Origin of the sequence: Nostoc sp. DedQUE08 (assembly GCF_034530895.1) — a bacterium.
In the GTDB taxonomy this organism is placed as follows: domain Bacteria; phylum Cyanobacteriota; class Cyanobacteriia; order Cyanobacteriales; family Nostocaceae; genus Nostoc.
This window is the reverse complement of record NZ_JAVRCD010000006.1, coordinates 57672-115342: the sequence shown is the minus strand read 5'-3', so window position 1 is coordinate 115342 and position 57671 is coordinate 57672. Positions and strand designations below refer to the sequence as shown.

Here is a 57671-nt window from a genome sequence, read left to right as displayed (position 1 = left end):
GGTCAATAATCCAGTATTCCGCAATCCCTCGCGCCGCATATTCTGTGCGTTTGTAGCGGTAGTCTCGATCGCGATTCTGCTGTCCGGGTGACACCACTTCAATTACGATCGCAGGTGGCGGCATATCCCGTGTTAAGGTTGCCCGCTTTGCTCCTGCCAAGGCAGTTCGTGATTCTTCTGTATGAATCAGGATATCTGGCAATCGACACTTTGCCCGTCGCCCAGTTACTTCAACCTCTGTTCCCACAGCAATTAATGCAATTGGAAAATATTTTGCCAACTCAAATAACAGATATTTAGCAATGTCTAAATTGCCCTGGCTTTCAGTTGGCATTTCCACTAACTCTCCATCTACAAGCTCATAGCGCGTGTCAGTCCCGTCGTCATAGGCAAGGTATTCCTCCATTGTCATCAACTTTGGGACATTGAGTGCAATTTGAGTCATGGTTAGGAATCTCCGCGATCGCTGCCGTAAGGCTGTCAGGATAGAAAACTGGCTGTGCCAATTTTAGCAAATCTAATTCTGCACCAATGGTTTACTAATTTTGTCCAAATGCCAAAATCTGAGCAGCACTCAGCTTGAAACCAGGAATAACTGTCGATGCCAGAGGGGTATCACCCATATAAATCGTGTCTTCATATTGCCCGTTCACCCATAAACACAGCGTCATTTGTTGCCTTTCAGGGTCAATAATCCAGTATTCCGCAATCCCTCGCGCCGCATATTCTGTGCGTTTGTAACGATAGTCTCGGTCGCGGTTGTCTTGTCCAGGTGAAACCACCTCAACCACCAAGATTGGCGGTGGCATATCTTGGGTAATCGTGTTGCTGCGTTGTCCTGCCAGCGTTGCGTATCCTTCTTCACTCAGTATGGTCAGATCGGGTAAGCGCACCTTTGCTCGTTTGCCACTCACGACAATTTCCATATCTTTGAGGTTGATCAGCACAATCGAAATGTATTTTGCTAATTCCAACATCAGGAGTTTGGCAAGCTTGCAGTTTTCTGGGGATTCAGTCGGCACTTCTACTAACTCTCCATCTACAAGCTCATAGCGCGTGTCAGTACCGTCGTCATAGGCAAGGTATTCCTCCATTGTCATCAACTTGGGGACGTTGGGTGCAGTTTGAGTCATGGGTAGAAATCTCCGCGATCGCCGCCGCAAGGCTGTCAGGATAGAAAACTGGCTGTGCCAATCTTAGCAAATCCTCATTCTGCGCTAATGTTTTACCCATCGCACACTGTTAAGCTAAACCACATCTAGTTTGCATATCTAAGATTGATATAACTATTGTGGGGTGGGCAGCGTTCGACTGAACTTCGACAAGTGTTACAGTGAGCCTGTCGAACTGCTCAGTTACCGCGATCGCGCCGAAGTCTGATGAACAAGCAGCAGATCAGGAGCCAATAAATTTTCGTACAGCTTCGCGCAATTGTTCAGCATCAAAAGGTTTGATCAGATATTCTGTTGCACCCGCCAGATGACCCTTCACCCGGTCGAAGGGGGAATCTTGAGAAGTCACCATAATCACGGGCAAATGCTGAAACTGGGGCAGGCTCCGCACCGTGCGGCAAAACTCCAACCCGTTTACATCCGGCATCTGCACATCCAATAGCAAGACTGAAATCGGTTGATGATAAATGATCGACAAGGCATCAACCGCGTTAGCGGCTGTTATTACTTGATAGCCCGGTTCTAACGCTCGTTTAATCATTTGATGAATCACAGGGCTGTCATCAAGTGCGAGAACAATCGGTGAGCTTGTCGTATCATTTGACATACTTTACAAGTCGATGAGTCAATCATCGTTGGCATTTAGCCTAGCATTCCCAAAGGAAGACTTGAACAATTGATATGTTGATAATTTTATACATACTTTAAGTACTTTTAACCAGAGGCTCAACCGGAATTTGAATCAAGAACTCGCTGCCTTTCCCAAGTTCTGAGGAGCATTTTAAAATGCCGCCATGTTTTTCAACCACAATTTGATAGCTGATGGACAGTCCTAGACCGGTTCCCTTGCCGATGGGTTTGGTGGTGAAGAATGGATTGAACAGTTTTTGCTGGGTTGTTTCTGTCATGCCAGAACCGTTATCTCGAATCCGAATCACTACACTATCTGCGTGCGAAAATTGGGATAGATCGGAACTACCGGATTTTTCTCTACTAATGAGTTCTGTTTGAATGGTAACGATCGGATTAGGCGTTTCATCTAAGGCATCGATCGCGTTACCCAAAAGATTCATAAATACTTGATTCAATTGCCCCGCATAACAATCAACAGGCGGTAAATTGTCGTATGCTTTAATCACTTGAATCTCAAACTTGGCACTAGTTAATTTCAACCGACTCTTCAAAATTAACAACGAGTTGTCAATCCCTTCATGGATATCCACAGGTTTCATCTCGGCTTCATCCAGACGCGAGAAGTTCCGCAGAGATAGGACAATTTGCCGAATTCGTTCTCCACCCATTTGCATCGACGACAATAGATTAGGCAAATCTTGCATCAAGAAATCAAGATCCATAGCCTCTATCTTTTCCTGAATAGCATCAGTTCCATTGGGATAGGTTGCCTGATAAAGATGCAATAGTTCCAGCAAATCCCCAACATAGTTGGTTGCATAAGTAATATTACCGTTAATAAAGTTGACCGGGTTGTTGATTTCGTGGGCAACTCCGGCCACCAATTGTCCCAGGCTAGACATCTTCTCTTGCTGTACCAGTTGCATTTGGGTTTGCTGCAACTGGCTCAGGGCGTTTCCTAGATAGGTGGCTTGAGTTTGAGCTGCAAAGGCGGTTGCTCGTGTTTGGGCAAGCAGTTCTGCCTGATCGAGAGCGATCGCTACTTGATCGGTGACAGCTTTGAGTAACCGGACTTCGCTATCAGTCCATTGGCGCGAACCGCGACAGTGATGGCAAACAATAGCACCCAATTGACTAGAATGGGTTCTCAGTGGCAGCAACAGCACCGAGGTTACTGCCAGTTGATGCAGCAGGGCGCGATCCTCCGGGGTGAGTGCCTCTGAGGTAGTAGAAACATCCTCAATCCTTAGCATATCTAGATTTAAGATAGTTTCTGCCAGAACGGAGCCTGGGCCAAGGGAAAGTTCCCCCAACGCCATCTGAATCTCTGGGTTAGTCGCTTCGTGAGTCACCATAAAGTTGAACCGATCTTTGTTGGGCAGACACCACACAAAGTCACAGCGATCGACTTGCAACAGACTATGAATCTCATTTACTGCCGTTTGTAAAATCGTGTCCAGATCCAGAGAATTACGGATTTGATTTGCCAGATTAAACAGAATTGAATCTTGTTGACCAACCAATTCCTGAGTAATCAATTGCTGTTTTAGTTGTTTGATTTCCGGGATCGTTTGACGCAGCTTCGTGGTGTTGCGCTTTAGCTCCAATTGCGCTACCACTTGGTGGCTGAGTGTCTGCAATCCTTTTTGTTGTTTCTGACTCAGATCGCGCGGTTCAATGTCCATGACGCAGAGTGTACCCAAGACACAACCGCCAGTTATTACCAGGGGCACTCCGGCATAAAACCGGATATTGGGAGCATTTATAACGAAGGGATTGGTGGCAAAGCGGGGATCGGCCAAGGTATCTGGAATTACAAATACATCTGACTGGCGAATGGTGTAGTTACAAAATGCGAGGTCTCGGCGAATTTCTGTTAATGTGATTCCCACCTTAGACTTAACCAACTGGCGATCGGCTCCGATAAAACTCACCAGTGCCATTGGAGTTTGGCACAGATCGGCTGCCAGTGCTGTTAAGTCATCTAATGCCCGATTGGGTACAGCATCCAAACCCTGAAATTGATACACTGCTTTGAGCCGTGTCAATTCGTTGGTGCAGGCCATCTTTGTGCAGGGGAGCATGGAATCAAGTAATAATTCAGGGATTTTCATAGTTTTATTTTAATTGAGGGGCGATCGCTAATTTGACACTGAAACAGGTACATTTGCAATCGCTACTCTAAGTTTTCTAAAGCTTTAGTTTTTATCAGTTTTTCTTTTTTAGAAATATTTTAAATCAAATTATGAATGCGAGTTTAAGTATAACGCCGTCCATATGCAAATTTTGTTTTTTTGACCGCACAAAAGTTTCCAGTTTATCTAATTCCCTAACGGATGGTATTTTATCCGTTGGCGGTGCCTCCGGTAAGTTTTCGCTAATTTGTTTTACCCAGTTAATTATAGTCGTGCGATCAACCCCTGTCTGACGTTCAATTGCTCTAAAGCTAGCACCATTAACGTATGCTTTTAAGCATTCTATTTTTTTCTCATCTGAGTATCCTTTTGGTGGGCTGTAGACATCAATGAATTGGCGTTAGCGTTCGCGTAGCGTCTCGTAGAGAAGCGGGGCGGAACGCACGTCGCAATTAGTACATATGTAATTCTGTTTACCTCGCCGCCAGCCATTTTTCCTAATCTCAGTACAGCCGCAGTATGGAAAATTCACAGTAGGGCACCTCAATTCCTCCCTCTATTATGCAACCCCGACTTTTCAATAAAGCAGCGAGGGTTCAGTTTTTCTGCCAGACATCTTCTCAAAGCCGCTTTACAACTAGCATACGAGCTTAACTTCTCGCTCATACGCCCAAGATCGGCAATGCCAAAACAAGATATGTAAAGAAGTGACTGCATAAATTTATTGAGCTTGCCCTATAGAAGTTTTGACCTACACTAGCCACTTACTTGTGTAACTTTACTAAAGTTATCTTTTTAAATAAAAGCAATAAATTTATGAGTGATTTACTAAAGCGTTTAGAACATCTATCGCCTCAAAAACGCGAACTTGTGCTGCAAAAATTGTTGGCACAGCAATCTTCTCCAATCAACAATAAACCTAAAGTTCCACGAATTGAATCTGTTAGCACTGATAAATTAATCCCTTTATCTTTTCCTCAACAAAGACTTTGGTTTCTCGACCAAATGGAGGGTAATAGCGCTGCATATAATATGGCTGCTGCGGTAGAAATTACTGGTAATTTGCAAGTATATATCCTCGAAAAAATTATCGCAAAAATCATTCAACGTCATGCAATCATTCGCACTAAATTTAAAACAATTGATGGAAATGCTGTCCAGATAATTACACCTTGTTTAACAATAGCTGTTCCAGTAATTGACTTACAAACATTGCCAGCAGAAGAACAGTTTGCCGAGGTAGAACGTTTGGCAATTGAGGAGCAACTACAACCTTTTGACCTGACAAAAGATTGTTTGTTGCGAGTGACATTACTACATTTGGCATCAGAGTCTTATGTATTGCTAGTAACGATGCACCATATTGTTTCTGATGGCTGGTCGATGGGGGTATTTATTCAAGAGTTTTCCAGTTTATACGCAGCTTTTTCTCAAAATCAACCTTCTCCACTACCAGAATTAGCCATCCAATATGCTGATTTTGCTCATTGGCAAAGGCAATGGTTGCAAGGTGAGGTATTAGAAAATCAACTCAACTACTGGCGGCAGCAGTTAGCTGGTATCCCACCAATATTAGAATTACCTACAGACCGTCCGCGTCCTCCAGTTCAAACCTTTCAAGGTCAAACTTTACATTTTGAACTCAACCAAAATCTTACAAAACAATTAAATATCCTGTGTCAAAAGTCAGGGGCAACTATGTTTATGACCCTGATGGCAGCTTTTGTAACTTTACTGTTCCGCTATAGTAACCAGTCAGATATTGTTATCGGTTCCCCGATTGCTAACCGCGATCGCCAGGAAACACATTCACTAATTGGTTTATTTGTCAATACCTTAGTACTGCGGACTAATTTAGAAGGAAATCCGAGTTTTGCAGAATTACTAGAAAGGGTGCGACAAGTTGCTTTAGATGCCTATGCTCATCAAGATATGCCTTTAGAGAGATTAGTTGAAGCTTTGCAACCAGAGCGATCGCTTTCTCACATGCCTTTATTCCAAGTAGCATTTGCCATGCAGAATGCGCCGATGGGTAAATTAGAATTACCCAACTTGAGCTTAAATCTTTTAAAAATCGAAAATCGCACAGCGAAATTCGATCTGACGTTATCAATGCAAGAAACCGAGTCAGGACTTTTAGGAGAATGGGAATTCAATAGCGATTTATTTGATGCTACGACTATTAGCCGCATGGCAGGGCATTTTCAGACTTTGCTGGAAAATGTTGTGGCTAACCCTCAGCAAAAAATTGCGGAATTATCATTATTAAGTGCTAGCGAGCAGCACCAGCTACTTGTAGAGTGGAACGATACCCAAACTGATTATCCCCAAGGTAAATGCATTCATCAGTTGTTTGAAGAGTGGGTAGAACAAACACCAGATGCAGTGGCGGTAGTCTTTGAGAATCAGCAACTTACTTACCGAGAGTTAAATCATCGCGCCAACCAATTAGCACACCAGTTGCAAAACTTAGGTGTAAAACCAGATGTCCTGGTGGGTATCTGTGTTGAACGTTCCCTAGAGATGATCGTTGGGTTATTAGGGATTCTCAAAGCAGGTGGTGCTTATGTACCTTTAGATCCTAATTATCCGAGCGATCGCTTGGCTTTTATGCTCGATGATGCTCAATTACCAGTGCTATTGACACAACAGCGATTGGTTGAAAAGTTACCACAGCATCAAGCAGTCACAATTTGCCTGGATGCAGACTGGAACCAAATTGCCAACAATAGCAGCTCTAATCCTGTTAGTGCAGTTACCGCTTCCAATTTAGCGTATGTAATTTATACCTCTGGGTCAACGGGTAAACCCAAGGGCGTGATGGTGGCACATACTGGGTTATGTAACTTAGTAATAGCGCAAATTCAGATTTATAACGTCCAAACTGATAGTCGCATTCTCCAGTTTGCCTCCTTTAGTTTTGACGCTTCTATTTTTGAAGTTGTGATGGCTCTGGGAACGGGAGCTAGACTTTACCTGGGAACAAAAGAATCTTTATTGCCTGGTTCATCGTTAATTGAACTATTGCAAAACTACGGCATTACCCACATCACTTTACCACCATCAGCTTTAGCGGTCTTACCTGCCGAAGAACTCCCAGCTTTGCAGAATATTACTGTAGCCGGAGAAGCTTGTCCTCCCGACTTGGTTGAACGTTGGTCTTGTGGTCGGCGTTTCTTCAATGCCTACGGCCCAACAGAAGCGACTGTCTGGTCAACAGTTGCAGAATGCAGCGGTAACATCACTAACAAACCCCCCATTGGTCGTCCAATTGCCAATACACAAATATATTTGCTCGATGGAAATTTGCAACCTGTACCCGTTGGTGTTTCTGGGGAACTGCATATTGGTGGCATTGGATTAGCCAGAGGTTATCTCAACCGTCCTGAGTTGACACAACAAAAATTCATTCTTCACCCCTTTCAAAGAGGCAGGGGAGCAGGGGAGCAGGGGAGCAGGGGGGAAACAGAAGACCAATCCTTTAATTCCAAACGCCTCTATAAAACTGGGGATTTGGCACGTTATTTACCTGATGGTAATATTGAGTACTTAGGACGTATCGACCATCAAGTTAAATTACGCGGCTTTCGCATTGAATTAGGAGAAATTGAAGCTTTACTCAGCCAACACCCAGGCGTAATTCAAAATACAATCATCGTCCGTGAAGATATCCCTGGCAGTCAACGTTTAGTTGCTTATACAGTTCCTAATTCAGACCAAGTACCAACAATTAGTGACCTGCGACGATTCCTGAAGGAACGGCTACCTGAGTACATGGTACCGTCGGCTTTTGTGATGTTAGATACTCTGCCTTTAACACCAAACGGCAAAGTAGACCGTCGGGCATTACCTGCACCAGAATCCCGTCCTGAGTTGGAAGTCAACTTTGTAGCTCCACGTACCCCACAAGAAGAAAAGTTAGCAGCGATATGGGCGGATGTGTTGAGATTGCAGCAAGTTGGGATTCACGATAACTTCTTTGAAATTGGTGGCGATTCTATCCTGAGCTTGCAAATTATTGCCAGAGCCAACCAAGCCGGAATTCAATTAAATATCAAGCAGTTATTTCAGCATCAGACAATAGCTGAGTTGGCTGCTGTGGCAAACACGACACAGAGCATCAAAGCAGAACAAGGTTTAGTTACAGGTTCCTTACCATTAACACCTATCCAGCATTGGTTTTTTGCACAAAATCTACCTCAACCAGCCCATTTTAATCAGTCAGTGTTGTTGGAAGTACCAGCAGACCTGAAACCAGAAATATTAGAACAAGCCTTGCAGCAATTATTATTGCACCACGATGCTTTACGTTTGAGATTTATCCAAGAAGGGGAAAGCTGGTTACAAACTAATGCTGATGCTGATGGTACAGTAACTTTAACTTGTGTAGATTTATCAGCCATGTCTGCGACAGGGCGAAGCGCGATCGCCTCACAAGAAAAACAAGCAGCCCTAGAAACTACTGCTAACAGGCTACAGGCTAGCTTAAATCTGTCACAACAGTTAATGCAAGCTGCCCTGTTCAACTTTGGTGCCGAACAACCCGCTAGATTGCTGATCGTTGTGCATCACTTAGCTGTGGATGGTGTTTCGTGGCGAATTTTGGTAGAAGACTTATTTAATGCTTATCAACAACTAAATCGGGGAGAAACAATTCAACTTCCAGCCAAAACATCTTCTTTCAAAGAATGGTCGCATCGTTTAGTTGAATATAGCAACTCAGAAGCACTCGCAGCCGAAATAGACTTTTGGTTGGCTCAGTCATCCGGCTCTACTTCTTTGCCTGTAGACTATACTCAAGCAGTTAATACCGTTGTTTCATCCGCACAAGTTTCGGTATCTCTCAACGAAGAACAAACCCGTGCTTTGCTGCAAGAAGTTCCTGCTGTTTACAATACCCAAATTAACGATGTGTTGTTAACTGCTTTGGTACAAAGTTTTGCTCAATGGACTGGTGAATCTTCCCTACTCGTTGATGTTGAAGGTCACGGACGAGAAGAACTGTTTGCAGACATCGATTTGTCGCGCACTGTCGGGTGGTTTACTTGCCTTTTCCCCATTAAATTAGAATTGGCAGCGATGTCTGCGACAGGGCGAAGCGCGATCGCCGATGCTGGTAAAACTTTAAAATCAATTAAAGAACAACTACGCCCTTGCCAAAAACGGGGTATTAACTACGGGATTCTCCGCTATCTCAGCCCCAATTCAGCAATTCGCCATCAACTCGCAACTGTACCCCAAGCAGAAGTTAGTTTCAACTACTTGGGACAATTTGACCAATTATCGGAATCTGGATCGTGGAAATTGACCCAAGAATCTGCTGGTGCAGAGCAAAGTACATTAGGCGATCGCACTCACTTACTAGAAGTTAACGCCTTAGTAGCATCAGGTAAGCTGCAACTTAATTGGACTTATAGCCAAAACATTCACCAACAATCGACTATTGAGGCTTTAGCTGCTGGTTTCATCAATGCACTAACAGATATTATCAATCACTGTCAGTCTGCTAATGTTGGTGGTTATACACCTTCAGATTTTCCCGAAGCTGAGTTAACTCAAAAATATCTGGACAATTTGATTGCAGAAATGGCAATCCGTGACACAGCCAGCAAAAAGAAAAATATTGAGTCGATTTATCCCCTTTCCCCGATGCAGCAAGGTATTCTCTTTCATAGCCTGTATGACCCAGAGTCTGGGGTGTATTGCGAACAGTTAAGCTGCACTCTCCACGGATATATTAATCCAACAGCCTTTGCCCAAGCTTGGCAACGAGTAGTTGAGCGTCATCCAGCTTTGCGTACCTTCTTTGTCTGGGATAATCTTGACAAGCCGCACCAAGTCGTTTGCAAAACTGTAAATCTACCTTTTGCTGCTGATGACTGGTGTTCTCTATCGCCTACCCAGCAACAAGAACAACTTATAGCTTTTCAGGAAGCAGATAGAAACAAGGGTTTTGAACTTAACCAAGCTCCCTTGATGCGTTGTAGTCTCATCCAAACAGCAGATGATACTTACGAATTTGTCTGGACTTTCCATCATTTGTTGATAGATGGATGGTCTTTACCTGTCGTGGTTCAAGAAGCTTTTGCTTTCTATGAAGCTGCGAATCAGGGCAATGATTTATATCTAAAAACCCCCCGTCCCTTCCGAGATTATATAACTTGGTTGCAACAACAAGACCTTTCCCAAGCCAAAGAATTTTGGAAGCGATCGCTTCAAGGTTTTACAGCCCCAACTTTGCTAATTGCAGATAAGTCTGTTGTTCACAATTCCCAGCAAAAGCAAACTTATCACGAGCAGCATATTCAATTACCACAAGCATTAACAACTACGCTGGAATCTCTAGCTAGACAACATCAACTGACTCTTAACACTGTAGTACAAGGAATTTGGGCACTGTTACTCAGCCATTACAGCAGTCAAAAAGATGTAGTATTTGGCACAACTGTATCCGGTCGTCCTCCATCTCTTGTGGGTGTAGAAACTATGGTAGGCATGTTTATCAATGCGTTACCAGTACGGGTACAAGTATTAGAAGATTCTCAAATATTACCTTGGCTGAAAAATTTACACATACAGCAGGTAGAACGGGAGCAATACTCTTATACTCCTTTAGTGGAAATTCAACGGGTAAGTGAAATAGCTAGCGGCACACCAATGTTTGAGACTAACGTCGCATTTTATAATTACCCAGTAGATCCTGCTTTGCAAAATTCCAATAGCGGCTTAAAAATTGACAACATCAGTAATTATGAACGCACAAAATATCCTTTGATGTTAGTAATTATGCCTGGTGAAAATTTATCTGTGGGACTGAGCTATGAAGGCAACCGCTTTTCTCACGATACTATTGCTGACATTCTAGACAACTTTGCAACTGTCGCTAACAAAATTACTGAACAGCCTGATGCTAAGTTGAAAACATTAGCAGAAATACTTGTTCAAGCAGACAAACAAAAACAACTCATCAAAGACCAAAAAATGGCAGCAACAGCAATTAATAAGTTGAACAAATTCAAGCGTAAATCCGCTTAAGTTTCTGGCGTTGCTAATCAAGTGTAAATGTTCCTCACGCAGAGAAGCAAAACATAATCTTTTATCCTCTGCGTGAAACAAAAAAATCTATTAACCAACACGAATCAAAATGAACGACTTAGAACTAACAATAAATAGCATCAAAAAGCTACAAATCGGCAAGCGCAAAGTAGTTGAAAAATTAGTCAACATAGAACTGCTCAACTCAGCTAATCCTCTACCGTTAGTCATTTCCCCTGCTGTAGATGGCGTCAATTTAATCAATTGGACACAGCAAAACCGCGATCTGATTGAAACTAATTTACTGACAAATGGTGGTATACTCTTCCGAAATTTCCATGTCAATACAGTTGAAGATTTCCAAAGGTTTGTGAAGGTAGCTTCAACCGGAGAACTCTTAGATTACACCTATCGTTCAACGCCACGCACAGAAGTAAGCGATAAAATCTACACTTCAACTGAATATCCCGCAGATGAAGCAATTCCCCTACATAACGAAAATGCTTACTCTCCCATTTATCCTATGAAGATATGGTTTTTCTGCGTTAAAGCATCTGAAATTGGCGGAGAAACACCAATCGCTGATAGCCGTAAAATTTTTGAACGCATCAACCCGTCTATCAAAGAACGGTTTATCGAAAAGAAAGTTATGTATGTGCGAAATTATGGCGATTTAGATTTGCCTTGGCAAGAAGTTTTTCAAACCACAAATAAATCTGAGGTAGAAAGTCATTGCCGCAAGTTGGGTATCTCTTTTGAATGGACAGGTAACAATACCCTCAGAACAAGCCAAGTTTGTCAAGCTATTGCCAGACATCCAAAAACTGGTGAAATGGTATGGTTTAACCAAGCTCATTTGTTTCATATTTCCAGCTTGAAAGCAGAAATACGCGAATCATTGTCGGCATTACTCAAAGAAGATGAATTTCCTCGCAATGCCTATTATGGTGATGGTTCTCCTATTGAAGTCTCTGTTTTAGATGAAATCCGGGAAATATATCGCCAAGAAGCAGTTATTTATCCTTGGCAGGAAGGAGATATATTGATGCTGGACAATATGTTGGCAGCACATGGACGGATGCCATTCGTCGGCAAAAGAAAAATTGTAGTTGCGATGGCAGAATCTTGTTAAAGCAGTTTTCTTTTGCTTTTTTTCAACGCAAAGGTACGCGGAGGTTAGCGCAAAGGTACGCAGAGGGTTTTTAATGTTATCCTCCCAAATGCTTATTAGGTAAGTATTTGGGAGTTTTTGTTTAAAATCTGGCAACTTACAGCATAAATTGATTTGACTACCCCTATTAAAACATTGATGCAGGTGCGACTTCGTTCAATTTACATAACTTGTATCGCCAGTATTGATTAATTGAAAAGGATTTCAATTTTATGCACGCTGAAATGACCAATTTGATTCGCATTTCTCCTCAGCAAAAGCATTTATGGTTGCAACAAAAGGATAATTATCAAGCTTACTGTTCCCAAATTGCGATAAATATCGGAGGTAATCTTAACCCTGATATTCTTAAATTAGCTTTAGCAAATATCAGCGATCGCCACGAAATATTTCGCACTGCTTTTCATTCCTTACCAGGTATGAATATTCCATTACAATCAATTAGCGATGCTCCGAAGAGAGCTGCCAAGGGCGATCGCAGCACAATTTCACTTGGAGAAGACGACTGGAGTAGTTTAACTTCTCAAGTACAACAAGCTAAAATTGATGCGCTTTTCCAAGATCAAAGCCTCCGAGTTTTTGATTTTGAACAAGCCGCAAGTTTACATTTTATCTTAAGTAAATTAGCTTCAGACAAGCATATACTGTTTATCAGCTTGCCTGCTTTATATGCAGATATAACAACACTCAATAATCTTATATGTGAAATCGGTCGTTCTTATACAGCATGTTTACACGGCGAAGAACTATCAGATGAAGCGATGCAATATGCAGATATTTCTGAATGGCTAAATGAATTATTAGAGTCTGAGGAGACAGAGACAGCAAGAACTTATTGGCATCAGCAAGATATTTCTTCTGTATTAAATTTGCGAATTCCCTTTGAAAGTAAAAATGTCAATCAGTCATCTGGAGAAATTGTATTTGTACCTCAATCGCTCTTTTTGAAGGTTAATCGAGATACGGTAGAAAAACTGGAAATATTGCAAGAAAATTATCAAACTTCAATTGAAGCAATTTTATTAGCTTGTTGGCAAGTACTACTTTGGCGGTTAAGCGGTCAGTCTGATATTGTGATTGGGACTGCTAGCGATGGACGCGAATATGACGAATTAAAAGAAGTTTTAGGACTTTTAACTAAATATTTGCCCACTCATTCGCACTTAGAGGATACTTTAAAATTCTCAGAACTTATGGAAAAAGTTTCTGAGTCTTTTCGTTTTGCCAAACAATGGCAAGAGTATTTTGACTGGGAACATCTAACCGCTACAAATGAGAAATTTGCTTCTCGTGCATTTTTTCCTTTCTGTTTTGATTTTACAAAACAATCACAGAGCTATGTAAATGCTGATATTTCCTTTTCGGAATCTAAAAAATCCGCCAACGTAGAGAAATATCAAATTAAGCTCTCCAGTGGCTACAGCCAAAATAATTTATTTTTGAATTTTGATTACGATTCTAGTTTAGTTTCAGAGGATAGTATCAAAATCATTGCTGGACAATATCTGACATTAATAGAAAGTGTCACTCATAATCCAGAAGCAGCAATCATTGATTTAAATATGATTGGTGAAAGCGATCGCCAAAAACTATTGATTGATTTTAACAATACAAAAACAGAATTTCCACAAGATAAATGTATCCATCAACTATTTGCAGAACAAGTAGAACGCACACCCAAGAACATCGCCATTGAATTTAATAACGAGCATCTCACTTATGCACAATTAAACGCCAAGTCCAACCAGCTAGCGCATCAACTACAAAAGTTGGGAGTAAAACCAGAAGTATTGGTAGGAATTTGTGTAGAACGTTCCTTAGATATGCTGATTGGTATCCTTGGTATCCTCAAAGCAGGTGGTGCATATATACCATTCGATCCCACATATCCCCAAGAACGCCTGGGATTTATGTTAGAAGATGCTCAAATTCCTATACTGTTAACTCAACAAAGACTTGTAGATAAGTTTGTTGAACATAACACCCGTTTAATTTGTCTCGATCGAGATTTGCCAGAAAATGCCACACTCAGCATTGAAAATCCTGTAAGCGAAGTCACGCCGGAAAATTTAGCTTATATAATCTATACCTCTGGTTCTACAGGAAAACCCAAGGGAACTATGATTCCTCACAGAGGTTTAGTTAATTACCTGAGCTGGTCTACAAATGCGTATGCGATCGCCCAAGGTTACGGCGCTCCAGTACAATCTTCCATAGGGTTTGACGCAACGATTACCAGCTTATTCTCACCGTTATTGGTCGGACAAAGGGTAGTACTGTTGCCTGAGAAGGAAGAAATTGAAGCATTGTCAGCACTTTTGCAGTCTGATAAAAACTATAGCTTGGTTAAAATTACTCCAGCTCACCTAGAAATGCTCAATCAGATGTTACCTAACCACGAAGGTGTAACGAAAACGAGAGCATTAATCATCGGTGGTGAAGCATTATTGGGTAAAAACTTGAAATTTTGGCGCGATAATGCTCCAAATACCAGAATAATTAACGAATACGGCCCAACCGAAACTGTTGTTGGTTGTTGTGTTTATGAAGTTAGCGAACAAACTTCTTTATCAGGTGCAATTTTAATAGGTCGTCCTATTGCGAATACTCAACTTTACTTGCTTGATAAAAATCAAAAACTTGTACCAATTGGTGTTCCCGGCGAACTATACATTGGTGGTGCGGGAGTAGCTAGAGGTTATCTCAACCGTCCAGAATTAACACAACAGCGATTTATTCCCAACCCTTTCAGCGATGAACCTAATTCTCGCCTATATAAAACAGGGGATTTAGCGCGATATTTACCTGATGGTAATATAGAGTACCTCGGACGCATTGACCATCAAGTTAAAATTCGCGGCTTCCGCATTGAACTAGAAGAAATTGAGTCTTTACTAGCGCAACATCCCTTAGTCAATTCTGTCACCGTGATTGCCAGGGAAGACCAACCTGGAGACAAACGTTTAGTAAGTTATATTGTTCCTCAAGAGCAAGCCCCAACAAGTAGCGAACTGCGCCAATTTTTACAGGAAAAGTTACCCGAATACATGATACCTTCTGCCTTTTTAATGTTAGAGGTAATACCTCTAACCGCTCATGGCAAGGTAGACCGGCAAGCTTTACCGCAACCCGATACATCTCGTCTCGGTACACTCAAAACCGAATTTTTAGCACCACAAGATGATTTAGAACAGAAATTAGCTAATATTTGGGAAAATCTACTCAACGTCCATCCTGTAGGAGTAAAGGATAATTTCTTCGATCTGGGCGGTCACTCGCTGTTAGCTGTACGCTTAATGGCTCATCTTAACCAAGAGTTTGGTAAAAACTTGTCTTTAGCGACACTTTTCCAAAATCCTACAATTGAAAAACTGGCTAATATTCTTCGCCTAGAAACAGAAATATTATCTTGGTTTGCCTTGGTAGAAATTCAAAAAGGTAATTCCAAGTATCCTTTTTTCTGCTTACCTGGGGGTGGCGGCAATGTCCTCTATCTACATAATTTAGCTCGTTATTTAGGGGAAAACCAAACATTTTATGGATTGCAAGCACCTGGTTTAAATGGGGAATCAGAACCATTGATTTGTGTTGAGGATATGGCAGCTTATTATATCCAGGCGATAAAAACCGTTCAGCCTGAAGGGCCATATTTTCTTGGAGGTCACTCCTTTGGAGGTATTGTTGCCTATGAAATGGCTCAACAGTTAATCAAATCAGGAAATGAGGTTGCTCTGGTTGCGATTTTAGACGCTCCGGCCCCGGTTGCTAGCGACAAACCCTTATATATTGATGTCGATGATGCAACTAGACTGACCGAAACTGCTCGTCTCATCGAACGCTGGGCAGGCAAAAACCTAGATATATCCTATGAAATACTCCAGCCGCTAGAACTCGACGAACAATTGGATTATCTCAAAGAGCGATTAATCACCGTTGATTTACTGCCTGCTGGTACTGATACAAAGCAAGTGCGTGGTTTGGTGCAAGTTTTCGAGGCAAATCTGCAAGCTAGTATCAAATATTTACCACAAGAAGCTTATCCCAATCGCCTGACTCTGTTGCGAGCTAGCGAAGTGAATGCGGAGGATGCTGCACTTTTAACTGATTTACGCGAAGATCCCGCTTGGGGATGGGGACAGTTTTCCGCTCAAAACATCGATATTCACGTTGTTCCAGGCGACCATATTACGATGATGGCTCAACCTCATATTCTAACTGTTGCAGAACAGCTAGGAATCTGCATTGAGCAAGCAAATGTAGGTAAATAAGGAGTATTGAAATGAGCCAACATCCAAAAAATACAGGAATGCAAATTTTTACCCTCATCTGGTTTGGACAGATGATTTCCCTCATCGGCTCTCAGTTAACTAACTTTGCCTTGGGTGTATGGGTATACCAGCGAACTGGTTCGGTAACACAGTTCGCCCTCATTTCACTATTTACCAGCTTGCCCATGATTCTGATTTCCCCTGTAGCTGGCACGCTGGTAGACCAATTTCCCCGCCGTTGGATGATGGTATTTAGTGACTTAGGAGCAGGTATTTCTACGGGGGTAATTGCGATTTTGTTAGCGACAGATGATTTAGTCATTTGGCACATATACGTAGGCGCTGCCATTAGTTCCTGCTTTAGTGCCTTTCAATGGCCAGCTTATACAGCTGCTACCACTCTCCTTGTCCCGCCACAAAAACTGGCACGCGCCAACGGTATGCTGCAAATCGGGGAAGCAGCTGGTCGGTTGGTTGCACCAATGCTAGGAGGTGTACTGCTGCTGTTTCTCGAAATTGATGGCATTATCTTCATTGATTTTGCCACCTTTGTTTTTGCTCTGAGTACTCTGTTACTAGTTCCGTTTCCCAAACAGTACATTGATAGACATCGCGCCGAAAAAACTCTTTGGTTTAAGGAAGCATCCTACGGCTTGGTATATTTAGTGAAAAGAAGAGGACTGTTTGCACTGCTACTTTTCTTTGCCGTTAACAATTTTCTTGTCGGCATTGTGCAGATGCTAATTACACCTCTAGTCTTGTCTTTTGCTTCAGCTACAGACTTAGGTACAATTATGACCGCTGGTGGTGTGGGAATGCTGGTCAGTAGCGTTCTCATCAGTACAGTAAAATCGCCGCAGCATTTAATTCTCAGTATATTTACTTTTATGCTGCTAGGTGGAATCTGCATTACCTGTGCAGGATTTTATCAATCTGTTTTAGTCTTAGCACTGATAGCTTTTCTATTTTTCTTTGGTCTACCAATTATTAACAGTTCAGCCCAAGTTATTTTCCAAAAGAAAGTACCCTCCAGTCTCCAAGGTCGAGTTTTTGCAACAATCGGAGCGATCGCTAACGCGTCACAGCCTTTTGCTTACACAGTTGCAGGGCCAATGGCAGATAAAATCTTTGAGCCATTAATGACTCCGAACGGACTTTTAGCAGGAAGTATAGGAAAAATTATTGGTGTCGGTCAAGGACGTGGTATTGGTTTGATGTTTATTGTCATGGGAATACTAACTGTATTGGTAACAATTATTGCTTATCAGTATAAATCGTTGAGACTGGTAGAAAAGATTGTGCCCGATGCTATTAACCCAAGTTGCTAAGTAGAAGCAGGAGGCAGGAGGCAGAGGGCAGAAGATAAAACCCAATTACTGACAGGGTTTCACAGGTTGACGTTTTACATTTAATTATGTCCACCTACTTAATTGTACTTCCTTAAGTCATAAAATCCCCTCCAGATGAGAAATACGAGGGGTTTATGCTCAACGAAATAATGCCATCTATACTTAGCACTTAACACTCTTGCTCCCCCAGCTTAACTTTATTAACTGAACCATATTGGGTGGGGAAAGCCATACCACAAGACAATTTGGGATATTTTTTGATTTATCAGTTCCCAAGCAAATGCATAAAAGAATTGGCTTTCCCCCTATCAAGATACAGAGCGAGATGATTCGGAATTGAAGAATATTTACGAATTACAAATCTCAACATCTAAAATTGCACGAATATTAAATGAGGTTGACCTCCAATGGACATTTTTCGCAAACCAATAAACTTTGATACAAAATCTAAAAAGTGGAGGCTAGCTTTAATAGTTCCTGTAGGACTAGCGGCTGTTGGTGTACCAACCTATATTTTTTCCACTAGCTCAAATTTTAATTTGCAATCTACGAAGCAAAGTAATATTGCCCCAGTAGTTCCAGTTCAACAACCTGTAAATCCAACAGTTGCAGCTTTGGGACGTATCCAAACAAAGGATAAAATCATTAACTTATCTGGTCCATCAGCTTTGCAAACTGCTAGGTTAGATCGGGTTGTGGTAAAAGAAGGCGATAATGTTCGTCGCGGACAATTAATTGCTGTTCTTGATAACGTCAGTCAACTGCAAACAAGCCTAAATAAAGCACAAATAGGTGTTCGAGTTGCTCAAGCGCAACTGATGCAAGCTAAAGCGGGGACTACAAAACAAGGAGAAATTGCCGCTCAACAAGCACGCATTGCAGATTTAGAAGCGCAGTTTCAAGGAGATATTAACATTCAAAAAGCTAAGATTGCTGGATTGCAAGCGCAGTTGAGAAATGCCCAGACGGAATATGCACGCTTTCAATCTTTATACGACCAAGGAGCTATATCTGCGGTCACTAAAGATACTAAAGTTTTAGCAGTAGAAACTTTGCAAGCACAATTCAAAGAAGGTAAAAGTTCTCTCAACCAAACTTTATCGTCGTTTCCCAATCAGATTAGACAAGCTAAAGCTAGCTTGGAAGAGTTAAAAGAAGTTCGTCCTGTAGATGTGCAGGTTGCTCAAAGCGAGTTGGAAAAAGCAAAAGCAGCTGTTATGGAAGCCAAAGCTAACTTAGATTTAGCTTACGTGAAAACCCCAATGGGTGGAAAAATTTTAAAAGTTAATACTTTTCCGGGAGAAACTATTAGTGAAAAGGGAATAGTCGATCTAGCTCAAACTCAAACTATGTATGTAGTTGCAGAAATTTACGAGACTGACATTAACAAAATTAAAGTAGGTCAAAAAGCTTTGATATCGAGTATTGCATTACCTAGAAAATTTTCTGGAACCGTTGAAACAATAGGTGTCCAAATAGGTAAGAGAAATGTTGTCAACAATGACCCAGCCATCAATATAGATTCAAGAGTTGCAGAAGTAAAAGTTCGCTTAAATCCCAATGATACTGACGAAGCCGCTAAGTTTATTAATCTGCAAGTCAATGTCAAATTAGAAACTGATATCAATAGTTAAGTTAAATTAATAGATAAATACTAAAATATGAGCGCTACAACACCAGTTGCTTGGTTACAATTAATTCATCGCAAATCCCGACTAGTAGTAACAATTACTGGCGTTACTTTTGCTGTGATGTTGATGTTTATTCAATTGGGTTTTCGAGACGGTCTTTTTGAAGATGCTGTTGTATTCCATAAAAAAATACAAGCAGATTTAGTACTGTTACATCGCGATACCGAGCGCTTTTTTGATATGAAAGTCTTTCCACGACGCTATTTGTATAACATCTCAGCGGTTGATGGCATCGCATCAGTTAATCCTTTCTATTTTTCCGTTACAAATTTCAAAAATCCTGAAACTTTTGTCAATAGACCAATCGCTATTGCTGGTTTTACACCTGATCAACCTGTTTTTAATTTGCCAGAAGTAAATCAACAGAAAGAACTGATAAAAGCTGCTGACACTATACTATTTGATAGACTTTCTCGACCTGAATTTGGCCCAATCGTTGCAGAATTAGAAAAGCATGGAGAAGTAATAACAGAAGTATCTAATCGCCAAATAAAAGTGAGAGGATTATTTTCTCTAGGAGGTGGGGTGATGACAGCTGATGGTGTAATCATCACCAGTGATTTAAACTACTCTGAGATTTTAAACCACCCATTAGAAAAAGTTCAGATGGGAGTCATTCAAGTTAAACCTGGTGTTGACCCTGAAAGTATAATCAAAAAAATCTCAAAAGACTTACCTCAAGACGTGAAATTAATGACTCTAGAAAATTATATCAAACTAGAGAAAGACGTTTTAGCACAATCTACACCTATAGGATTTATTTTTAATATGGGTACTGTGATTGGCTGTGTATTTGGTGGCATTATTGTTTATCAAATTCTATACACACAAATTTCTGATAGCTTATTTATCTATGCAACATTTAAAGCTATTGGATACGCAAATTCTTACTTGGTAAAGGTGGTTTTACAACAAGCAATTTTAATGTCCTTGATTGGATATATCCCTGGATTTGCTGTTTGCATGTATCTCTATAACTTTGTTCAAGAGGCTACCCGTTTACCAATGATTATGACTATTACTAGGGGTGTAACAGTCATGTTGCTCACAATTGTTATGTGTTCTCTTGCAGGAATGTTAGCGATGAATAAACTTCGTTCTGCTGACCCTGCCGAACTTTTTGGGTAAAGTCATACCATCATTAATAACCTTAGAATTTTCGGAATATTTACACCACAAATTTATCTATCCTCTAATTTTGAGGTAATCATTATGTCACAAGGTTCTATCATATCTGTTCAGCATCTCAACCACTATTTTGGCAAAGGCTCGTTACGAAAACAGGTTTTATTTGATGTTAGCTTGTCAATTCAATCTGGTGAAATTGTAATTTTGACTGGCCCTTCTGGCTCAGGTAAAACAACTTTATTAAGTCTAATGGCTGGTTTACGGAGTGTGCAAGAAGGTAGCGTGAAAGTTTTGGGAAGGGAAATATATCGAGCTAGCAATCACAAGCTATTACAACTACGCCGTCAAACTGGATATATTTTCCAAAAACATAATTTAGTACCTTTTCTAACTGCTAGTCAAAATGTACAAATGACTATGGAATTGGCTCGAAATATGTCTCGTAAAGAAATGTGTAACCGAGCAGAAGCAATGTTGGAAATAGTAGGTTTGAATCACCGCATTCATTATTATCCTGAGCAACTTTCAGAAGGACAAAAACAACGTGTGGCGTTTGCACGAGCGCTAGTTACTCAACCTAAATTAATTCTTGCTGACGAACCAACAGCATCGCTAGATAAAAACAGTACTCATACAGTTGTTGAAATTTTAAAAGAATGCGCCAGATATCAAGGTTGTTCCATTCTTTTAATTACTCATGATAATCGGATCCTTGATATGGCTGACCGCATCATTCACATGGAAGATGGTCAGTTAAAAAATGATGTACGCGCTGCCTAATAAGTTGTAGACAAAAATTCATAAGGTCAAATAAAACTTGATTTCTAGAGACATTAACCGTAAGGTTTATATTTACATCTAACTAAAGTAAAGCTAAATTATCTATGACAATTTAACTGCTTGGCATGGCCATACTAGCAGTATATTTTTGATACATATGTTCTTTAGCGTTTGTTTTCCCATGAAGGAGGAAAGTTTTATTTATTCGCTAAATATCTGTTTTCTGCATAATTCTTGAGGATGCAACACTATTAAATAAAAAAATAATGTTTGCTCCAAATTAATCGGGTATTAGAAATGATTACAAAAATTGAGTCAGGAACTTTAATAAATAACCGTTATCAGATTCAGAAATTTCTTGGTAAGGGAGGATTTGGACGAACTTACCTAGCATTAGACAATCAGCGATTTGATGAACCTTGTGTTTTGAAAGAGTTTGTACCAACAGCGTCAAAAGCAGAAAATCTACGGAAATCCCAGGATTTATTCGAGCGTGAAGCAAAAGTTTTATACCAGATTCAGCATCCTCAAGTCCCCAAATTTTTAGCTTGGTTTACAGATAACCAACGAATCTTTATTGTTCAGGAATATATTAACGGCAAAACTTATTCTGAAATTTTCTCAGAACGCTTGGTGCAGACAGGTCAGCCTTTTTCTGAAATAGAAGTGAGAACATGGCTGACAGATGTATTGCCAGTTTTAGACTATCTCCACGAACGTAAAATAATTCATAGAGATATTTCACTAGAGAATATCATGCTACCTCATAATCAATCTAAACCTGTGTTGATTGATTTTGGCACAGTTAAAGAAAATTACACGCAGATTATGTCTGCTGATTCTCTAAACTTTTATAACTCAATTCGTATTTCAGTAGTTGGAAAGTTTGGTTATTCTCCACCTGAGCAGTTACGTTTAGGATATTCCTATCCTTCTAGTGATATCTATGCACTTGGTGTTTGTACAGTGATTCTTTTAACTGGAAAAATGCCACATGCTCTCTTAGATGAATCACTAAATTGGCAATGGCGTTCTCAAGTCAATATAAGCGATGATTTTGCCAAAATTATCGAAAAAATGTTAGTAGAAGAACCAAATGCACGCTTTCAGTCAGCTAAAGAAATTCTCCTTGTCTTGAATAATCTAGACAGTAGTTCATCTGTTTTACCTCGTTTTGACTTCAAAATCACATCTCCGATAAAGGCTATTAAGATTCGTAGACAAAAAAAAGAAACTAATAAGGCATTAGAAGAATTATTAATTTTACAAAGTTTAGAACGAAATCTGAGACAATCTAATAATATAAATGAAAATATTAGTCTGCAAAAACCTATTTATCTCAACTTAGATTTATCAGAGTATATAAACCAAAAATCGAGTGTTAATTCTGAGTCTTCTACTCATGCCTTGATTAAAAATTCGACGATACTTACAAAAATTAATAATTTTTTAACGAAAATAATTACTAAAGAAGTAGCAGAAAATAATGAACGTAATAACAAAATTTATATTCAACTTAACATACATAAATTTCTGGAGAATTATTCGGTAACTAGTAATTTACAGCTTTTTGAACTTATCAAGAAAGAATATACTAACTTTGTTGGACCAATTGCACAGCTAATTATTAATCAAGTACTAGTAAGTTTTCCAGATTGTTCTACCAAACAAATTATTGAAATATTAACAGCAGAAATTCCTGAAAAATTAATGGCGGAACAGTTTCAAAAGCAGATGTATAAGATAATTGAATCAAAATTGCATATTTTACAAACTACTGAATAAGTAGCTGTCATCAACTGGATGCCAGAATAACTTTTGTAGGCGATCGCAGCTCCCAAAGCGCTTTAAATCTAGGGTTTTTCGCCACATCAATATTTATAAGTTAACTATATCGCTTATAAATCCTTTATAAATTACTTAATATTTTATTTTTTACTCTTTTCCTTCAAAGACGCTATATGAAAAGCGATGGCGGAGGCGTTCGACAAATTATTTAGGGCTTTATATATTTATTAATATTTGCTATTTACGGTTATCTTTTCTAAAAACTGCTTTTTACTTGCATAATTTTATAGATTAGATCGGTAATATACATTGTAAGCAACTCTCTTAATTTTTTGAATGAATTTACTCATCTTAGTTATATATTAGAGTAGAAAAATGAACTTTTTAGTATTGGTTAATCAGCAGCAAGAAGAAATACAAATTGTTGATGAAAGTAACCTCAACCTAAATAAACATTCTGTCAGGAACATAATTAGTATTCGAGGTGCTAATTATTCCACTCAAACTATTGAAAAAGCCGTAAATCAAAGCCATCCTTCCTTAAGACAAAATGCAGGAGTGGCATTTACCGTCGAAGTTAATTATCAAGAACGACTAGTAGTTATTCAAGAAGTCAAAAGAACCTATTCACGTATTCTTAACGTGGATGAAGTAATTCAAGCTATCCGTTTTGCTGTGTTGGAAGAACATGGATTGCAAATATATGCTGTAGTACTTCTAAAGGCAACTAGTCTCCCAAAAGACTCTGATGGAAAGATTGACCGTCAAACTTGTCAGAAAATTTTTCTGAATGCAAGTTTGGATGCAATCCATACTTGGACAGTAAACCCTCAACAAGATTTGCAGCAACTACAGGCAGATGTAGATGCTTTGTTAGAAAACATACAAATGTCTCAACAGGCACAGTTCAAAGTCTCTTAACTTCACTATTAATTACAAACTCCGTCCATTACTAGATTTCTTATAAGGAAAAAGCAAATGATTACTAGCCTCAACAATTTTGCCAATAAAAATAATGTTAACTTTTCTACTTTAATAGACCTTTTAACCTATAGAGCGCATAATCAACCTGAGCAAACAGCTTATACTTTTCTTGTTGATGGAGAAACAGAAAGCGTTAACTTAACTTATCAAGAATTAGATCGAAAAGCACACGCGATCGCTACTCAACTTCTGCAACAGGGAGTACCAGGTTCGCGGGCTTTGTTACTGTATCCACCTGGACTAGAATTTATCGCCGCCTTTTTTGGTTGTTTATATGCTGGTTTTGTCGCAGTTCCAGCTTATCCACCCCGACGCAATCAAAAAATGTCTAGGCTACAGGCGATCGTATCTGATGCTGAAGCGGTAGTAGCATTGACTACAGAATCTATATTGACAACCATCTCGCCTCAATTAGCTGAAAATATTACATTGGCGGTGATACCCTGGATCGCAACTGATAGTATTAACATCGGTATAGTTGAAAATTGGCAGCATCCAAATGTCAATAGTGATACTTTGGCTTTTCTGCAATACACTTCGGGTTCTACTGGCACACCGAAAGGAGTAATGATTACCCACGGTAATTTATTGCATAATTCCCAACTAATCTATAACTTTTATCAACACACACCCCAAAGCCAAGGTGTAATTTGGCTGCCACCATATCACGATATGGGATTAATTGGTGGGGTTTTGCAACCGATATATGGTGGTTTTCCAGTAACGCTGATGGCGCCGGTTGCTTTTCTGCAAAAGCCTTTCCGTTGGTTGCAGGCGATTTCTAATTACAAAGCAACTACCAGTGGCGGCCCAGATTTTGCTTATGACCTCGCCTGTCGCCAAATTACCCCCGAACAACTAGCAAGTCTTGATTTGAGTAGTTGGAAAGTTGCGTTTACAGGTGCTGAACCGATACGGGCCGAAACACTGGAACGTTTTGCCGAAACTTTTGCTCCTTGCGGTTTCCGTCAAGAAGCTTTCTATCCTTGTTATGGGATGGCGGAAACGACTTTAATTGTATCTGGCGGTTTAACATCTGAAGTTCCAATTGTTCGTCATATTCAAACCACAGCTTTGTCACAAAACCAAGTCATAGATACTACTGCTGAAGCTGGCGGCAAAGCGATTGTTGGTTGCGGTAAAAGTAGCCCAGACCAAAAAGTATTGGTTGTAAATCCCGAATCATTTATGCCTTGTGCAGATGGACAGGTGGGAGAAGTTTGGGTATCAGGGCCTAGCGTTGCTCAAGGTTACTGGAATAATCCCGAACAAACAAAAAATACTTTTCATGCGTATCTTGCAGACAATACAACTGGCCCTTTTTTGCGGACTGGAGATTTAGGCTGTTTACAGGATGGTGAGTTGTTTATCACTGGCCGTCTCAAAGATTTAATTATTATCATGGGTCGCAACCATTATCCGCAAGATATTGAATTCACCGTGGAAAATTGTCATCCGGCACTACGTCCTGCTAGTGGTGCAGCTTTTGCAGTCGAAATCAATAACTCAGAAAGGTTGGTCATAGTCCAAGAAGTCGAACGCTCTCATCTCCGCAAACTCAACGCTGATGAAGTCATAGCAGCAATTCGTAAAGCTGTAGCCGAACACCATGACTTGCCAATTCATGCCATTGTCTTAATTAAAACAAACAGTTTGCCCAAAACTTCTTCTGGCAAAGTGCGACGCAGTACCTGCCGAACTGAGTTAGAAGCTGGTACTCTTGATGTAGTTGCCCAGTGGAGTGCTGATGCTCCCAACAAAACGCAAGAAGCAATTGCACCACAAGTAGAACAAACAGTAAACACCGAAGCGATCGCAGCTTGGTTAGTTGCAAAAGTTACTGAACAATTGCAATCTCCCCAGGAAATTAATATTGACGAACCGCTTGCACAATACGGGCTGGGTTCCTTGGCAGCCGTGAGAATTTCTGGAGAATTACAAGAATGGTTAGGACGGGAACTTTCACCGACGCTGTTATATGATTACCCTTCTATCGCTGTTTTGGCACAATATTTAGGTGATGGAGTGCCACAACCGAAGATAATAGCGCAGCAGCAAACAGAAAATAATGCGATGCCTTCTCTACGAGAGGCTTCTCTTTCAGAGACGCTAACGCGAACGCCAACGGCGGGCGGAGCCATCGCGATCGTTGGTATTGGTTGCCGTTACCCTGGTGCTAATAACCCAGAAGCTTTTTGGCAATTACTCCGTAATGGTGTTGATGCTATTAGTGAAGTACCTAAACAGCGATGGAATATCGATACTTTCTACGATCCAAACCGTGCAACACCAGGCAAAATGAATACTCGTTGGGGTGGCTTTTTAGAGCAAGTAGACCAATTTGACGCGCAATTTTTTGGCATTTCCCCACGCGAAGCAGAATCTCTCGACCCGCAACAGAGATTATTACTAGAAGTTAGCTGGGAAGCGCTGGAAAATGCAGCTTATCCACCAGATAAATTAGCAGGAACCAATACAGGTGTCTTTGTCGGGATTAGTAATTTTGATTACTCTCAGTTGCAATCCAAACAAATTACTGGATTAGATGCTTACACGGGTACAGGTAACGCTTTTAGCATCGCCGCTAACCGTATTTCCTATTTGTTAGATTTGCGCGGGCCGAGTTTGGCAGTAGATACAGCTTGTTCTTCATCTTTAGTTGCAGTTCACCAAGCTTGTCAAAGTCTGCGTCAGGGAGAATGCGAACTGGCCTTAGCTGCTGGTGTAAACTTAATTCTCACCCCACAATTGACGATTACATTTTCCCAAGCCGGGATGATGGCTAGTGATGGTCGTTGTAAAACTTTTGATGCCGATGCTGATGGTTATGTCCGGGGAGAAGGTTGTGGTGTAGTAGTTCTCAAGCGTCTTAGCGATGCGCGCCGGGATGGTGATAATATCCTGGCAGTGATTAAAGGTTCGGCAATTAATCAAGACGGACGCAGCAACGGACTGACAGCACCTAACGGCCCAGCCCAACAAGCAGTGATTCGGCAAGCGATGCAAAATGCAGGTGTGTCACCTGATGAAATCGGTTACATTGAAGCCCACGGTACTGGAACCTTTTTAGGCGATCCTATCGAAATCAATTCCCTAAAAGCTGTACTGACGCCAGGGCGATCGCCGGAAAATCCCTGTGTGATTGGTTCGGTCAAAACCAACATTGGACATTTAGAAGCAGCAGCGGGAATCGCTGGTTTAATTAAAACTGTACTATCGCTAGATCGCGAGGAAATTCCACCCCATCTGCACCTCAAACAAGTTAACCCCCACATTTCTTTGGCTGGAACGTTATCCATCCCCACTGTATGTGTACCTTGGCATCGAGACGATAAACGGCGCTTGGCTGGTGTATCTTCTTTTGGTTTCGGTGGTACTAATGCCCATGTAATTTTAGAAGAAGCACCTCTTCAAAAACAAACAGGCGGCGATGAACGGCAGATGCATCTTTTCACACTCTCTGCTAAAAGTGAAAATGCTTTGCGCGATTTAGCACGAGATTATGAAAATTATCTTGGTAATAACCCTGATGCGTCATTAGCAGATATTTGTTTTACGGCTAATACCGGACGTTCTCATTTCGAGCATCGCCTAGTTGCGATCGCTCAATCTAATATCCAATTACAAACGGGACTTGGTGCTTACACGGCTGGTAAAAAAACATCTCAGTTAGAAAACGGTAAAATTAGCGGCAAAAAGCATCCCAAAATCGCTTTTTTATTCACAGGTCAGGGTTCCCAATATCTAAATATGGGTCGCCAACTTTACGAAACTCAACCGACCTTCCGCGCTTGTATCGACCAATGCGATCAAATTTTGCGGTTACATTTAGATAAACCTCTGCTGTCGGTTTTATATCCTAAAACTGAAAGTAGCTGCATCGATGAAACTGCCTATACCCAACCAGCTATATTTGCTGTAGAGTACGCTTTGGCGCAATTATGGAAGTCTTGGGGTGTGGAACCAACAGCAGTAATTGGTCACAGTTTCGGTGAATATGTGGCTGCTTGCATTGCTGGAGTCTTTAGTTTGGAAGTAGGACTGAAGCTAGTTACCGAACGATCGCGCTTGATGGAAGAAATCAAGTCAATCGGTGCGATGGCTGCGGTGTTTGCCAATGAAGCGCAAGTGCAAGCTGTGATTGAATCTTACACAGAACTTACCATATCTGCGGTTAATGCTCCTAATAATATCACCATCTCTGGTGCGATCGCCAAAGTTGAGGCAGCGATCGCCCAATTCACAGCCCAAGGAATTGAGACTCGACGCTTGAATGTATCTCATGCTTTCCATTCTCCTTTAATGGATGAAATGCTTGATGCTTTTGAACAAGTAACAAGCCAAGTCAAATTTCAAGCACCACTGATTCCTTTAGTTTCCAATGTCACCGGGAATTTTCTACCAGCAGGACAAGTACCTGATGCCAAATACTGGCGATGCCATACGCGCCAAGCTGTAAGATTTATGGCAGGGTTGAATACTTTATTGGCAGAAGGTTACGAATTATTCATAGAAATTGGTGCTAAACCAGTTCTTTCTAGTCTGGGTAAACGTTGTCAGCAAAACGAAGATTCGGTTTGGTTGCCTTCTTTGACTGCAAAGCGAGATAATTGGCAAACATTATTGGAAAGTGTATCAGTATTGTATCTGCGAGGAGTAGATATTGACTGGACGGGATTTGAAAGCGATTATTCGCATCAGGTACTTCCAGTTCCTACTTATGCGTTTCAAAGAAAACGTTACTGGGTTCAATCGCAAAATTCGGTTGACAGTACAGCAGGAAATCTCAATAGCAATGGTTCTAAACCTGTTGCTTTTAATGGTGATGCTAGAAGAATACCATCTCAAGCATTGGTAGAAAAAATGCTCAAACAACAACTACAGATTATGTCTGAGCAATTAGAAGTTTTGCGTAGTCATAATTTGTCTACAGACAAATTCTTGCCATTCCAGAATGGAATACGGTCAAGATAAGCCCAAATTTAGCGAAAAATAGAACGGTAAGTCAGTGATTGCATAAATTAATTGACTTACCCCTATGAAAACATAGGCGATATATAGGACTCATTTTATTTTTGCGAAGCTAGGTACACATTTATTTCTTCTCTTCTTTCTTTTATATATAGCCCCTGAAAAAACTAATCAGATTAAATTCCAACCAAGCAATTGATAAAAACTCATGAACACATATACTCTTAACACTGATAATTCTTATTTTCAAGTTCCCAGTCAACCCCATAAATGCCAAAAATTATTAACAGAACTACGTACAATTATTGCAAATTTACTCAAATCCGATCCAGAAGATATTGATGTTCATGCTCATTTTTTAGACATGGGTGCTGATTCAATAGTGCTAATTGATGCCATTCGTCAAATTGAAAATACTTTTGGAATTAAAATTACGATTCGTCAGTTATTTGAAGAACTAACAAACCTGAATGCGTTAGCAAATTATATTGATGAGAGTATACAACAAGAACCTATCAAATCTAAAATTCAAGAACAACCCGAAATATCACCCTCTCAAGCCTCAGAAACGACATCCGAAACATTAGTAGAAATCGTTCTTCGGCAGCAGTTTGAATTGATGTCCCAACAGTTGGAAATCTTGCGTAATTCAAGCTTATCAACAAATTTAAATTCTTCCCCTAGCCCACATAAAGAAACGAAATTTGCCCATAACCCAGTAGAATTACACAACTCAACCGCAAAAAAAGATTTTCCCTCTTCTTTCTGGCGAGTTGAACAATCGTCAGCCAAAATCCTCACCCCACAACAACAACAATATTTAGATTCTCTGATCGCCCGTTATACCAAACGTACAGCAAAATCCAAACAGCGATCGCAAACTTATCGCCCTGTCCTCGCCGACAGAAGGGCTTCTGTCGGATTTCGTCCCGAAACTAAAGAAATCCTCTATCCTATTGTTGGCGATCGTTCTCAAGGTTCAAAAATTTGGGATATTGATGGCAATAAATACATAGATATTTCTATGGGTTTTGGCGTACATCTTTTTGGTCATGATGTTCCCTTTATTACAGAAGCTCTAGAAAATCAACTCAAGCAAGGGACGCAAATCGGCCCCCAATCTCAACTTGCTGGTGAGGTAGCAACTTTAATCTGCGAAATGACAGGAATGGAACGAGTCACTTTCTGTAATTCAGGTACAGAAGCGACGATGACAGCGATGCGTATAGCCCGTGCAGCTACAGGTCGTGCCAAAATTGCTATTTTTAAAGGCGCTTATCACGGTCATTTTGATGGCACCTTAGCCATACCACAAACATCTGAAGACGGAAAATTACCAGCACACCCAATGGTTCCAGGGGTGCTGCAAAATATGGTTGATGATGTTTTGCTTCTGACTTATGGGGCTTCTGAATCGCTTGATATTATCAAAGCCAATGCTCATGAATTAGCAGCAGTTTTAGTTGAGCCTGTACAAAGCCGCAAACCCGATTTACAACCCAAAGAATTTCTGCAACAGTTGCGAGAGGTAACACAACAACTAGATATCACCTTGATTTTCGATGAAGTAATCACAGGTTTCCGCGTTCATCCCCGTGGAGCGCAAGCATGGTCTGGTGTTGATGCAGATATTGTCATCTATGGCAAGTTAATTGGTGGGGGAATGCCAATCGGGGTAATAGCTGGAAAAGCAGCTTATATGGACAAAATTGATGGTGGTATGTGGAACTATGGAGATGAATCTTATCCAGAAGTGGAAACGACATTTTTTGCTGGTACTTTCTCCAAACATCCTTTGACGATGGCAGCAACACGAGCCACACTCCTACACCTCAAAGCCGAAGGAGCTACCCTCCAAGAGCGATTGAATCAACGTACATCACAGTTAGCCGCAACACTCAATACTTACTTTGAACAAGAAAATATCCCTGTACAAATAGTGCATTTTAGCTCGCTTTTTCGCTTTACTTTATCGGGCAATTCTAGCTATCTATATCAGCCTTTAGAAATGGATTTGCTGTATTACTCTTTAATTGCAAAAGGCGTTTATATTTGGGAAGGACGCACCTGTTTTCTATCTACTGCACACACAGATGAAGATATAAATTATGTAATTCAATCAGTCCAAGATAGTGTACAAGAATTACGCACAGCAGGTTTTTTTCCCAAAAAGCTAAAATTATCGATAGTCCAAAAGCAGACATATAACACATCAGACAAATTGAGAAGTTCTGTAGCTTTGGAAGCCCAAATTAAAAGTGAATTAGAACTAAAACCAGCATTCAAAATTCCCCTGAGTGATGCCCAAAAGCAGCTTTGGTTTTTAGCTCAAATTGGTGACAATGGGTCTTTAGCTTACAACATTTCCCTCAATATTCAATTACGGGGTACACTTCATCTAGCAGCCATGCGTCAAGCAGTGCAGCAAGTGATACAACGTAATGAGGCTCTACGTACAACTATCAGCAGTCAAGGCGATTTTCAAGAAATATTACCATCACTGCAAATAGACGTTCCTGTAATTGACTTTTCAAATGTAGAAGATGGCAACTTTCAACTAGCCCAGTGGTTGCAAAATGAAAACCGCGAATCTTTTGACCTCACCAACGGGCCTTTATTCCGCGTTCGGATTTTGAAATTAAAAGACCAATTGCATATATTAGTTGTTAGCGCCCATCACATTATTACTGATGGCTGGTCAATCAGCGTTATCTTGCAAGAAATGATTGCATTGTATTCAGCAACTTGTCAGGGTGATGTTTGCCGGCTAGAACCACCGATGCAATATAGTTCATATCTCGACTGGCATCGTCAATACTGTGAAACAGACGAGATGAAAGCTCATGAATCTTATTGGTTACAGAAGTTTGCCAGCCCAGTTCCAGTTTTAGACCTGCCCACTGACCGTCCTCGCCCACTAATCAAAACTTATCAAGGTGGCAGACAACAGTTACAGCTTGACAGTAGCTTAAGTGGTGCCATCAAACAATTCAGCAAGCAAAACGGTTGTACCCTATTTATGATGCTGCTGTCTGCATATACTGTCTTACTCTATCGCTTAACCAACCAAGACGACATTACCATTGGTATTGCTGCTGCTGGACGCTCTCTTGAAGGTAGTGAGCGACTAGTTGGTTATTGCAGCCATCTGCTACCGATACGCGGTCAAATTGTCGGCGATGTGACATTCGTCGAACATCTCAAAACTTGCAAAAGTTTGTTGTTGGATGCCTATGAGCATCAAGATTATCCTTTCGCTAAATTAATTGACAAACTGGGAGTAAAGGCTAGTAGCAGCATATCTCCTTTGGTGAACGCCACCTTTAACCTGGAGCGCCCCGTAGACATTCCCCAAATGTATAATTTGTCAAGTAGCTTGTTACCTCAATCTATAAGTTTTGCTGACTACGATCTAGGCTTGAATGTGACTGAGATTGAAAACGAGTTACTGTTGGAATGTGATTATAATGCAGACTTGTTTGATGCTGCCACTATCGACCGCATACTTGGACATTACCAAACGTTATTGATGGCGATTATTGCCAGCCCCCAAACATCGCTCTCGCAATTATCCTTATTAACAGCAACCGAACGCCATAAAATACTGGTTGAGTGGAATAACACTCAAACCGACTATCCCCAAGATAAATGTATTCATCAAATATTTGCACAACAAGCACAATTGACTCCGAATGCTGTAGCAGTAGAATTTACTGAAGAAAAACTGACCTACCGAGAGCTAAATCAGCGTGCTAACCAATTAGCGCATTTCCTACAAAGTTTAGGTGTAAAACCAGAAGTGCTTGTAGGCATTTGCGTTGAACATTCTGTAGAAATGTTAGTAGCGATGCTGGGTGTTCTCAAAGCTGGTGGTGCTTACGTACCCCTAGACCCGGCTTATCCTCAAGAACGCTTGGCTCATATGCTAGGTGATTCTCAAGCCTCAGTGCTACTGACAAGTGCTGAATTAGAGAGTCAACTGCCTCCACACTCTGCAAAACTAGTACTATTGGATACGGATTGGCAAGCGATTTCTCGTCAATCAATCACGAATCCTGTTAGTGTTGTTGAGCCGACAAATTTAGCCTATGTGATTTATACTTCCGGTTCTACTGGCAAATCGAAAGGGGTACTAATTCCGCACCAAGCCTTAGTAAACCATAACTACGCTATAGCTAAAAATTATGAGCTAAAAGTGAGCGATCGCGTCCTACAATTTGCAAGCTTTAGCTTTGATGTAGCTGCCGAGGAAATATTTCCTACTTGGTTGAGTGGAGCAACTTTGGTACTACGACCAAAGAAAATGTTTGCAGTTGCAGATTTTGTGCAATTTGTCAAAAAACAAGAATTGACTGTCCTAAACCTGCCAGTAGTATACTGGCAAGAGTGGGTTTCCCAAATGCCCCATATCAGCTGGGCAGAAAATGTACGTTTATTGGTTCTTGGTAGCGAAAGAGTCCCATTAGAGCGGTTTATTACTTGGCAACAGCAAGTAGGTAGCAACGTTAGTTGGCGAAACGCTTACGGCCCTACTGAAGCTACAATTACAGCTACAGTCTATGATTCCCAAGTGAGTTTAGAACATCAAACAGCTTCTTCACTGTTTATTGGTCATCCCATAGCTAATACTCAAATTTATATTCTCGACCATCATTTGCAACCAGTGCCTATCGGTGTTGCAGGTGAATTGCATATTGGTGGTAATGGTTTGGCACGAGGTTATCTTAACCGTCCAGAATTAACAGTCGAAAAGTTTATTTTCAACCCCTTTAGTAATGAACCGACAGCCCGCTTGTACAAAACAGGAGATTTAGCCCGCCACAGAAGCGATGGTACTATTGAATTTATCGGTCGAATTGATAACCAACTGAAAATTCGCGGTTTCCGTATTGAGTTGGGAGAAATCGAAGCAGCGCTGAGTCAACATCCACAAGTCAGAGAGTGTGTAGTTATAGCCAGCGACGACCAACTAGATAATCAGCGATTGCAAGCATATATTGTTTTTCATCAAGAGCAAAATGTAGATAGTAGGGAACTGCATCGCTTCCTCAAGCAAAAATTGCCTGAGTACATGTTACCCTCTACTTTCTTCCAAATAGAAACCATACCGCTTACCCCTAATGGTAAAATCGATCGTCTTACTCTAAATCGCTTGGGTGTGTTAATCAACAATATTGAAGTGAATATGGTTTCACCCCGCAACCCTATCGAGGAGTTACTAGCTTCTATTTGGGCTGAAGTTCTAAACTTAAAACAAGTCGGTATCCACGATAATTTCTTTGAATTGGGAGGCAATTCGCTCTTAGCTATGCAACTTGTAAATCAGATCAACGAAGCCTTCTTGATAGAGTTACCGTTGCGTAGTTTATTTGAATGCTCGACAATCGCTCAAATAAGCGAATTGGTACAGACTCACAAACTTGAACAAGTAGAAAGTGATGCTCTAGAACAAATTTTAGCTGAAGTTAATGAGTTAATGGATACAGAAATCGAACAAATGCTTGCCAACTTTTAGTAGACTAACATAGCAGGGTAAGCGCATCTCAAACGCTATTGACAAGCGGGTTTAGAGGTATCCTTATGTTGGGATAAACAAGCAGCAAGAATAGTCAGCATTCTGAAGCATGAATTACCCAACTCTTTACCAAAGCTTTCTCGTTGAACAAGAAAAAACTTTTCCCCACAATGCCAAGAAGTCAAGAAGTCTATTTTTTACTAACTCAAACAATGTACCAATACGAGTTCTCGATATGCTATCTGACGTTGGTGTGCGACTAGAATTTTGGTAAGGCTCAAAGACAGCCCCGCCCCCATAGTTAATAATCCCTTGATGCTGGATAAGAGTTAGTTCTTTTTGCTTGGGAGGAACTGACCTTTTAGTGATCGCTTTCTGTACCTAACTTTTTCATGCCATCCATTCAGTCCACTGGGGCGCATCTGTCACCAGTTGAGCAAACAAGTCTTGGCAAGCGTCTTCAAACTCCAACATCACACCGCAACGCCGATCGATCGTTAAGGTACTGAGTAATTGATGAGGCAGTATGTTGCTTTATTACTGCAACATCTTTAACAGAACCTCTGGGCTGTCCATTTTATCCATTACAACCTCAATAAAAGCAAGTTGGTCACGGTTTTGTTGAGCTGTTTCTAATGCTTTGTCTAACTGCGATTCGATACTAACTTTAATTGCCCAGGCATTGCCAGCAAAAACCTTAGGGAGCTGATGATAATTCCAAGGTTGAATGTCGTTATATGGCATACGTTCACCGTGAATATCACGCTCTATAGCATATCCATCATTGTTAATCAAAAAAATAATCGGTTTTAGATTATAGCGTAAGATGGTTGAAAGTTCTTGTGCAGTCATTTGGAAAGACCCGTCACCAACCAGTAGGATAGAGCGACGTTGTGGTGCGGCGATCGCACAACCAAGTAATGAACCAACAGAGTAACCAATCGATCCCCAAAGTACTTGCCCAACAAAAGTAGCTCCTTTTGGCAAAGGAACGATAGAAGCGCCAAACAAACAAGTTCCAGTCTCAGCAACGATAATGTCATCTTCTTGGAGAAAATGAGCAAATCTATGCCAAAAATGCTGCTGCGTAATCGGTGCCGAAGAGCCGCCAACGATAGGCTCTATAAAACCAGCATCTAAATTTTCTCTTGCTGATTTGAAATTCAGCGTTTGACGATCGCGGTGCTGCAACCGTTGGCTTAAAGCAGAAAGTACATCTGCCATAGCGACATTGTTGTATAAAGCATGTTTAACTTTTACATACTCCCCATGCACTTCAATAGTTTGGCTGGGATCGAGTTTGGCAGAAAACTTACCTGTGTTGAAATCAGTCATCAAAGCACCGATAGTTAAAACACAATCTGCCTGCTCAATACGTTTTCTGACAGATTCCTCACTGGCAGCACCATTATATATGCCGATGAATTGGGGGTGGGTTTCTTCTAGCAATCCTTTTCCCATGTTCATCGTCGCATAAGGGTATCCAGTAGCTGTTAGCAATTCTCGCAATTGTTCATGCAAATGATAGCGAGCTACACCAATATCAGCAATAATCACCGGTTGGGAAGCTTTTTGCAGTATGTTTACACAGACATCAATTATTTCTGCTATTGTAGCGCCATCGCTCTGAAATACAGGGGGTATAAAGAAATCAGACGGTGCAGACACCTCAGCTAGAGCAACATCCATCGGTATGGAAATATAAACAGGTAATTTCTTCAGCAAACAGATACCTAAAACTCTGTCAATTTCCGTTGTTGCATTTTCCTTTGTTAAATATGCTTGAGCCACCGTTACCTGTTCATACATTCGGGCAAATATTGAAAAATCACCAGTACCAAGCGTATGATGGACAAGTGAACCAAGAGCTTGAATTTTAGTTGCAGGAGCACCGGTAATCGCTACAACCGGAACGTGTTCAGCATAAGCGCCAGCGACACCATTAATAGCACTGAGTTCACCAACACCAAACGTAGTTACTAATGCCGCAACACCATTAAGCCGACCATAACCATCGGCAGCATAGGATGCGTTAAGTTCGTTGCAAGTAGAAATTAACTCGATGCCATTGTGGTTAACAATATAGTCGAGAAATTCCATATTGTAGTCTCCAGCAACGCCAAAGATATGCTTGATGCCAATTTGCTCCAGACGAAGCAATAAATAGTCGCCAACAGTAAACTTTGCCATTGTCTTAACCAAATTACCCCTTTAGGGTATGAAAACTATAACTGAGATGCGTATCTCTGAAGTAAGAATAGGATTGTGACTTTTGCCGACGCCCATGCACACCGACCGTCGAGAGTCGATCGGTTGTGATGCAGTTAAAATTACCAAAGTATGAATTGCCAAAGGAAGGAAACTGATGAGTTCATTTGTGCTTTGTTTTCAAGATATTGATAAAACAAAACTCAAGGTTGTTGGGGGCAAAGGTGCTAACCTGGGGGAACTATCCAGGATTGAGGGAATCCACGTACCAGATGGCTTTTGTATTTCTACTGAAGCTTTTAAAAGAATCATTGGGGAAATGCCATCGATTAATGAATTACTCGAACAGTTATCGCATCTATTGATGGAAGACCGGCATAAAATTGGTGAACTTAGCGGTGAGATTCGCTCTTTCATTGAAGGTATAACCATTCCTCAAGATATTAATGAAGAGATCGCCCGCCTCCTCTCCAGGTTTGATGAAAAAAATGCCTATGCAGTACGATCCAGCGCAACTGCTGAGGATTTACCGACAGCCTCTTTTGCAGGCCAGCAGGATACGTATTTGAACATTGTCTCAAAGGAGGCAATCTATCAGCATATCAGCAAGTGCTGGGCATCGCTATTTACCGAGAGAGCAGTAATTTACCGCCTCCAAAACGGCTTCGACCACCGTAAAGTCCACCTGTCTGTGGTTGTTCAGAAGATGGTATTACCGCAGGTGGCAGGAATTTTGTTTACTGCCGATCCCGTCACTTCTAATCGGAAGGTGTTATCCATTGATGCCAGCTTCGGACTTGGTGAAGCTTTGGTCAGAGGTCTTGTGAATGCTGATATCTATAAAGTTTGTAACGGTCAGGTTATTGATAAGAAGATATCCACCAAGAAACTGGCTATTTATGCCTTAAAAGATGGCGGTACGAAATTACAGGAAATTGAACAACACAGACAGAATAGGCAAGCGCTGACGGATGAGCAGATTTTGCAGCTTGAGCGCATCGGTAGGAAGATTGAAGAACATTTCGGCCGCCCCCAGGACATCGAATGGTGTTTGGTTGATGATACATTTTATATTGTCCAAAGTCGCCCCATCACGACTTTATATCCGATCCCGGAAGCGAGCGATCGCAAAAATCACGTTTATGTATCTGTTGGTCATCAACAAATGATGACCGACCCCATTAAACCATTGGGATTGTCTTTATTTCAATTAATAGCTGCTCGACCCATGTATAAAGCTGGTGGAAGGTTGTTTGTTGATATCACACCCGATCTGGCTTCACCTGTTAGAAGAAAAATTGTAGTAGATGTGTTGGGAAAATCCGAACCGCTCATAAAAGACGCACTGATGACTATCATAGAGCGAGGAGATTTCATTGAATCGTTACCAGACGATCAAAAAGAACTAAGTCCCGGTAAAAGCAATAAATCTCCATCGTCTGCGGATTTTCAAACACTAAACGAATACGATCCGACAATCGTTTCTGATTTAATTAAGAGTAATCAAGTATCGATAGACGATTTAAAACATCACATCCAAACGAAATCAGGATTGGATCTAATTGATTTTATTCAAGAAGACACCCAGAAATTAAAGAAGAGTTTATCCGATCCACAAAGTTTTGGTGTGATTATGACTGCTATGAATGCTTCATCATGGATCAATGAAAAAATGCAGGAGTGGTTAGATGAAAAAAACGTAGCAGACACGCTTTCTCAATCTGTACCCAACAATATTACTTCATCTATGGGTCTGGAACTATTGGATGTCGCAGATGTAATTCGTCCTTATCCTGAAGTAATTGATTATTTACAACATATAAAAGATGATAGCTTTTTGGATGAACTGGTTAAGTTTAATGGGGGAAAGGAAACCCAAGACGCTATCTATGCTTATCTCAACAAATACGGAATGCGATGTGCCGGAGAAATCGATATTACTAAAACTCGTTGGAGTGAAAAACCAACTACACTTATCCCCATGATTCTCAGTAACATCAAAAACTTTGAGCCTAATGCTAGCAAGCGGAAATTTGAGCAAGGACGACAGTCAGCTTTGAAAAAAGAACAAGAGTTATTAGATCGATTGAAGCAATTACCGGATGGCGAACAAAAGGCCGAAGAGACAAAACGAACGATCGGTCTAATTCGGAATTTCATCGGTTATCGTGAATATCCAAAATACGGCATGATTAATCGCTACTTCGTTTATAAGAAAGCTTTACTCAAAGAAGCCGAACAACTCATACAAGCGGGCGTTATTCATGAAAAAGAAGATATATACTATCTCACTTTTGAAGAACTTCGCTCAGTTGTACGCACAAATAAACTTGATTACCAGATTATCGGCAAACGAAAAGATGAGTACAAATTATATGAAAAACTAACTCCCCCCCGTGTTATCACGTCTGATGGTGAAATCATTGCAGGTCGATACAAACGAGAAAATCTCCCTGCCGAAGCTATTGTAGGTCTACCTGTTTCCTCCGGAGTTATAGAGGGACGAGCGCGTGTCATCTTAAACATGGAAGATGCCGAGCTAGAAGATGGAGATATATTAGTCACCTCCTTTACTGACCCTAGCTGGACACCATTGTTTGTATCCATAAAAGGCCTAGTCACCGAAGTTGGTGGACTGATGACACATGGAGCAGTTATCGCACGTGAATATGGTATAAGTGCAGTTGTTGGAGTAGAAAATGCTACCAAGCTGATCGAAGACGGACAGAGAATTCGGGTTAATGGAACGGAAGGCTATGTAGAAGTGGGATTCGTTGGCTAAAAACTATACCCCGCAAGGGGTTGAAGGATTATCCGCAAGATTCTCAGCCCTCCGGGTTCGCAGTTCCTACAACAAAGGGAACCTCCGCAACGGACTGCTCACCTTGACAACTGATGAATTGGCAAGTAGGAGAAAAAGGAAATCTGGGGATGGAGAAAGTAGCGAAGCGATCGCTCTTAAAGCAAAGCGTAGCCAATCGATTTTTTCTCTTACTGCCAAAAGTTCTGCTGATGTGGACTATTGGAGTCATAAGTGGGGAGTTGGTGGGAAATCTTGGGTCAAGATTCGTTTTACAAGCTTTTTTAGGCTGATCCCCACTAAGACAGTTAGGTTAAATTGCAAATGAAATCATATCCCTGCCTAATTCCCCGATTTAGGTGTAAATCTAGGTTAAGACTGCGGATTTTGCCTAAGCCCTAACAAATTTCCGTCAATATCCTTGAAAGTGGATAATTGCACTCCATGACCAACATCTGTAATTGGCCCAACTGAGACTCCTTTTTCAGTCAGGCTTTGACGAGCAGTAACTATATCATTGACAACAAAGGTACTGACAGTATTACCTGGTTCAACTGAGTTACTCAAGTTCAATCCGATTGCAAAGCGTGGAATATCAGGAAAACTAAACTGTCTCCAGCTAGGTGTGTCATATTTTTCTTCAGGAACTAACCCAAGCTTGGACTTGTACCACTCGGCACTAGCTTCGAGATTAGTAACGTCTAGTTTGGTGACAAAACTATATTCACCAAAAGTGTTTTTCAATGTCATATTCTACTGTGCTAATCCAGAACTTTTGTAATACAGCTATTATAAGCTTTTTAGGATAAAATACTGCAAGCTTACCAATTATAGGGTAAAATTTAGATCCAAAATTTTACGCTTTAGCCATTCAGAAAACAAGTTTGAGAGAATTTTTAAGCGCAACATCTCGTCCAATTGTGGCTCAATAATTTCCTCAACCAAAATTAGATGTGCCCCAATGGATGTCAATATTGGTTTGACAACTTGCGGTGGAGTTGCCGCAAAGACAGCAGCAGAAATTTCTGGTTTCAAATCTGCACGGCTTAATATCCCTCGATATCCTCCTTTTCTGCGTAGTTCTGTATCTTGAATATATTGATGAGCAATTTCATGAAAACTTATCTCACCTTCACCCAATGCGTAAAACAGTTCCATAGCCAAATCAAAATCATCTAAAACGACTTCATACATAACTATCTGGGCATAATCAATCTGATGTTCTACAAAAAAAGATTCAACTTTATCTACAAACAGATATTGAGCTAATTTTGAGGAAATTACTGTGTAATAAACTAATTCTTCAAACTCGTCTAGAGATAAACTGTGTCTCTGTAGCCATGACCAAGTAGCATCAGCACCAGTCAAATTGTTCATCAAACGCAAGTTATCTGCTGCTTGCTGTAGTTCTTCTGGCTCCACTTTAATATTAACTTCTTGTGCCGTATGTGAAATAATCTTGCGAGTAAGAATACCTTCAATCACAGAAGGAATTTGACATGAAATCTTGACTTGGTTGATAATTTCTTCGAGAGAAACAGTTGCCACTTCTAACATAGTAAAACTTCTTAGCGCTCGAAATGAAATAGAAAAGATAAACTTTTTGATAGTTCTTGATTTTTAGAGTTTCAAACCACCTTTTTGCAACTTTTTAAACGGGTCTAACACAAAATCAACAATACGGCGCTGCCGAACAATTACCTCAGCAGTTGCTGTTTGACCAGGCGTTAAAGCAATACGTTTGTTTCCACTTTGAATATAAGTCTGCGGCACTGCAATTTCTAATTCAAAATTTTCTATGTTACCTTGAGCAGTTTCCACAACTTTGGAGTCTGGTGAAATCCAGTGGAGTTTGCCTTCTATCACTCCATAATCTTGGAAAGGATAAGCATCAAATTTAAGTTTAACTGGCATTCCTACACGCAGAAAGCCACTTTCTTGACTAGGCATCTGCGCTCTGAATATCAGAGGTACTCCATTAGGTGCAATCTGAGTAACCATCTGCCCCGGTTGTACTACTGTCCCGGCGTTATTGATAGACAACTGAAAAATTGTGCCAGCAATCGGAGCGCGGAGTGTTTGCTGTTGTAATTGGAATTGTAAAGAATGAATTTGCTTTTTAGTTTGAGAAATTTCTGATTGTAAATCTACAACTTGAGCTTGGAGTTCTTTGAGTTGTTTGTGACTATCCAAAACTGTAAGTTCACCTGTGCGTCTAATACGTTGATTAGTACTTTGCTGTTTAGCAATCTCGGTGTTAGCCTGTTGAATATCTGATTGAGCTTGTTCTAGCAGTCTTTGACGCTCAAACATTGCACCTTCTATTTCTTCTAATTTACTTTTGGAAATAGCGCCCTTTTGCAAAAGATATTGATAACGTTGTACCTCATTTTTAGCTAGCTTAAGGCGACCAACTTCTAGGGCATATACTTGTTTACTAGAATTAAATTTTTGATGTATTTGGTCAAGTTGAGCAAGTTGCTCAGATTCTTGAGCTTGATTTTGCAATTGCTGAGTACGTAAAGACATTTCCAGTTGATTTTTTAATAGCTGAAGCTGATTAACTCGATTTTGTTGACCCTCAAGTTTTGCCTGAGTTTGTTGCAGTTCAGTACGAGTTAATTCTGATTCTAATTCCAGTAAAGTTTGCCCGGAAAGTACAGTTTGACCTTCTTTTACCTTAATGGCTGTAACTTTTCCGGTAACGGGTGCATCTAATCTTACAGTTCTCCCTTGGGGTTCAAGTCGTCCTCTGGCGCTACCTGTTTCGTCTACTTTGGATAGCATTGCCCAAGGTAAGACGATCGCAGCAAATACTACTAGCCAATACAACAAGCCGCGTGTCCAAATCCGTGGTAAGGTATCAATCAGTTCTTTTGTTAAAGAAGACCAGTCTTCACCCAAAGGTGCATAGGATTTTCGCTCTTGTGATGATAGTGTTTTTTTGGATTCTTTCAAGTCTAGTTGATTATTAGGGTAGTGACCGTTCTGACTGAACTGCTCTTGGGTAGTAAATTCATTTGGCATAATTGGTAATACAATTTTGGATTTCAAATATTGGATTTTTCTGGTTTCTAGCAAAGCTAAAGAACGAAAAATGAAGAGGCTTTTTGTTCAAACTGCTATGGTAAGTTGCTGTTGATTCAGGTAAAAGTAGTGACCGCGTTTAGCCATTAATTGATCGTGAGTTCCACATTCAACCAAAAGACCTCTATCTAACACCAAAATTTTGTCAGCATTGCGTACTGTTGAAAGGCGATGAGCAATCACCAGCGTTGTTCTATCTTGAAGAATTTTGTTGAGGTTAGTCTGGATGATACGTTCAGATTCAGCGTCAAGACTGCTGGTGGCTTCATCTAAAATCAGCAGTTGGGGATTTCCGACAAGGGCGCGAGCGATCGCTAGCCGTTGTCTTTGTCCACCAGACAGGGTTCCTCCTCCCTCACCGATTTGTGTTTCATAGCCCATCGGTAATTCTTTAATAAATTCATGCGCTCCCGCTTGTTGCGCTGCTTCTATGACCTCTTCTAAAGTTGCTTCGGGATAACCTAAACTAATATTTTCCCGAATCGTACCACCAAAGAGAAAAGTATCTTGGTCAACGACACCAATTTGAGAACGGAGCGATCGCAATGACAAACTAGTAATATCATAGCCGTCAATCAAAATCTTCCCTTCTGTGGGAGGATACAGCCCCAATACCAACTTGGAAATGGTCGTTTTTCCTGAACCACTGCGCCCTACAAGTGCGATCGTTTGCCCTGGTTGCACCTCAAAACTGATGTTTTCTAAGGTGTTTCTATCACTTTCTGGATGATAACGAAAAGTAACTTTGTCAAAGCAAATATAACCGCGAATTGGCGGTAAAGATTGATGAGACTGGTGTTGTAAATCTTCTTCTGGTTCAGCGTCAATCACATCATTGATGCGTTCAACGGCAATTAGCACCTCTTGCAATTCATTCCATAGCAAAATCAGCCTTTGGAAGGGATTAATAACATTACCCAGCAACATATTAAAAGCAATCAGTTGCCCAATTGTGAGTTCATTCTGAATCACTTGCCATGCCCCAAACCACAGTAAAACTGTGGTGACTACAGCTTCAATACCAGAGCTAAATATTTGCAGTGTGTTGCCAATTACCTGCCCAGAAAAAGTTTTTTTCACTGATTTACCAAAAAGTTCTTCCCAATGCCAGCGAACTGTTTGCTCAACAGCCATAGACTTAATCGTGCGGATACCAGTGAGAGACTGAATCAAATACCCAGTTTCTTCATTATGTGCGCCAAAAATCTCGCGGGAAACACGCTGTAAAAAAGGTGTAGCAATCAGCGCCAATAATACGAATGGTGGCACAATTACTAAGGTCATTAATCCCATCTTCCAGCTATACCAAAACATCAATCCTACATAGACAAATACTGTTAGTAAATCGAGAAAGATAGATAGGGCTTCACCAGTTAAAAAACGTTGAATTTTGCGATTTTCCTGCACGCGGGAAATAATATCACCAACGTAACGGGACTCGAAATAGTTCAGAGGTAAACGGAAGGTATGACTAATAAAACCCACAATCAAGGCTAGATCGACTCGGTTAGCTGTGTGGTCTAGAAGGTATTGCCGCAGTCCAGTTATGGCAACTCTAAAAAGGCTAAAGATTACCAAGCCGATGCCTACAGCCGTTAATGTTAGGTCACTGCGCTGCACAACTACTCGGTCTAACAATAATTGCGTAAATAGGGGTGTAATCAGGCCAAAAATTTGAATGAGGATGGAAGCAATAAATACTTCCAACAACACCAGCCAGTGAGGTTTAGTTAATTCAAAAAACTGCCAGAAAGCAGTACTAGCTTCTTTTGTCTCTTTGAGTAAGGCTGTGGGTTGGAGTAATAAAGTATAGCCAGTCCAACCTGCTTTAAATTCTGCATAAGTGAGGGTACGCTGACCAATAGCAGGATCTCCAACGATAACGCGATCGCCTCTGACTTCGTAGACGACAATATAATGTTTGCCTTCCCAATGCACAATCGCAGGCAAACTTTGCTGGGCAAGTTTATCAAGGCTGGCTTTTACAGGTCGAGTCGAAAACCCGATGCTTTCTGCTGCTGCTGCTAAACCTCGCAGCGATGATCCATCCCGATCGACGTTGGCAATGTCTCGCAGCCGATTGACGCTAAAACGCTTACCCCAGTAAAGACCAACCATCACTAAGCAAGCCGCACCGCAATCAGATGCACTTTGTTGTTCAAAAAAAGGATAGCGTCGAGTAATGCGTTGCCATAAATGACCGATTTTTACGGTTGGGCTAGGGAAATAGGCTTTATTAATTTTTTTCTGGAACTGGTTTTTTGGCTCAACAGTAAATTGAGGAAATATAACAGGCTCAGACGCTGTTACTGGGTGGTTATTGGCTGATGGGTTAGCATCAAGTTCAGCCAGTTGTGGCACATATTGCTGTGCTGTTTCCCAATGCGAACGGCTGAGGCTGTATAGTTGCGTTGGTTGAGTTACTTGCCAACCACGTTCTTTAGGTAACTGAGATAAGGCGTAAATATTGCCAGCAGTGAGTTTGAGTCCTGATGTGTGCAGTAGTTCGCCGCGACGCAGTATCCAAAGTTGTTGGTCTTTGAGTAAAGAAGATGGAAGTTTGTTAATTTGGAGATTGTGCTGCTCTAGCAATGGTTGTATTTGCACTACACCTTCGTAAGCAGCATTATTCAGCGCCGCATTTTGGCGACATAACAGCAGTAAATCCCAAAGTACAGCTTGACGGTGAAGATGCTGCCCAATAGAGGGATACTTGCGGATGAGCGATCGCAAACAATTTCCTGAAATATAGCAAACTTTGAGATTTACCGAAGCCCTAGCAGTGTAAGGTTGAAATTCCTCCTCTGGAAATAGCGTTAGTTGAGCAAATGATGTTCCCGCACCTACAGAAGCGATTAAATTATCCGTGCGATCGAGCAATCTGACTTTACCTGCCAAAATTAGATAAATACCTACGTTTGCATCTGCTGTTTGCCAGAACAGTTTGCCTGCACTAGGCTGGAGAATTTCAATTTGTTTGATGCAGTCTGAAAATTCCTGTTCTGAAAGAGTCTGACCCAGAGTTTGGGCAAGCTGTTGAGTGGAAAATTCTGTTTTGTTCTGAACCATGATTTGTTGGGAGTTTAATGGCAGAATTAGTTACTTGTTGTAGCGAAATTCAATGACCACCGAAAATCAGGCTCTGCATTTGGTAGCAGGTTGTTTATAGTAATCCGAGGATTTTTTGTGTTATTAGTTTCTTTCTCGGCAGTTTTGCGTGTCTGTCGAGTTGAAAGTCCCATCTCTTTGAGCAAACGGTTAATGTGGCAACTGCTAACCTTAATTCCCAGTTCTTTTGCCAGATGCTTGCTTAACCATTGGCCTGTCCACCGCTCAAATGAATAGCCATACTCACGCGGACTATGGCTTGCTAGTTCTTGCAAACGAGCCAGATATTGCTCATTCACAGCTTTGGGACGACCCATTGGGCGATCGCTCCAATGATGAGCTTGACCTGTTTGGGCGATCGTAATCCAGTGCCGCGCCGTCTCCTGAGAGCATCCTAACGCTTCACAGATTTGAGTCTGAGATTGGCCTGCATCTGCCAATAATATGATTTCAATACGACGGCGGTATTCTGGACGTAAATCTGCTTCTAGACTCTTGACCAAAAGCTTACGCTGAAACGCTGTTAAGTATAAACCTTGTTTGTCCACAGCAATTCCTCCTGGTGTAACTTGCAATGCCCAAATAGAAATTAATCTGGATCATCCTTGAGAACCTTCTGTTACTTCTCTGAATCAAAACTCCGGGAATTCCACAGCTCGTTACAAAGCTTTACAAGAATCAGATGAACGGTCACAAGTGTGGCTTTTCAGGCTTTGGTGGTGTGACAAACTAAAAACAGCACCATCTACAACAAAAAACATAGCTTCAGTTTCAAATTAGATGATCCGGAGTAGTAACGCGCTACTGCACTCTAGTTTTTCAGAGAAAAGTAGTTTTATTTTTGAATATTAAATATTTGAATAATTAAAACATAACTCATTTAATTATGCATAAGCAATAAGTTTTTAAGTCTTGCAATCATCAATTGAATCTCTGATGATTGAAATGTGATTAGGCTATACACAGCTAATCCAATTAAAAACAACTTCATCTAAGAGGAAAAATTCAATGGCTACTATCAACATTTCTGATTTGCGTCCTACTGGCTCCGATCTATTTTCTGATTCTGAAGGCTATATGGATGATTTAGTTGATAGCGATATTGGCGCTATTAAGGGTGGTTTAGTGGGTTTGATTGTTGTGGGAACCATCGTTCTTGCAACCTTATATTTTGGTGCAGGAGAAGCTTACTAACCTGTAACAAAGCAGTTTACTGCTAATTCCATTTCAAGCAATTTTATTTAAGAGGAAAAACAATGGCTACTATCAATATTTACGATTTGCGTCCCACTGGTTCCGATCTATTTTCTGATTCTGAAGGCTACATGAATGATCTAGGTGACAATGAATTTGACAGTATCTACGGTGGTTTAACACCAGCGCTTGTGTGGTCTGCTGCTACTGCTGCAGCTCGAATTTCCTCAGCTAAATGTGCGGTTTCTGTAGGTGCAGGGATCGCTGCCGTAGGTGGTGCTGTTTCTGGCTGGATCACTGCCGGCAAATGATTAACTAAAGTCAACTAGCAACTGAGTTAATGAAGCAACGTATTACTTGGAGAAATCTATCATGACAAACATTTTAGTTAACGATCTGAATCTATCAGGATTTGCTCTGATTTCAGATGAAGAAAGCTATCTTAATGAAATCAACGATGATGAGTTGAATTTAACTTATGGTGGATTCACTCCTGTGGCGGCTGTAGTGAGTATCAGTCTGGCATTTTCTGCCGGCTATGAGGCATCTAAGGCTGCTAGGGAAATTCATGATAAGAATAAGGGAATAATAGCCTGGTTATAGACTGAGAAAACTAAAATGAAAGGGTGGGCACTGCCCACTTTTCATCATTTCTATTTCAAACTTACATTTGAATAATCAAAAAACATATTTCATATTAGATGGTAATCCTTTTTTAATTATGTTTGTTTGAATGTTTCTTTTGCTAACCTTGATTTGGATGGATGCATATGACATTTTTATTAAGCTCAAAAAACGTTTTTAACTATTTATTAGCACAGAATATATTTACTCAAGAAGAGCAAGAAAGTCAAGTCGAACTTAAAGTTGCCAAAAACTTTAACTTATTACTGAGCTTGCAAGATGGTCGCCAACTCCTCGTCAAACAGGAGCGTCACAATGGAGAAGGAAAAACTGCGGGTGAATTTTTGAGTGAATGGCGAATTCATCAATTATTTCAACAAACTCCTAAACTCAGTCACATCTGCTTAATGCTTTCAGAAGTTTTACATTTTGATGCGGAGCATTCTGTTATTGTTTTTAACTACCTCAACGATTATTGCGATCTAGTTGATTTTTACACAAAGGAGAATGTTTTCCCGACTGCGATCGCAACTTCAATCGGCGCAACTTTAGCTACAATCCATCGTGATACATTTAACTCTCAAAAATATCAAGAATTTTTTTCTCAGCAATCTGAGGATGTATCTAGTAAACAAGCTTTTAACTTTAATCTTGGGCTAGAACGGATTAGTCCTGAAGTTTTTGGTCAGGTTCCCGCAGACGCACTGAAATTCTTTGCTCTCTATCAGCGCTACGACAGCCTCGGAAAAGCGATCGCACAACTTGCCACTGAATTAGTGCCTTGCTGCCTAACGCATAATGACCTCAAGCTGAACAATATCCTCTTACATAGCAATTGGGAAGAAGTTCTGGAACAATCAACTAACAGTGTCATTCGACTCATTGACTGGGAGCGAGGCGCTTGGGGAGATCCTGCATTTGACTTAGGAATGCTCATCGCTAGTTATTTACAACTCTGGCTCAATAGCTTAGTTGTGAGTAAATCTATTGATGTCGAAGAATCTCTGCGATTAGCTATGACACCGCTCGAACAGCTTCAACCTTCAATTGCAGCCTTGACTAAAACTTATTTGGCTAATTTTCCAGAAATTCTAGAGCATCGCCCTGATTTTTTGAAACGAGTCGTGCAATTTTCTGGTCTTGCCTTAATTCAACAAATTCAGGCAATGCTTCAATACCAAAAATCCTTTGGCAATGCAGGTATCTGTATGCTTCAGGTTGCTAAAACTTTATTGTGTCGCCCTGAACAATCAATCCCAACTGTTTTTGGAGTGGCAGAATCTGAACTCACCTAAACCGTTCTCCCGTTTAAGTATTTTTAGTTGCACCTAAACCATTATGCAATTACTAGATTCTCTTCAAAGTCAACTGCTAACTTCTGCGCCAGATCAAGTACTGGATTCTCTTGAAGATATTGCCAACAATGTTCAGATCCAGTCAAATTTTTGTATTACCCACCCAGCTTACAAACCTTTTGAAATTCCTGCTGAGGTAGTAACTCGTTTTCAACGAATACCATTGGAGCTTCAAAATAAGTATTTGAGTCTACAACTGCAAAGTTTTCTCTACGGTATCTATTACAACGGCTCGATGCAAGCTGCCCTGGCAGCAGATGCAAGTTCAGATAACCTAGCACTACATCAGAATTTAGAGAATAATACTTTTCTAGGAGTAGACCTAGAGTTTTACGATCGCCTACATAAAAGCAACACTGGCGAAGGCTATTTCGACCCAGGTTGGTCTGTACTGCGCCAAGAAAGTGATGGGAGTCTCGCTGTTACCAAAGGCGGATTGACTTTGCATATTGAGCGCGATCGCCATTTACAACTTACTGAGCAATCCGCATCTGTAGGCAATATAGTCGCTATCCGTATGCCTCGTAATTTAGTTCAAAACGGATTTTACATGGCTGTTAGCGATGCCGGGCCAGACACTTATCCTCAGACAGTTAGAGTTTACTTTAACTTGACACCCGAAGGTGCGATCGCTGTTATGGAAAGCCTGACACGGCAACTGAATCAAATCAAAATTCCCTTCACCTTTAAAGTTCTATACAACCCTTCTGATTACGGACGCTATGACAGTGGGGTTCTCTACTTTGAGAAAAGTAACTATGAAGCGATCCGGCAAGTGCTAAAAAATGTTTATGCAGAAAAGCGATGCCTACGGCGGGCTTCGCCTACGCATTTCCGCACCGAAGTACCCTTGTTTACAAAGTTACTTGCCCCTGGACTTGCACTAGCAGAAGAACCAGATTGCAAATTTGCTGCTGTAGAGAGTTTTGGGATGAACCGTTGCCAAATTGTTGCCAATGGCTTGCTAGAAGCACGGGCTACAGGTGATGAATCGCCCCAAAGTCGGATGGCAGCTATCCATCAGCACTTCTCTCTTCTAGGGATTGATTGGCAGCATTCTTACCTAAATGCCAACTCTCTTGACATCTATACCCCTTTAGACCAATGAAACTAACCGATCTTGCATTGCCTAAAGTAGCCTCAGTCAGCGAAGTTAATCATGTAACAAATAATTTTCCAGAGTCCGATTTACCGTTTTACCGCAAACTAGGGCGGACTGATTTAACAGTCAGTTGTCTCGGTCTAGGTGGTGGCGGTAGGATCTCCAGCGAAGATACGCTTTACGCTTTTGACAGAGGAATTAACTACTTTTTCTACTCTAGCGACTTACACCACTATCTCTACAGTCCGATGTCTGGAGCATTGCGCCAGCTTTGTGGACGTGGCTCTTCAGTGCGAGAGAAAGTGGTGCTGGCAACCGTGACTTATATCAAAAGTCCAGAAATGGCGCTAGCTGCTCTATTAGATCAGTTTGTAGAGCTAAATATTGATTATATTGATGTGTTGTTTTGGGGCTGGATTGGTTCTAACGATCGGTCAGTTTTACAGAATTGCTTGCAGCTTTCTCCTGATTTAAGAGGCAGCAATAGCGTCTATCAGCGCACCATTGAAAGAATGTTTGGCGCTTCCGAAAGACTCAAGAAAATGGGAGCCGTCCGCTATATTGGTGCTTCGTTTCATGATATTGATTTGGCGCAACAATGCTTGCATAACGACCTATTAGATGTAGTGATGGTCAGACACAATGTCGCACATCGGTCTGCTCAGAGTCAGATATTTAATCAATTGAAAGCGCAAGACCCTTCTCGACCAGGTATTGTCACCTTCAAATCTACAGGTTCTCACTCAGGCGCACTTTGGGATGCTCCGGTTAGTTTACCTGAAAAATGCTGGCGGCCTACTGTTCCTGATTTATACCGATATTCGTTAACGCAGAACTGTGTTGATGTTTGTTTAACAGGTTTGACTAAACGCGAAGAAATTGATGCGGCGATCGCTGGCGTTGAGCAAGGTAAGCTAACAAGTGCTGAAGTTGAATACATGAATCTTTACGGCGAATTACATCGCAATCAACTAACAACTTCCGAAATTCCCTCTGAAAAACTGATTTATCGCAGCTAAACAGCAATAATTTTATCCAAATCAACTTTTACAAGAGAACAAAACAATGACAAAAACTTTAGAAAACATAGAATTAGTGTCCGTGCCAGAAATTGCTCTAGCAACAGATGAAGATATAATTGCTTACCTGCGCTATTCTCACAAAATAGCTGAATATGCAGTTTTAGCTGAACGGAATGCATTTATTTTAAATATCTGTCAACAGTTTGGCTTAACTGTTACTGATGAAGAATTGCAAACAGCCGGAGATGCATTTCGGCTCGAACATAAATTACTAGGAGTTTCTGAAACCTTGGCTTGGCTGCAACAACAACGAATTACTGTAGATGATTGGTCTAAAGGTACTAGATTAGAATTACTTACGAAAAAGTTAAAAGAATATCTGTTTGGAGATGCTGTTGATGGTCATTATCTGAGTAATCGTAACGATTATCAACGTGTAGCCTTATCTCAGATTTTAGTCAGCGATTTAACAGAGGCTAAGAAAGTCATTTATGCAATTAAAGAATCAAATGAGTCCTTTTGTGCTTTAGCACTAGAGTATTCCAAAGGTAAACAGTCTAAACAAAATGGTGGCTTTGTTGGTATTCGCTTTCTTTCAGAATTAATACCAGAGATTGTACAAGCTATTTCTCAAGCAAAAGAAGGCGAGGTGATTGGGCCAATAAATACAAAACTGGGTTATCACATTCTCAGAATTGAGAAGTGGTTCCCTGTTGAATTCAGTGAAAGTCGAGAGCAAGTATTAGAATCTCTCTATCAAAATTGGCTACAAGCAAATACTATCTCTGCTTCCAAATAACTTTCCCAACTGGAAGAGTGTGTATCATTACTATCGACAGTGGCGCAAGAACAGGACTTGGCAAAAAATTCACGCGCAGATGAATAGCCAACAAGGTGCGGATTATGATTTACCAATTTTTTCAGGCGAGCGACGTATTGCTCATTCACAATTTTAGCCCGTCCCATCAAGCGATCGCTCCATTTGTGAGCTTGTCCTGTTTGTGCGATCGTAATCCAGTAGCGTGCAGTCTCTTGAGAACATCCCAAAGCTTCACAGATTTGAGCCTGAGATTCACCTGCATCGAAAAGCAGCATAATTTCAATGCGACGGCGGTATTCTGCACGTAAGTCGGTTTCTAAGCTTTTCAGTAGGTATCTGTGCTGAAAGGGTGTTAAGCAAAGACCTGAATTTTCCATAACGATTCCCCCTGGTAGAACTTGCACTCATTGGAAGTTCGTTTAGCTTCTTTGCGAACCTCTGCTTACTTATCGGAATCAAAAGTCTATGAATTCTGCAACTTGTTACAAAAATTCATAATTATCAAGTAAATGCTCAGAAGTTAGACTTTCCAGGCGTTGATGCTGTGACTGGTCAAAAGCAGCGATCAAAAAGCGACGATGAAATCAAAGATATAGCTTCAGTATCAAGGTGGGTGACTTGGAGTATCTTAGAGCGTCAAAACACTTTAAATTACAAGAAAAAAATACCTTTAACTTGAAATTTTAAAAATTTAAATAATGAAAACATAAGTACTTGAGTTATGTGTAAAAAATCACTTTAAACCTATTGCTTTTATCAAGTTAATATCAGAATATTTCAATGGAGTTAGACAAGATATCGCTAATTCCACATCAATCTCGAATGAAGGAAAACACAATGTTAAGCACCAAAGAAAACTTAAAACAAATTGAGATGGACACTATTCAACAGGAACCATTGTTGACCGAGTTGACTCCCGAAGCAGCAGCTACCGTCGAGGGAGGCCTTCAGTACACTACGGAAGGAGTCACCACCAGGTTGAATATTCGTGAGCGTCCCACCACCAAGTCCGACAAGATCGGCTCTTTCCAGCCTGGCGCGGTCTTTAACGCGTCAGCTAAGGTCACGAACGGGTTCCGCAAACTCTTAGGACGAGCAGGATGGGTGTCAGCTGAATTCACCCGGCGCGTCTTGAAAACTTCAGCTGGGTTTATAAAATTAACTTAGAGTCAAGTAGACAAAATCAAAGCTGGACGATATTTGAAGATAGTGGTTATAAAGGGCGGTCTAAGAGGTTGTTTGAAAAGTGTCAGATTGAGCCTAAAATGCAACTCAGAGAAGCGATCGCAAGTCCCAGAACTTTCATTATCTCGTTCAACTTCTCAATAGCCAGAGTAGTCAAACATACATTAGATGACTTTTCAAACATCCTCTAAAGTACTGGGGCCAGGGAGATATCCTACCCCCGAAGCGTTTGGTCTTTGAAACGACTCATTGACTGGTATTCAAAGACTATAACTCTAATCTTCCGGTAACAGTTCTTGTTCTTTGGTCTGGGCACAAATAACAAGGAATTTTAACAATTTTTGTAGAACAATTCAGACCTTAATAGGAGAAAAACAATGTTCAATACCGACAAAGCAATTTGTAGTTCCGATCAACAACTATTTACAGAATTAACTCCTGAAGAAGGAGCCGTCATCGAAGGTGGTGCGGACTTAGAACTTTACAATGGCGACAAATTTAGGGGGCGGATAGTAGCTACAAACAAAAGCGTCCGGAATGTAGGTGATACCGCAAATGACCTAACTACCTCAGCTATAGTTAAGCGTGGTACATGGCTGTTATGGACAGGCGCAAATTTCACGGGGACGTCTAGGCGAGTAGGAGTAGGAAAGTATCCGAATCTTTACTTTGACATAGGCTTGCCTAACGATTCGATCTCATCGGTTCAGCGTGTAAAATAATCCCGTAGAGAACCGAAATTGTGCAGCACGGTGGGGCTGAAACTTTAATTGGTCTACCCCGATTTTTCTTAGTTTTCCAATTTAATTAGGTTGACCTACTTATTCATTTTTGCGTTTAGTCAATACCTCTAACATTTTGAAAACTAGCTCTGGTCGGGGTGAAAGCCCCGACTCACTTTCTCCTATGTGTAAGTTCTAAGTTATGAAATACCAAACTGTACTACAACACAGTGAAGAAGACTGTGGTGCTGCAAGTCTAGCCACGATCGCCAAACACTACGGACGCACCTTTGCCATTAGTCGAATGCGGGAAGTAGTTGGTACTGGATCGCGGGGAACTAGCTTGTTGGGTTTGAGCCGGGGTGCAGAAACTTTAGGATTCAATGCTCGCCAAGTTAAAGCCTCACAACAACTGGTCGATCAATTGAATAAAGCCCCTCTGCCAGCAATCATTCACTGGAAAGGCTACCACTGGGTAGTTTTGTACGGGCAAAAGGGAAAAAAATATGTAATTGCTGACCCAGGTGTAGGCATCCGCTATCTCACCCGCGAGGAGTTGCTCAAAGGGTGGGGCAATGGCATCATGCTGCTGCTAACGCCAGACGACAGCCGCTTTTATCAGCAATCAGATGATAAAATTGGCGGCTTTGGGCGTTATCTGATGCGGGTTTTGCCCTATCGCGCTATTCTCATTCAAGCGATCGCAATTAATATTGTCATCGGACTACTTTCGCTTGTCTCTCCCTTAATGATGCAATTGCTCACCGATGACGTGCTAGTGCGGGGAGATACCCAACTGCTAACTGTGGTGGCAATTGGTGCGATCGCTATGAGTCTATTTAGCAGTGCGATCGGTTTGGTACAATCTCACCTAATCGGTCATTTTGGTCAACGACTGCAATTAGGATTGATTCTAGAATACGGGCGACAACTGTTGCGTTTGCCCCTCTCGTATTTTGAAGGACGACGCAGTGGGGAAGTAGTCAGCCGCATTGCCGATGTGGATCACATCAACGAGCTAGTTTCTCAAATTGTCCTCGGTTTACCCAGCCAATTTTTTATCGCCTTGGTTTCCTTGGGATTCATGCTCTTTTACAGTTGGGCATTGACTTTGGCTTCCCTTACTGCCTTTATTATTGTCACCCTTGTTAACCTGCTTTTTCTCCCAGCTTTGCGCCAGAAAACCCGGAATGAGATCGTCTTGGGTACAGAAAACCAAGGCTTTCTCGTCGAAACTTTTCATGGTGTCCAGGTGCTAAAAACTACTCAAGCCACTCCCCAAGCTTGGCAAGAGTATCAGGCAAATTATGGTCGGCTTGCTAACTTGGGCTGGAGTACGATGAAGCTGGGGCTTTACAGTGGCACAATTACTAATATTTTTTCTACTTGCACTAATGTTGCCTTACTCTGGTTAGGCTCCTATTTAGTAATTAATCACACCTTAAGCATCGGTCAGTTGCTAGCATTTACTGGCATGAGCGGCAACTTTCTCGGCTTTTTGAGTTCAGTTATCGGCTTAGTTGATGAGTTGATCACTGCTCAGATTGTCATCCAACGCTTGACGGAGGTGATTGATGCTACCCCAGAAGACGACAAAGACGAGAAAAAGCCTTGGGCAGAACTGAAGGGCGATATAGGTATTACTTGCACTAACCTTAATTTCCACCATGCAGGTAGAGTTGACTTGCTGCAAGATTTTTCGCTGATTATCCCTGGCGGTCAAGTTATTGGGCTGATTGGTAAATCTGGGTGTGGTAAAAGCACCCTCGCCAAACTACTTGCGGGTTTATATTTCCTCCAATCTGGCAATATTCGCTATGGCATCTATAATCAGCAAGACCTCTCAATGGAATGTCTGCGGCAACAGGTGGTGCTAGTACCTCAAGAACCTCACTTCTGGAGTCGCTCAATTCTCGAAAACTTCCGCTTCAGCTATCCTCAAATCGCCTTTGAACAAATTGTCCAAGCTTGCGAGATTGCTGGTGCAGATGAGTTTATTAGTAAACTGCCTGATAAGTATCAAACTGTTTTAGGCGAATTTGGCGCGAATCTTTCTGGTGGACAACGACAGAGATTAGCGATCGCTAGAGCTATAGTTACTGACCCACCCATATTAATTTTAGATGAATCCACTGGCGCTCTCGACCCAGTGAGTGAAGCCAAACTGTTAGATAAACTGCTATCCCATCGGCTGGGCAAAACCACAATTATGATTAGCCATCGCCCCAAAGTGATTGGGCGCGCTGATTGGATTGTACAGATGGAAGAAGGGCGTTTGAAAATCCAAGGCACTCCAGAGGCTCTGCGCCATCAACCTGGTGAACACTTAGACTTCTTAGACGGTGTTGATCTATTTACAAATGGTTTAGTAGCTAAATCCTCCAATCACTCTAACGGCAAATTCAGCGCAATCAGCAAATAAAATCATCTATGACTTACGCATTGACAAAAAATATCATCCATGCGTCTAAATAACAACTCATTGTTCAACATTCAACAGAGGTTAAAGAATGAATACAAAATTTTCAAAGCTGTATTTTACGATCGCTGTCTTGGCTGCAATCATCGGTAGTGCTTCTGTCGCGTTGTCTGCTGTTGTATCGTTCAGCGATGCTACTGCCACATCTACTAGTGGTTCGTTTGTTGCGGACAACGCTATTGACAAAAATAAGAATACCCACTGGGAGGCTGACGCCGATGGTGCTTCCATAACTGCGAGATTCAATAGCTGCCAGCGCGTAGACGATCTGGTGCTTAACTGGTACGGCACGAACAAGTATACCTACAGCGTAAAGCTTTCCAAGGACAATGGTGCAACTTGGACTACTGTGGTCAGTAAAACCTCTGGCAAGGGCAATGAAAACAAGCAAAACGTCGATGACCAAGCCGCCAACGCGATCGAGATCGTGGGTGATAACGATTCTAGATTGCGTATCGACGAATTGAAGATTAATTCCCTGGGTTCGACCAATGGCTGTACGAGCAGTGGTACTTCCAATCTCTCAACTGGTGAAAGCAGTGGTACTTCAAATTCCTCAACTGGTGAAAGCAGTGGTAACGCTCAAAACCCGGCCGATGTGCTTGATCTAAGCAAGTGGAAGATCACCCTGCCAATCAGCTTGAATTCCCCGCCCAACTCAAACAAGGCAACGGAAATTAAGCAGCCGCAACTCAAGACATACAGTAATTCAGAATATTTTCGTCTGAATGCTGCGAAGAATGGTGTGCTTTTGAAAGCGATCGCTGGCGGCGCACGTACAAGCACAAATACTGCTTACGCCCGTTCTGAACTGCGTGAAATGCAGGGTGATGGAACGGAATCCGCTGCTTGGAACTGTAAGAATATCGATCGTGGCATGTACCTGGAACAGACCCTGTTACACACCACCACGAAAAAGCCGGAAGCCACCATCGCGCAGATCCATGACTCAAAAAATGACCTGATGATGGTGAAGTACTTCGGCCCTTCCTTTGCCAACGGCTCGACGGACATCGGCAAGCTTGAAGCCCGCTTCAACAACGACACTACTACCAAGCTTCTCGACAGTACCTATAAAATCGGCGATCCGATGACCATCGACATTGCTGTTACATCCGGTGGCAATGTTAACGTCACCTATAAAAACCTACGTTCAGGTGTAACCAGTAGTACTGGTACAGTAAAGCTGACGGGTATTATCGGTTCTTGTTACTTCAAGGCAGGCATATATATTCAAGCTTGTTCAAAAACTGATATTTATGGCAACACCAACACTGTGTGTGCGAACAAAAACTTATCTGCTAATAAATACGAGACTGACCCTTACGCTTACGCCGAAATAGAA

General features: G+C 41.1%; 36 protein-coding genes and 1 pseudogene (2 of these 37 cut by a window edge). 24 read left to right on the top strand and 13 right to left on the bottom strand.

The features are described from left to right. From RMY64_RS05995 to RMY64_RS05970, 6 genes and pseudogenes are all read right to left on the bottom strand, one after another. A protein-coding gene (locus tag RMY64_RS05995) for a Uma2 family endonuclease (protein WP_322670075.1) crosses the window boundary here: on the bottom strand, nt 1-445 show its 5' portion. It extends 146 nt beyond the left edge of the window; only the first 445 of its 591 coding nucleotides appear in the window; its start codon is at nt 443-445; the stop codon falls past the left edge of the window. A gap of 94 nt (nt 446-539) precedes the next feature. Further along, nucleotides 540-1133, bottom strand: a complete 594-nt coding sequence (locus RMY64_RS05990; RefSeq protein WP_322670076.1) for a Uma2 family endonuclease — start codon at nt 1131-1133, stop codon at nt 540-542. Then, entirely contained in the window at nt 1072-1233 is a 162-nt protein-coding gene (locus tag RMY64_RS05985) for a hypothetical protein (RefSeq protein WP_322699578.1), read from the bottom strand. Before RMY64_RS05985 ends, RMY64_RS05990 begins: the two co-directional genes overlap by 62 nt. A gap of 162 nt (nt 1234-1395) precedes the next feature. Beyond that, the gene (locus tag RMY64_RS05980; RefSeq protein WP_322670078.1) at nt 1396-1779 is read right to left on the bottom strand and encodes a response regulator; all 384 of its coding nucleotides are present in this window, start codon (nt 1777-1779) and stop codon (nt 1396-1398) included. 97 nt (nt 1780-1876) lie between these two features. Continuing rightward, on the bottom strand, nt 1877-3919 hold the full coding sequence (locus RMY64_RS05975; protein ID WP_322699577.1) for a GAF domain-containing protein: 2043 nt from the start codon (nt 3917-3919) through the stop codon (nt 1877-1879). 150 nt (nt 3920-4069) lie between these two features. After that, nucleotides 4070-4472, bottom strand: a pseudogene (locus RMY64_RS05970) (transposase-like zinc-binding domain-containing protein); the annotation flags it as partial. Between the two features lie 284 nt (nt 4473-4756). Here RMY64_RS05970 and RMY64_RS05965 point away from each other — a divergent pair. The 11 genes from RMY64_RS05965 (at nt 4757) to RMY64_RS05915 (ending at nt 34620) form a co-directional block, all read left to right on the top strand. Beyond that, nucleotides 4757-10975: a non-ribosomal peptide synthetase gene (locus RMY64_RS05965; protein WP_322699576.1), complete on the top strand. Its 6219-nt coding sequence runs from the start codon at nt 4757-4759 to the stop codon at nt 10973-10975. Nucleotides 10976-11084: 109 nt separating this feature from the next. After that, entirely contained in the window at nt 11085-12107 is a 1023-nt protein-coding gene (locus RMY64_RS05960; RefSeq protein WP_322699575.1) for a TauD/TfdA family dioxygenase, read from the top strand. A 251-nt stretch (nt 12108-12358) separates the two neighbouring features. Then, the gene (locus RMY64_RS05955) at nt 12359-16414 is read left to right on the top strand and encodes an amino acid adenylation domain-containing protein (RefSeq protein ID WP_322699574.1); all 4056 of its coding nucleotides are present in this window, start codon (nt 12359-12361) and stop codon (nt 16412-16414) included. Between the two features lie 11 nt (nt 16415-16425). Beyond that, nucleotides 16426-17742 carry an MFS transporter gene (locus RMY64_RS05950; protein WP_322699573.1) on the top strand — a complete coding sequence of 439 codons (1317 nt, stop codon included), beginning with the start codon at nt 16426-16428 and terminating at the stop codon, nt 17740-17742. A 428-nt stretch (nt 17743-18170) separates the two neighbouring features. Continuing rightward, nucleotides 18171-19397: an ABC exporter membrane fusion protein gene (locus RMY64_RS05945; RefSeq protein ID WP_322699572.1), complete on the top strand. Its 1227-nt coding sequence runs from the start codon at nt 18171-18173 to the stop codon at nt 19395-19397. Between the two features lie 27 nt (nt 19398-19424). Beyond that, nucleotides 19425-20582, top strand: coding sequence for an ABC transporter permease DevC (devC, locus tag RMY64_RS05940; protein ID WP_322691094.1), 1158 nt, complete (start codon nt 19425-19427; stop codon nt 20580-20582). An 84-nt stretch (nt 20583-20666) separates the two neighbouring features. After that, on the top strand, nt 20667-21362 hold the full coding sequence (locus tag RMY64_RS05935; protein ID WP_322699571.1) for a DevA family ABC transporter ATP-binding protein: 696 nt from the start codon (nt 20667-20669) through the stop codon (nt 21360-21362). Nucleotides 21363-21659: 297 nt separating this feature from the next. Then, nucleotides 21660-23147 carry a serine/threonine-protein kinase gene (locus RMY64_RS05930; RefSeq protein ID WP_322699570.1) on the top strand — a complete coding sequence of 496 codons (1488 nt, stop codon included), beginning with the start codon at nt 21660-21662 and terminating at the stop codon, nt 23145-23147. 378 nt (nt 23148-23525) lie between these two features. After that, nucleotides 23526-24071 carry a hypothetical protein gene (locus RMY64_RS05925; RefSeq protein ID WP_322699569.1) on the top strand — a complete coding sequence of 182 codons (546 nt, stop codon included), beginning with the start codon at nt 23526-23528 and terminating at the stop codon, nt 24069-24071. 57 nt (nt 24072-24128) lie between these two features. Beyond that, complete coding sequence (locus tag RMY64_RS05920) at nt 24129-29108, top strand: polyketide synthase (protein ID WP_322699568.1); 4980 nt, start codon at nt 24129-24131, stop codon at nt 29106-29108. A gap of 205 nt (nt 29109-29313) precedes the next feature. Then, nucleotides 29314-34620, top strand: a complete 5307-nt coding sequence (locus RMY64_RS05915; protein ID WP_322699567.1) for a non-ribosomal peptide synthetase — start codon at nt 29314-29316, stop codon at nt 34618-34620. A 537-nt stretch (nt 34621-35157) separates the two neighbouring features. Here the strand turns inward: RMY64_RS05915 and RMY64_RS05910 are convergent. Next, on the bottom strand, nt 35158-36810 hold the full coding sequence (locus RMY64_RS05910) for an alpha-keto acid decarboxylase family protein (protein ID WP_322699566.1): 1653 nt from the start codon (nt 36808-36810) through the stop codon (nt 35158-35160). A 175-nt stretch (nt 36811-36985) separates the two neighbouring features. Here RMY64_RS05910 and ppsA point away from each other — a divergent pair, with 175 nt between their 5' ends. Both ppsA and RMY64_RS05900 read left to right on the top strand, forming a co-directional pair. Continuing rightward, nucleotides 36986-39610 carry a phosphoenolpyruvate synthase gene (gene ppsA, locus RMY64_RS05905; protein ID WP_322685040.1) on the top strand — a complete coding sequence of 875 codons (2625 nt, stop codon included), beginning with the start codon at nt 36986-36988 and terminating at the stop codon, nt 39608-39610. Next, on the top strand, nt 39603-39956 hold the full coding sequence (locus RMY64_RS05900; protein WP_322685041.1) for a hypothetical protein: 354 nt from the start codon (nt 39603-39605) through the stop codon (nt 39954-39956). The genes ppsA and RMY64_RS05900 overlap by 8 nt, the downstream gene beginning before the upstream one ends. Before the next feature lie 44 nt (nt 39957-40000). Here the strand turns inward: RMY64_RS05900 and RMY64_RS05895 are convergent, their stop codons facing one another. The 5 genes from RMY64_RS05895 to RMY64_RS05875 form a co-directional block, all read right to left on the bottom strand. Further along, complete coding sequence (locus tag RMY64_RS05895; protein ID WP_099099723.1) at nt 40001-40378, bottom strand: VOC family protein; 378 nt, start codon at nt 40376-40378, stop codon at nt 40001-40003. Between the two features lie 78 nt (nt 40379-40456). After that, entirely contained in the window at nt 40457-41185 is a 729-nt protein-coding gene (locus RMY64_RS05890) for a peptidylprolyl isomerase (RefSeq protein WP_322685042.1), read from the bottom strand. Nucleotides 41186-41248: 63 nt separating this feature from the next. Then, nucleotides 41249-42682, bottom strand: a complete 1434-nt coding sequence (locus RMY64_RS05885; RefSeq protein ID WP_322699565.1) for an HlyD family efflux transporter periplasmic adaptor subunit — start codon at nt 42680-42682, stop codon at nt 41249-41251. A 60-nt stretch (nt 42683-42742) separates the two neighbouring features. Further along, the gene (locus RMY64_RS05880) at nt 42743-45784 is read right to left on the bottom strand and encodes a peptidase domain-containing ABC transporter (RefSeq protein ID WP_322699564.1); all 3042 of its coding nucleotides are present in this window, start codon (nt 45782-45784) and stop codon (nt 42743-42745) included. A gap of 26 nt (nt 45785-45810) precedes the next feature. Continuing rightward, nucleotides 45811-46398 carry a helix-turn-helix domain-containing protein gene (locus RMY64_RS05875; RefSeq protein ID WP_322699563.1) on the bottom strand — a complete coding sequence of 196 codons (588 nt, stop codon included), beginning with the start codon at nt 46396-46398 and terminating at the stop codon, nt 45811-45813. Nucleotides 46399-46831: 433 nt separating this feature from the next. Here RMY64_RS05875 and RMY64_RS05870 point away from each other — a divergent pair, with 433 nt between their 5' ends. The 7 genes from RMY64_RS05870 to RMY64_RS05840 all read left to right on the top strand — a co-directional run bounded on the left by RMY64_RS05870 (nt 46832) and on the right by RMY64_RS05840 (nt 51919). Beyond that, a complete protein-coding gene (locus tag RMY64_RS05870; RefSeq protein WP_322699562.1) occupies nt 46832-47017 on the top strand; it encodes a hypothetical protein in 186 nt (61 codons plus the stop codon). A gap of 62 nt (nt 47018-47079) precedes the next feature. After that, a complete protein-coding gene (locus RMY64_RS05865) occupies nt 47080-47328 on the top strand; it encodes a hypothetical protein (protein WP_322691965.1) in 249 nt (82 codons plus the stop codon). A 61-nt stretch (nt 47329-47389) separates the two neighbouring features. Beyond that, on the top strand, nt 47390-47620 hold the full coding sequence (locus RMY64_RS05860) for a hypothetical protein (RefSeq protein ID WP_322685047.1): 231 nt from the start codon (nt 47390-47392) through the stop codon (nt 47618-47620). Between the two features lie 167 nt (nt 47621-47787). After that, entirely contained in the window at nt 47788-48936 is a 1149-nt protein-coding gene (locus RMY64_RS05855; protein ID WP_322691963.1) for an aminoglycoside phosphotransferase family protein, read from the top strand. Nucleotides 48937-48979: 43 nt separating this feature from the next. Next, nucleotides 48980-50104 carry a T3SS effector HopA1 family protein gene (locus RMY64_RS05850; RefSeq protein WP_322699561.1) on the top strand — a complete coding sequence of 375 codons (1125 nt, stop codon included), beginning with the start codon at nt 48980-48982 and terminating at the stop codon, nt 50102-50104. Continuing rightward, on the top strand, nt 50101-51117 hold the full coding sequence (locus RMY64_RS05845; protein WP_322699560.1) for an aldo/keto reductase: 1017 nt from the start codon (nt 50101-50103) through the stop codon (nt 51115-51117). Before RMY64_RS05850 ends, RMY64_RS05845 begins: the two co-directional genes overlap by 4 nt. A gap of 46 nt (nt 51118-51163) precedes the next feature. Further along, the gene (locus tag RMY64_RS05840) at nt 51164-51919 is read left to right on the top strand and encodes a peptidylprolyl isomerase (RefSeq protein ID WP_322699559.1); all 756 of its coding nucleotides are present in this window, start codon (nt 51164-51166) and stop codon (nt 51917-51919) included. On the opposite strand, the gene RMY64_RS05835 is transcribed toward RMY64_RS05840, so the two are convergent. After that, the gene (locus RMY64_RS05835; protein WP_322699558.1) at nt 51877-52317 is read right to left on the bottom strand and encodes a helix-turn-helix domain-containing protein; all 441 of its coding nucleotides are present in this window, start codon (nt 52315-52317) and stop codon (nt 51877-51879) included. The two genes, RMY64_RS05840 and RMY64_RS05835, sit on opposite strands and share 43 nt — an antisense overlap. Nucleotides 52318-52777: 460 nt before the next feature. Here RMY64_RS05835 and RMY64_RS05830 point away from each other — a divergent pair, with 460 nt between their 5' ends. From RMY64_RS05830 to RMY64_RS05815, 4 genes are all read left to right on the top strand, one after another. Beyond that, nucleotides 52778-53107, top strand: a complete 330-nt coding sequence (locus RMY64_RS05830; protein WP_322699557.1) for an SH3 domain-containing protein — start codon at nt 52778-52780, stop codon at nt 53105-53107. A 395-nt stretch (nt 53108-53502) separates the two neighbouring features. Further along, nucleotides 53503-53847 carry a beta/gamma crystallin-related protein gene (locus RMY64_RS05825; protein WP_322699556.1) on the top strand — a complete coding sequence of 115 codons (345 nt, stop codon included), beginning with the start codon at nt 53503-53505 and terminating at the stop codon, nt 53845-53847. Between the two features lie 202 nt (nt 53848-54049). Next, on the top strand, nt 54050-56269 hold the full coding sequence (locus RMY64_RS05820) for a peptidase domain-containing ABC transporter (protein WP_322699555.1): 2220 nt from the start codon (nt 54050-54052) through the stop codon (nt 56267-56269). A gap of 88 nt (nt 56270-56357) precedes the next feature. Next, a protein-coding gene (locus RMY64_RS05815; RefSeq protein WP_322699554.1) for a polysaccharide lyase family 7 protein crosses the window boundary here: on the top strand, nt 56358-57671 show its 5' portion. The gene runs 24 nt beyond the window's last position; 1314 of the gene's 1338 nt are visible here — the first part of the coding sequence; its start codon is at nt 56358-56360; the stop codon falls past the right edge of the window.

Coding starts and splice junctions, on each gene's coding strand:
- RMY64_RS05990 (WP_322670076.1), bottom strand. CDS start 1,133: ATGACTCAAACTGCACCCAACGTCCCCAAGTTGATGACAATGGAGGAA.
- RMY64_RS05985 (WP_322699578.1), bottom strand. CDS start 1,233: ATGGGTAAAACATTAGCGCAGAATGAGGATTTGCTAAGATTGGCACAG.
- RMY64_RS05980 (WP_322670078.1), bottom strand. CDS start 1,779: ATGTCAAATGATACGACAAGCTCACCGATTGTTCTCGCACTTGATGAC.
- RMY64_RS05975 (WP_322699577.1), bottom strand. CDS start 3,919: ATGAAAATCCCTGAATTATTACTTGATTCCATGCTCCCCTGCACAAAG.
- RMY64_RS05965 (WP_322699576.1), top strand. CDS start 4,757: ATGAGTGATTTACTAAAGCGTTTAGAACATCTATCGCCTCAAAAACGC.
- RMY64_RS05960 (WP_322699575.1), top strand. CDS start 11,085: ATGAACGACTTAGAACTAACAATAAATAGCATCAAAAAGCTACAAATC.
- RMY64_RS05955 (WP_322699574.1), top strand. CDS start 12,359: ATGCACGCTGAAATGACCAATTTGATTCGCATTTCTCCTCAGCAAAAG.
- RMY64_RS05950 (WP_322699573.1), top strand. CDS start 16,426: ATGAGCCAACATCCAAAAAATACAGGAATGCAAATTTTTACCCTCATC.
- RMY64_RS05945 (WP_322699572.1), top strand. CDS start 18,171: ATGGACATTTTTCGCAAACCAATAAACTTTGATACAAAATCTAAAAAG.
- devC (WP_322691094.1), top strand. CDS start 19,425: ATGAGCGCTACAACACCAGTTGCTTGGTTACAATTAATTCATCGCAAA.
- RMY64_RS05935 (WP_322699571.1), top strand. CDS start 20,667: ATGTCACAAGGTTCTATCATATCTGTTCAGCATCTCAACCACTATTTT.
- RMY64_RS05930 (WP_322699570.1), top strand. CDS start 21,660: ATGATTACAAAAATTGAGTCAGGAACTTTAATAAATAACCGTTATCAG.
- RMY64_RS05925 (WP_322699569.1), top strand. CDS start 23,526: ATGAACTTTTTAGTATTGGTTAATCAGCAGCAAGAAGAAATACAAATT.
- RMY64_RS05920 (WP_322699568.1), top strand. CDS start 24,129: ATGATTACTAGCCTCAACAATTTTGCCAATAAAAATAATGTTAACTTT.
- RMY64_RS05915 (WP_322699567.1), top strand. CDS start 29,314: ATGAACACATATACTCTTAACACTGATAATTCTTATTTTCAAGTTCCC.
- RMY64_RS05910 (WP_322699566.1), bottom strand. CDS start 36,810: ATGGCAAAGTTTACTGTTGGCGACTATTTATTGCTTCGTCTGGAGCAA.
- ppsA (WP_322685040.1), top strand. CDS start 36,986: ATGAGTTCATTTGTGCTTTGTTTTCAAGATATTGATAAAACAAAACTC.
- RMY64_RS05895 (WP_099099723.1), bottom strand. CDS start 40,378: ATGACATTGAAAAACACTTTTGGTGAATATAGTTTTGTCACCAAACTA.
- RMY64_RS05890 (WP_322685042.1), bottom strand. CDS start 41,185: ATGTTAGAAGTGGCAACTGTTTCTCTCGAAGAAATTATCAACCAAGTC.
- RMY64_RS05880 (WP_322699564.1), bottom strand. CDS start 45,784: ATGGTTCAGAACAAAACAGAATTTTCCACTCAACAGCTTGCCCAAACT.
- RMY64_RS05870 (WP_322699562.1), top strand. CDS start 46,832: ATGGCTACTATCAACATTTCTGATTTGCGTCCTACTGGCTCCGATCTA.
- RMY64_RS05865 (WP_322691965.1), top strand. CDS start 47,080: ATGGCTACTATCAATATTTACGATTTGCGTCCCACTGGTTCCGATCTA.
- RMY64_RS05860 (WP_322685047.1), top strand. CDS start 47,390: ATGACAAACATTTTAGTTAACGATCTGAATCTATCAGGATTTGCTCTG.
- RMY64_RS05855 (WP_322691963.1), top strand. CDS start 47,788: ATGACATTTTTATTAAGCTCAAAAAACGTTTTTAACTATTTATTAGCA.
- RMY64_RS05850 (WP_322699561.1), top strand. CDS start 48,980: ATGCAATTACTAGATTCTCTTCAAAGTCAACTGCTAACTTCTGCGCCA.
- RMY64_RS05845 (WP_322699560.1), top strand. CDS start 50,101: ATGAAACTAACCGATCTTGCATTGCCTAAAGTAGCCTCAGTCAGCGAA.
- RMY64_RS05840 (WP_322699559.1), top strand. CDS start 51,164: ATGACAAAAACTTTAGAAAACATAGAATTAGTGTCCGTGCCAGAAATT.
- RMY64_RS05835 (WP_322699558.1), bottom strand. CDS start 52,317: ATGGAAAATTCAGGTCTTTGCTTAACACCCTTTCAGCACAGATACCTA.
- RMY64_RS05830 (WP_322699557.1), top strand. CDS start 52,778: ATGTTAAGCACCAAAGAAAACTTAAAACAAATTGAGATGGACACTATT.
- RMY64_RS05825 (WP_322699556.1), top strand. CDS start 53,503: ATGTTCAATACCGACAAAGCAATTTGTAGTTCCGATCAACAACTATTT.
- RMY64_RS05820 (WP_322699555.1), top strand. CDS start 54,050: ATGAAATACCAAACTGTACTACAACACAGTGAAGAAGACTGTGGTGCT.